Origin of the sequence: Pyxidicoccus fallax, assembly GCF_012933655.1 — a bacterium.
GTDB classification, from domain to species: domain Bacteria; phylum Myxococcota; class Myxococcia; order Myxococcales; family Myxococcaceae; genus Myxococcus; species Myxococcus fallax.
Map to the genome: position 1 here is coordinate 1 of NZ_JABBJJ010000006.1, position 55,994 is coordinate 55,994.

50 protein-coding genes (1 of these 50 running past the window's edge) are annotated in these 55,994 nt (G+C 70.2%); 21 read left to right on the plus strand and 29 right to left on the minus strand.

All coding sequences use genetic code 11. From position 1 onward, the window contains the following. From HG543_RS01950 to HG543_RS01960, 3 genes are all read right to left on the minus strand, one after another. The coding region (locus tag HG543_RS01950) for an SAM-dependent methyltransferase (protein WP_169342911.1) at positions 1-341 on the minus strand (341 nt) is incomplete at its 3' end. Positions 342-346: 5 nt separating this feature from the next. Then, complete coding sequence (locus HG543_RS01955) at positions 347-1,063, minus strand: hypothetical protein (RefSeq protein ID WP_169342912.1); 717 nt, start codon at positions 1,061-1,063, stop codon at positions 347-349. Positions 1,064-1,082: 19 nt separating this feature from the next. Further along, entirely contained in the window at positions 1,083-2,246 is a 1,164-nt protein-coding gene (locus HG543_RS01960; RefSeq protein ID WP_169342913.1) for a glycosyltransferase, read from the minus strand. A 191-nt stretch (positions 2,247-2,437) separates the two neighbouring features. Between HG543_RS01960 and HG543_RS01965 the strand changes: the two genes are divergently transcribed. Further along, the gene (locus tag HG543_RS01965) at positions 2,438-3,607 is read left to right on the plus strand and encodes a glycosyltransferase family 4 protein (RefSeq protein WP_343073251.1); all 1,170 of its coding nucleotides are present in this window, start codon (positions 2,438-2,440) and stop codon (positions 3,605-3,607) included. Continuing rightward, entirely contained in the window at positions 3,604-5,004 is a 1,401-nt protein-coding gene (locus tag HG543_RS01970; RefSeq protein ID WP_169342915.1) for a glycosyltransferase family 4 protein, read from the plus strand. The genes HG543_RS01965 and HG543_RS01970 overlap by 4 nt, the downstream gene beginning before the upstream one ends. Positions 5,005-5,066: 62 nt before the next feature. On the opposite strand, the gene HG543_RS01975 is transcribed toward HG543_RS01970, so the two are convergent. After that, positions 5,067-5,540 (minus strand): hypothetical protein, encoded by a 474-nt coding sequence (locus tag HG543_RS01975; RefSeq protein WP_169342916.1) that lies wholly within the window; start codon positions 5,538-5,540, stop codon positions 5,067-5,069. 172 nt (positions 5,541-5,712) lie between these two features. On the opposite strand from HG543_RS01975, the gene HG543_RS01980 reads away from it, so the two are divergent. Then, a complete protein-coding gene (locus HG543_RS01980) occupies positions 5,713-6,351 on the plus strand; it encodes a polysaccharide deacetylase family protein (protein WP_169342917.1) in 639 nt (212 codons plus the stop codon). An 18-nt stretch (positions 6,352-6,369) separates the two neighbouring features. Here the strand turns inward: HG543_RS01980 and HG543_RS01985 are convergent, their stop codons facing one another. Then, positions 6,370-6,969: a winged helix-turn-helix domain-containing protein gene (locus HG543_RS01985; RefSeq protein WP_169342918.1), complete on the minus strand. Its 600-nt coding sequence runs from the start codon at positions 6,967-6,969 to the stop codon at positions 6,370-6,372. A gap of 95 nt (positions 6,970-7,064) precedes the next feature. Between HG543_RS01985 and HG543_RS01990 the strand changes: the two genes are divergently transcribed. The 5 genes from HG543_RS01990 (at position 7,065) to HG543_RS02010 (ending at position 12,203) form a co-directional block, all read left to right on the plus strand. Continuing rightward, on the plus strand, positions 7,065-8,450 hold the full coding sequence (locus HG543_RS01990) for a S41 family peptidase (protein ID WP_169342919.1): 1,386 nt from the start codon (positions 7,065-7,067) through the stop codon (positions 8,448-8,450). Between the two features lie 78 nt (positions 8,451-8,528). Further along, positions 8,529-9,968, plus strand: a complete 1,440-nt coding sequence (locus HG543_RS01995; protein ID WP_169342920.1) for an RCC1 domain-containing protein — start codon at positions 8,529-8,531, stop codon at positions 9,966-9,968. A 172-nt stretch (positions 9,969-10,140) separates the two neighbouring features. Next, positions 10,141-10,911, plus strand: a complete 771-nt coding sequence (locus HG543_RS02000; RefSeq protein WP_169342921.1) for a zinc-dependent metalloprotease — start codon at positions 10,141-10,143, stop codon at positions 10,909-10,911. Positions 10,912-11,114: 203 nt separating this feature from the next. Further along, positions 11,115-11,534: a DoxX family protein gene (locus HG543_RS02005; RefSeq protein WP_343073248.1), complete on the plus strand. Its 420-nt coding sequence runs from the start codon at positions 11,115-11,117 to the stop codon at positions 11,532-11,534. A 60-nt stretch (positions 11,535-11,594) separates the two neighbouring features. Further along, complete coding sequence (locus HG543_RS02010; protein ID WP_169342923.1) at positions 11,595-12,203, plus strand: hypothetical protein; 609 nt, start codon at positions 11,595-11,597, stop codon at positions 12,201-12,203. A 156-nt stretch (positions 12,204-12,359) separates the two neighbouring features. On the opposite strand, the gene HG543_RS02015 is transcribed toward HG543_RS02010, so the two are convergent. From HG543_RS02015 to HG543_RS02030, 4 genes are all read right to left on the minus strand, one after another. Next, complete coding sequence (locus tag HG543_RS02015; RefSeq protein ID WP_169342924.1) at positions 12,360-13,097, minus strand: tetratricopeptide repeat protein; 738 nt, start codon at positions 13,095-13,097, stop codon at positions 12,360-12,362. After that, complete coding sequence (locus tag HG543_RS02020; protein WP_169342925.1) at positions 13,094-15,175, minus strand: serine/threonine-protein kinase; 2,082 nt, start codon at positions 15,173-15,175, stop codon at positions 13,094-13,096. Before HG543_RS02020 ends, HG543_RS02015 begins: the two co-directional genes overlap by 4 nt. A gap of 50 nt (positions 15,176-15,225) precedes the next feature. Continuing rightward, entirely contained in the window at positions 15,226-15,768 is a 543-nt protein-coding gene (locus tag HG543_RS02025) for a latent transforming growth factor beta-binding protein (protein ID WP_169342926.1), read from the minus strand. Positions 15,769-15,835: 67 nt separating this feature from the next. Further along, the gene (locus HG543_RS02030) at positions 15,836-17,572 is read right to left on the minus strand and encodes a sigma 54-interacting transcriptional regulator (protein ID WP_169342927.1); all 1,737 of its coding nucleotides are present in this window, start codon (positions 17,570-17,572) and stop codon (positions 15,836-15,838) included. A 319-nt stretch (positions 17,573-17,891) separates the two neighbouring features. On the opposite strand from HG543_RS02030, the gene HG543_RS02035 reads away from it, so the two are divergent. After that, entirely contained in the window at positions 17,892-18,593 is a 702-nt protein-coding gene (locus HG543_RS02035; RefSeq protein ID WP_169342928.1) for a hypothetical protein, read from the plus strand. Positions 18,594-18,931: 338 nt separating this feature from the next. Beyond that, the gene (locus HG543_RS02040) at positions 18,932-21,004 is read left to right on the plus strand and encodes a lectin (protein ID WP_246356690.1); all 2,073 of its coding nucleotides are present in this window, start codon (positions 18,932-18,934) and stop codon (positions 21,002-21,004) included. Between the two features lie 16 nt (positions 21,005-21,020). Here HG543_RS02040 and HG543_RS02045 read toward each other — a convergent pair whose 3' ends face one another. The 3 genes from HG543_RS02045 to HG543_RS02055 all read right to left on the minus strand — a co-directional run bounded on the left by HG543_RS02045 (position 21,021) and on the right by HG543_RS02055 (position 23,109). Beyond that, complete coding sequence (locus HG543_RS02045) at positions 21,021-21,536, minus strand: GFA family protein (protein WP_343073249.1); 516 nt, start codon at positions 21,534-21,536, stop codon at positions 21,021-21,023. Between the two features lie 116 nt (positions 21,537-21,652). Continuing rightward, complete coding sequence (locus HG543_RS02050) at positions 21,653-22,051, minus strand: GFA family protein (RefSeq protein WP_169342931.1); 399 nt, start codon at positions 22,049-22,051, stop codon at positions 21,653-21,655. A 71-nt stretch (positions 22,052-22,122) separates the two neighbouring features. Then, positions 22,123-23,109, minus strand: a complete 987-nt coding sequence (locus HG543_RS02055) for a PD40 domain-containing protein (protein ID WP_169342932.1) — start codon at positions 23,107-23,109, stop codon at positions 22,123-22,125. A gap of 59 nt (positions 23,110-23,168) precedes the next feature. Between HG543_RS02055 and HG543_RS02060 the strand changes: the two genes are divergently transcribed. Next, the gene (locus HG543_RS02060) at positions 23,169-24,062 is read left to right on the plus strand and encodes a helix-turn-helix domain-containing protein (protein ID WP_169342933.1); all 894 of its coding nucleotides are present in this window, start codon (positions 23,169-23,171) and stop codon (positions 24,060-24,062) included. Positions 24,063-24,105: 43 nt separating this feature from the next. On the opposite strand, the gene HG543_RS02065 is transcribed toward HG543_RS02060, so the two are convergent. Then, positions 24,106-24,585, minus strand: a complete 480-nt coding sequence (locus HG543_RS02065; RefSeq protein ID WP_169342934.1) for a hypothetical protein — start codon at positions 24,583-24,585, stop codon at positions 24,106-24,108. Positions 24,586-25,198: 613 nt separating this feature from the next. On the opposite strand from HG543_RS02065, the gene HG543_RS02070 reads away from it, so the two are divergent. Together HG543_RS02070 and HG543_RS02075 are read left to right on the plus strand one after the other, a co-directional pair. Then, a complete protein-coding gene (locus tag HG543_RS02070; RefSeq protein WP_169342935.1) occupies positions 25,199-25,678 on the plus strand; it encodes a stress protein in 480 nt (159 codons plus the stop codon). 198 nt (positions 25,679-25,876) lie between these two features. Further along, positions 25,877-26,971: a hypothetical protein gene (locus HG543_RS02075; RefSeq protein WP_169342936.1), complete on the plus strand. Its 1,095-nt coding sequence runs from the start codon at positions 25,877-25,879 to the stop codon at positions 26,969-26,971. Positions 26,972-27,013: 42 nt separating this feature from the next. On the opposite strand, the gene HG543_RS02080 is transcribed toward HG543_RS02075, so the two are convergent. After that, on the minus strand, positions 27,014-27,559 hold the full coding sequence (locus HG543_RS02080; protein ID WP_169342937.1) for a hypothetical protein: 546 nt from the start codon (positions 27,557-27,559) through the stop codon (positions 27,014-27,016). Between the two features lie 412 nt (positions 27,560-27,971). Here HG543_RS02080 and HG543_RS02085 point away from each other — a divergent pair, with 412 nt between their 5' ends. After that, positions 27,972-30,431 (plus strand): ABC transporter permease, encoded by a 2,460-nt coding sequence (locus tag HG543_RS02085; protein ID WP_169342938.1) that lies wholly within the window; start codon positions 27,972-27,974, stop codon positions 30,429-30,431. A gap of 16 nt (positions 30,432-30,447) precedes the next feature. Here HG543_RS02085 and HG543_RS02090 read toward each other — a convergent pair whose 3' ends face one another. From HG543_RS02090 to HG543_RS02130, 9 genes are all read right to left on the minus strand, one after another. Beyond that, on the minus strand, positions 30,448-30,918 hold the full coding sequence (locus HG543_RS02090; RefSeq protein WP_169342939.1) for a DsrE family protein: 471 nt from the start codon (positions 30,916-30,918) through the stop codon (positions 30,448-30,450). Positions 30,919-30,943: 25 nt separating this feature from the next. Continuing rightward, a complete protein-coding gene (locus HG543_RS02095; protein ID WP_169342940.1) occupies positions 30,944-31,984 on the minus strand; it encodes a YeiH family protein in 1,041 nt (346 codons plus the stop codon). Between the two features lie 97 nt (positions 31,985-32,081). After that, positions 32,082-33,698 (minus strand): bifunctional metallophosphatase/5'-nucleotidase, encoded by a 1,617-nt coding sequence (locus HG543_RS02100; protein ID WP_169342941.1) that lies wholly within the window; start codon positions 33,696-33,698, stop codon positions 32,082-32,084. 169 nt (positions 33,699-33,867) lie between these two features. Continuing rightward, positions 33,868-34,209 carry a rhodanese-like domain-containing protein gene (locus HG543_RS02105; RefSeq protein ID WP_169342942.1) on the minus strand — a complete coding sequence of 114 codons (342 nt, stop codon included), beginning with the start codon at positions 34,207-34,209 and terminating at the stop codon, positions 33,868-33,870. Between the two features lie 140 nt (positions 34,210-34,349). Beyond that, complete coding sequence (locus HG543_RS02110; protein WP_169342943.1) at positions 34,350-35,576, minus strand: cytochrome c biogenesis protein CcdA; 1,227 nt, start codon at positions 35,574-35,576, stop codon at positions 34,350-34,352. Positions 35,577-35,625: 49 nt separating this feature from the next. Then, entirely contained in the window at positions 35,626-36,387 is a 762-nt protein-coding gene (locus tag HG543_RS02115; RefSeq protein WP_169342944.1) for an anti-sigma factor family protein, read from the minus strand. Then, positions 36,374-36,856 (minus strand): RNA polymerase sigma factor, encoded by a 483-nt coding sequence (locus HG543_RS02120; RefSeq protein ID WP_246356691.1) that lies wholly within the window; start codon positions 36,854-36,856, stop codon positions 36,374-36,376. Before HG543_RS02120 ends, HG543_RS02115 begins: the two co-directional genes overlap by 14 nt. A gap of 96 nt (positions 36,857-36,952) precedes the next feature. Continuing rightward, on the minus strand, positions 36,953-37,414 hold the full coding sequence (locus HG543_RS02125; protein WP_169342946.1) for a DUF6691 family protein: 462 nt from the start codon (positions 37,412-37,414) through the stop codon (positions 36,953-36,955). 12 nt (positions 37,415-37,426) lie between these two features. Then, a complete protein-coding gene (locus HG543_RS02130; protein WP_169342947.1) occupies positions 37,427-37,852 on the minus strand; it encodes a YeeE/YedE family protein in 426 nt (141 codons plus the stop codon). 269 nt (positions 37,853-38,121) lie between these two features. Here HG543_RS02130 and HG543_RS02135 point away from each other — a divergent pair, with 269 nt between their 5' ends. Further along, a complete protein-coding gene (locus HG543_RS02135; protein ID WP_169342948.1) occupies positions 38,122-38,823 on the plus strand; it encodes an MBL fold metallo-hydrolase in 702 nt (233 codons plus the stop codon). A 286-nt stretch (positions 38,824-39,109) separates the two neighbouring features. On the opposite strand, the gene HG543_RS02140 is transcribed toward HG543_RS02135, so the two are convergent. Next, positions 39,110-40,534 carry a zinc metalloprotease gene (locus tag HG543_RS02140; protein WP_169342949.1) on the minus strand — a complete coding sequence of 475 codons (1,425 nt, stop codon included), beginning with the start codon at positions 40,532-40,534 and terminating at the stop codon, positions 39,110-39,112. Positions 40,535-40,796: 262 nt separating this feature from the next. Here HG543_RS02140 and HG543_RS02145 point away from each other — a divergent pair, with 262 nt between their 5' ends. After that, the gene (locus HG543_RS02145; protein ID WP_211193670.1) at positions 40,797-41,132 is read left to right on the plus strand and encodes a dihydrofolate reductase family protein; all 336 of its coding nucleotides are present in this window, start codon (positions 40,797-40,799) and stop codon (positions 41,130-41,132) included. 71 nt (positions 41,133-41,203) lie between these two features. Here the strand turns inward: HG543_RS02145 and fdhA are convergent, their stop codons facing one another. Beyond that, complete coding sequence (gene fdhA / locus HG543_RS02150; protein ID WP_169342950.1) at positions 41,204-42,403, minus strand: formaldehyde dehydrogenase, glutathione-independent; 1,200 nt, start codon at positions 42,401-42,403, stop codon at positions 41,204-41,206. A gap of 146 nt (positions 42,404-42,549) precedes the next feature. Then, positions 42,550-43,842 carry a porin gene (locus HG543_RS02155; protein ID WP_169342951.1) on the minus strand — a complete coding sequence of 431 codons (1,293 nt, stop codon included), beginning with the start codon at positions 43,840-43,842 and terminating at the stop codon, positions 42,550-42,552. 339 nt (positions 43,843-44,181) lie between these two features. On the opposite strand from HG543_RS02155, the gene HG543_RS02160 reads away from it, so the two are divergent. After that, on the plus strand, positions 44,182-44,970 hold the full coding sequence (locus HG543_RS02160) for an SDR family NAD(P)-dependent oxidoreductase (RefSeq protein ID WP_169342952.1): 789 nt from the start codon (positions 44,182-44,184) through the stop codon (positions 44,968-44,970). A 7-nt stretch (positions 44,971-44,977) separates the two neighbouring features. Here the strand turns inward: HG543_RS02160 and HG543_RS02165 are convergent, their stop codons facing one another. After that, complete coding sequence (locus tag HG543_RS02165; RefSeq protein ID WP_211193671.1) at positions 44,978-46,573, minus strand: acyl-CoA carboxylase subunit beta; 1,596 nt, start codon at positions 46,571-46,573, stop codon at positions 44,978-44,980. 272 nt (positions 46,574-46,845) lie between these two features. Between HG543_RS02165 and HG543_RS02170 the strand changes: the two genes are divergently transcribed. Continuing rightward, on the plus strand, positions 46,846-49,359 hold the full coding sequence (locus HG543_RS02170) for a PAS domain-containing sensor histidine kinase (RefSeq protein ID WP_169342954.1): 2,514 nt from the start codon (positions 46,846-46,848) through the stop codon (positions 49,357-49,359). On the opposite strand, the gene HG543_RS02175 is transcribed toward HG543_RS02170, so the two are convergent. After that, on the minus strand, positions 49,325-49,744 hold the full coding sequence (locus HG543_RS02175; protein ID WP_169342955.1) for a response regulator: 420 nt from the start codon (positions 49,742-49,744) through the stop codon (positions 49,325-49,327). The genes HG543_RS02170 and HG543_RS02175 overlap by 35 nt on opposite strands. 305 nt (positions 49,745-50,049) lie before the next feature. On the opposite strand from HG543_RS02175, the gene HG543_RS02180 reads away from it, so the two are divergent. Both HG543_RS02180 and HG543_RS02185 read left to right on the plus strand, forming a co-directional pair. Continuing rightward, a complete protein-coding gene (locus HG543_RS02180) occupies positions 50,050-51,180 on the plus strand; it encodes a sensor histidine kinase (RefSeq protein WP_281404351.1) in 1,131 nt (376 codons plus the stop codon). An 8-nt stretch (positions 51,181-51,188) separates the two neighbouring features. Next, positions 51,189-53,675 carry a response regulator gene (locus tag HG543_RS02185; protein WP_169342956.1) on the plus strand — a complete coding sequence of 829 codons (2,487 nt, stop codon included), beginning with the start codon at positions 51,189-51,191 and terminating at the stop codon, positions 53,673-53,675. Positions 53,676-53,692: 17 nt separating this feature from the next. Here HG543_RS02185 and HG543_RS54900 read toward each other — a convergent pair whose 3' ends face one another. Then, positions 53,693-55,195 carry a M61 family metallopeptidase gene (locus HG543_RS54900; protein ID WP_246356692.1) on the minus strand — a complete coding sequence of 501 codons (1,503 nt, stop codon included), beginning with the start codon at positions 55,193-55,195 and terminating at the stop codon, positions 53,693-53,695. A 253-nt stretch (positions 55,196-55,448) separates the two neighbouring features. On the opposite strand from HG543_RS54900, the gene HG543_RS02195 reads away from it, so the two are divergent. After that, positions 55,449-55,994 carry the 5' portion of a spermidine synthase gene (locus tag HG543_RS02195; RefSeq protein WP_246356693.1) on the plus strand. The gene runs 276 nt beyond the window's last position, so 546 of the gene's 822 nt are visible here — the first part of the coding sequence; the start codon lies at positions 55,449-55,451; its stop codon lies off the right edge, out of view.

Sequence of the window (55,994 nt, forward strand, 5' to 3'; positions counted from 1 at the left end):
CGCCCGCCCAGCCCGTGCTCCTCCATGCGGGCCCGGGCAATCACGGCGCTCTCCGCGTCCACGTCGAAGCCGACGACCTCGCCCGCGGCGCCGGCCAGCGCCACCGTGCTCGCGCCCGTGCCGCAGCCGAAGTCGAGCACGCGCAAATCCCGCAGGGAACCACAGTGGTGCTCCAGCTCGCGCACCAGCCGTGTCTTGTGCTCGTGGAGGCGGCTGTCCGGGCCCCCCAGGTGCGCGTTGAGGTACGCGTTGTAGTGGGGCCACCCCTCCTTGCCGCGGTGCAGCTGGACGACGTGTTCACGGAAGGCGGGCGAGTACTCGAAGGTATCCGGGGTCGGCATGGCTCTCAGGCGTGGGGCATGGAAGTGGGAAGGACCGCCGCGGAGGCCGCGGGCCGCGAGGAGGGCACGGCCTTGAGCAGCGCGAAGGCCACGAGCACGAACAGGATCGAGAGGTTCGTCTCCTTCAGCTCGGTGACGCACTGGACGAAGTCGAAGCGCCCCGTGTAGCCCTTCTCGAACAGCGCGGGCACGGCCTTCGACGCCACCTGGTTCACGATGAAGGGCACCGCGAGCACCAGCGGAGGAATCGGCACCAGTCGCTCCAGGCGCGCCGCCAGGGAGGGCGCCGCCCGCGCGGCGAGCGGCAACACCAGCACGAAGCCGAAGGTGAAGAGGTTGAAGAGGCGGCCCGCGTCGAGCCAGCCCTTCATGAAGGCGAGGTTGTGCAGGTTCGTCTCCTGCTGCACGTTGACCTGCGCGAGCGCCTCGGGCGTCCCCCAGCCGAAGAGCCGCTGGCCCCAGCTGATCTCCTCCCCAGCGCCCAGGAAGAACAGGAGCCCGAGCGCGACGAACGCCGGTGCCCGCATGCGCCATTCCGGCGAGCGCCACGCACGCACGGCCGCGAAGAGGAACACCGCCGCCGTGACTCCAAGCCCGAGCGCCCCCGCCATCTCCACCGGGCCGTCCTCGATGACGAGCCGGTCCACCGTTACCCCCTCCAGAGCCAGGAGGAGATAGGAGAGGACCACGACCCCCGACACGACCGCCAACCGAGCTTTCATATCGTGTGTCTTTCCCCTGCTATGCCGCCTGGACATCCACCGGGCCCGGCAGTTCGGGCACGCCGGCCAGCCGGCTGAAGAGCGAGTCGTGCGCGGCGATCATGCGCTCGAGGGACAGCGTCTCCTCGACGAAGCGGCGGCCCGCCTGCCCCATGCGCCGCGCCCGCTCGGGCGCGCTCAGCACCCGCACCAGCGCTTCGGCGAGGGCGGCGGGCGCCAGCGGCGGCACCACGAATCCGCGCTCACCGTGGGCCACCAGCTCGGCGTTGCCGCCGGCGTCCGTCACCACCATGGGCAGCCGCGCCGCCATGCCCTCCATGACGGCGTTGGACAGCCCCTCGTGGCGCGAGCAGAGGACGCCCACCGTGGCGCGCGACAGCACCGCGGGCACGTCCGTGCGGTGTCCCAGGAAGTGCACCGCCCCGGTGAGGCCGAGCGCGCGCGCCCGCTCCTCCAGGAAGGGCCGCCGCGGGCCATCGCCAATGAGGAAGGCCTGGGCCGTGGGAACCTGCCGCCGCGCCTGGGCGAGCGCCTCCAGGAAGTCCTCCTGGCGCTTCACCTCGTGGGAGGTGTTGGCCACCAGGGTGATGAGGGGCGCGCCCTCGGGAAGCTCGGGCAGCGGGGCCGCGGGGCCAGCCGCGAGGCGTTCATCGAAGCGGCGAAGATCCAACCCGTTGTAGATGACGCTGACCTTGCGCGCGGACACGCGCTCCGTGTCGACGACCAGCCGGCGCACCGCCTCGGCGTTGGCGATGACGTGGGAGGCCGCGTGCGTCGCGGCGGCCAGCATCGCGTGGCGGGCGCGGCCGTGCCAGTGCACCAGGTCCAGCCGGCCCACCACCACCGGCACCCGGGCCAGCCGGCACGCGGGGACGGCGAGCAGCGTCGTATAGAAGTCGTGCGCGTGGACGACGTCCACCCGGTTCTCACGGAGCCAGCTCGCGAGCCGCCCCACCTGACGCGCCGTGTGTGGGCGCATGAAGGAGCTCGACAGCGGGAAGACGTGGGGCTCCAGCCCCATGGCCCGCACGTCCTTCAGGAGCGGACCGCTCGCCTCCAGCGCCAGGACACTCAGGTCGTAGCGCTCCCTGGGGAGCCCGCGCAGCAGCTCCACGAACTGAACCTCTCCACCGCCCAGGTGGAACGTATTGGTGAACTGCACCAGCCGGATCCGTCGCGACATGCCCGTGACACGTGCAAGGAGGACACCAGACGTTCCGGGCGCCGAGGCGTGGCACATCGGGACATTGCAGTGTTCGCTCGAAACCAGCCGCGCGGCAGGGGTGAAGAGATTTCAGCCCAGGGGCGCATTGCAGGCCGGAATGTTCATGCGCACGTTCGGCCGACCCTGGCGTCGAGGTGGCCTTCTTGTCCGTGCGCGTTGCGATGGTGACCGCGTTGTTCCCGCCCTCTGTCGGCGGCATCCAGACCCACACGCTGCGGCTGAGCCAGAAGCTGGCGGCCCGCGGCGCGAAGGTCGCGGTGCTCACGCGTCACCACGCCGGACTCCCCGCCCGGGAGTGGCTCGACGGCGTGGAGGTGCTCCGGCTCGGACAGGGGGATGCGCCGCGCGCGCTGGCCACCGGCACGTACCTGTCCGGGTGCCTCGCGGAGCTGGCGCGCCGCCGCGCCTCGCTGGACGTGGTGCATGCGCACCAGCTCCTGTCACCCACCTCGGTGGGCCTCGCGGCGCGGGCGCTCCTCGGCCTGCCGCTCATCGTCAACCCGCACGCGTGTGGCGCCATCGGTGACGTGGCCCAGACGGGCCGCCTGCGGCTCGAAGCGACCCGCCGGCTCGCGTCGGGCTTCGTCTGCATCTCGTCCCCCATCCGCCAGGAACTGGAGGAGGCGGGGGTGGCGCCGGAGCGGTTGTGGTCCGTCCCCAATGGCGTGGACCTCGAGACGTTCCGTCCCGCGACGCCCGAGGAGCGGGCCTCGCTGCGGGCCTCGCTGGGCCTGGCACCGGAGGGCCCGCTGGTGGTCTACGCCGGCCGGCTGGCCCCGGAGAAGGGCCCGGACGTGTTGCTCTCCGCGTGGGCCCGCGTGCACCGCGCGGTGCCTTCGGCCCGGCTGGCCATCCTCGGAGATGGAGCCCTCCTCGGCGCGCTGCGCGAGGCCGCGGCGCGCGAGGGGCTCGGCGCGTCCGTGCTCTTCACAGGCCCCGTGCGGGACGTGCCCGCGTGGCTGCGCGCCGCGGACGTCTTCGCCCTCCCCTCCCGGACGGAGGGGCTGCCGGTGGCGCTGCTGGAGGGCATGGCGGCGGGGCTCGTCTGTGTGGCCACCCGCGTGGGTGGCACCCCCGAGGTGTTGGAGAACGGCCGGCATGGCCGCCTCGTCGCGCCGGAGCGCCCGGAGGCGCTCGCGGAGGGGCTCGTCGAGGCGCTCACCCGCCCCGAGGCCCGGGCGTGGGGCACGGCCGCGCGTGAGCGGGTGGAGGCCCGCTACTCGCTGGATGCGGTGGCGGACCGCACCCTTGAACTCTACGAGCAGGTGATGCGCCGGGCTGGCGCGCGTGCTCAGACAGGACAGGTGAGGTGGGGATGAAGAACAGCGTCATCGGGCGCTACCGGCGGGTAGCGTATCTGGTCTCGTGGTTTCCCACGGTGACCGAGACCTTCATCCTCAACGAGCTGCGGGAGCTCGAGCGGCTCGGCATGCGCATCGACGTCTTTCCGCTGCTCGGACGCCACGGGTACGTGAATCACCCGGGGACGGAGTCCCTCGTGGCCCGCGCGCACTACCGGCGCCTGTTCGCCTGGGCCACGTTCGCGGCGCAGGTGTACTGGCTGCTGCGCGCGCCCGGGGCCTACCTCGCCGCGTGGTGGATGGCCCTCTGGGGCAACCTGCGCTCACCGGGCTTCCTCGCGCGCGCCTTCTTCGTGGTTCCCAAGGCCGCCCTCTTCGCGCGGGAGATGCAGGCGCGAGGCGTGGAGCACGTGCACGCGCACTGGGCCACGCACCCCGCCCTGGCGGCCATGGTCATCCAGCGCCTCACGGGGCTGACGTACAGCTTCACCTGCCACGCGCACGACATCTACGTCGACCGCACCATGCTCCGCGAGAAGCTGGAGGCGGCGACCTTCGTGGTCACCATCTCGGAGTTCAACCGGCAGCTGCTGGGCCGGCTGTACGGCGACGCGGTGCGGGAGAAGGTGGCCGTGGTGCGCTGCGGAACGGACCCGCGGATGTTCCGCCCCCGCGCGCGGCGGACGAAGCTCGCGGCGGTGCCGCGCCTCGTGTGCGTCGCGAGCCTCCGGCCCTACAAGGGGCACCCGTTCCTGCTGGAGGCCTGCCGGAAGCTGAAGGAGCGCGGGCGCACCTTCCGCCTCATGCTGGTGGGTGACGGGGTCGAGCGCCCACGGCTGGAGAAGCTGATCGCCGAGGCGGGCCTGTCCGAGGAGGTGAAGCTGTTGGGCAGCCGGCCGCACAACGAGGTGGCGGCGCTGGTGGCCCAGGCGGACGTCGTCGTCCAGCCGAGCATCGTGGCGTCGACGGGGCAGATGGAGGGCATCCCCGTGTCGCTCATGGAGGCGCTCGCCAGCGAGGCGCCTGTCGTGGCCACGCGCATCTCGGCCATTCCCGAGCTCATCGAGCACGAGCGCACGGGGCTGCTCGTCCCGGAGCAGGACGCGGGCGCGCTCGCGGACGCCATCGAGCGGCTGATGATGGACCGGGAGCTGGCCACGCGGCTGGGACGCGAGGGGCGCCGCCATGTGCTCGCGCACTACAGCCTGCGGGGCAACGTGCGCAGCCTCTCCGAACTCTTCCTCGAGCTGCGGGTGCCGGGGCCGCTGGACAGCCCCAGGAAGCTGCTCGCCGCGGCGCGCGAGGTCGTCGCTTCGTCCCCACGTGCCGTGCCCACCCACCAGGAGCCACGCGAACCGGCGGGCGTGGGCAAACGGGCGCGGCGCGGCGACACGCGGACAGCTCCGCGAAACTGAACTCGGGCGGCGAGGAGAGTCCTCCGCCCGCGTTCCCGCTCGGCGAGGGCCGAGTGATACGCCTAGTAGTGGTTCGTCCCCGCCCCGAGCCGCGTGGCCGGGGACGAGGCCGCCGTACCCGAGGACGGGGCCGGCGCGACCGCCAGGCCTCCCGCGGATGCGCCGAACAGGGCCCGGATGTTGTCACCGAAGAGCGTGAGCGTGAGCAGGCCGATCACCACGAGCAGCGAGAGCACGGCCGTCACCGTCACGGCCGTCCCGAGCAGCGTGACCGCCTCCGCGCGCTGCTGGCGCCACACACGCCGGCAGTCTCCCGTGACCACCGTCCCGTCGAACCGACGGTAGAGCCGGGCACAGACACGCCCTCCAGGCTGGAGCAGCGCCTCCACCTCGGCCATGCTCATCTCGCTCACGTTGTAGACATTGAGCCGGCAGGCGCCGCAGTGCCGGACGCGAGCATCCCCCTTCATCTCCTCCCAGCGCATCTCGCAGGGAGTCGCAATCGTGAGCCGCTCGGCCAGGGTGCGTGGGTCCATGGCGGACGACAGTACCGGCCTCGTGCGCCTCCGCGCATCGGTCATTCATCCGAAGGACGGATGACCGACCCCCGCTGACCAGGCGACGAAGACCCGGCACCCGAGGGCCTGGATCTTCCTGGTGACGCTGTTCGTCTGACCTTTCGAAAGAGAGGCCCGACGAATGAACCCCATGCCCGGCGCAATCCTCACCTTCGATGACGGCCCCCTCGACGACAGGGGCCAGGATGTCGCCCTGAAGGTCACCCTGGACATCCTGGACGCCCATCGCATCCAGGGCGTCTTCTACGTATTGGGCGAAGAGGCCCAGAAGCAGCCGGCGCTCGTCAGGCACATCGTCGAGCGCGGCCACATCCTCCAGAGCCACGCCTGGAGCCACGTGGCGCTTCCCAAGCTTCCCGAGGCGCAGCTCCGCCAGGCGCTCCAGCGCACGCAGGACGTCATCTTCGGGGCCGCGGGCGTGCGCCCCAACCGGCTGCGGCCCCCGTACGGTGCCGGCTGGGTGGGCCCCAAGTGCCCCGTGCTGCAAAAGGTCGCGGAGGAGCTGGGCTTGCGGCTCACCGGGTGGGACGTGGACACCAATGACTGGAAGTCCCCACGGGGCCTCGCCCAACTGGGAAAGTGCTACCCGGCCCGCGAGCGCTGGAAGGGGCTCTACGCCAGGCAGGGCCGGCCGGTGGACATGCTCATGCACGTGAATCAGGCCACGGCCAGGGACTTGAATGACTTCATCCTCGGCCTGCGGGCGGAGGGCTGGGAGTTCCGGACGTATGGAGATGCGCCCCAGCGTCCGCCCGTGGCGGTCGCCTGAGGGACGCGGCGCCGGTCTTCAGGTCTCCGGTGGGGACCGCCGCTTCGCGCGAGGGCGGATGGGCGCGAGCACGAAGGCGAGGCTCATCAGGCGCTCACGGCCGGGCGCCCTCGGCTGGCTGGTGAGCTCGCAGAGCCGCTCGATGAGCCTGTTGACCTCCTCCACGTCGCCGGGACTCAGCCAGCCCTTGTTGCGTGCCGTCCAGAGCTCTCGTCGCGGCCCTTGGACGACCACGTCGTCCAGCCGCAGGGCCGCTTCGAAGTCGCGGGTGGCGATCCCAAGCAGGCTCCGGGCGAACCGTCCCAGGGCCGCGAGGTTTCCGGACCGCCCGGTGCGGTAGGCCAGCCGGAGGGGCGCTTCACCGGAGCCGGCGAGCCGGTACCGCTGCTCCCCTCCTCCAGCGGACTCCACCTCACGGACCAGCCCTCCGCGGTGGAGCACCCGCAGGTGGTAGTAGAGCCCGTCCGCCGGACGCCCGAGCTGCTCCGCCAGGTCGGCGACGCTCGCCTCGCCGCCGAGCGCGGCCAGGGTGTCCACGAGCTCCTGCCGCACCGGGGAAGACAGCAGGCGGATCTGCGCCGCGTCGCCGATGGCGCGACGGTCGAACGTCCTGGGCATGTGAGGGTCCTTCCAAATCTCGTGTTGAAAATCCGGGCCATTCTTTCAACATGCGGACCGCCGGTGCAAGCCGCGCCGGCAGCCTTGGAGTCTCCATGTCCAGCTCGCCCGTCCTCCGGGCCGTCCGCGGCGGCGTCCTCGCGGCCTGCGCCGCCGTCCTCGCGTCCTGTGCCTCCGTGCCCGTGGCTCCCACCCCCTCGGAGCGGCTGTCTCCCGAGGCGCTCCGCGCGGATCTGCGCTTCGTGGTGGAGACGCTCGAGGCCCGCCATCCGGACCTCTCGTACTCCGTGGACCGTGGAGAGCTCGACCGCGTCGTGGCCGAGGTGGAGCGCTCGCTCGACCACCCCATGACGCGCGATGAGGCCTGGGCGGCGCTGGCCCGGCTGAATCCGGCCTTCGCGGACGCACACGTGCTGATCGGCTTCCAGGACTGGCGGCGGGACAGCCGCGCGCACCTGGCGCGGGGTGGGGGCTTCTTCCCCTTCGAGGTGTCGCTGCGGGAGGACGGCACGCCGACCCTTCTGACAGCGCTCGGTGGCGGCCCCACGCCCTACGCCGGACGGCGCCTCGCGCGCATCAACGGCAGGGATGCGCGCGAGCTGACACGGGAGCTGCTGGCCCGCATGCACGGCGACACCCCGAAGTTCCGCGCGGCGCTGCTCTCACGGCGCTGGTGGCTCTACACCTGGAAGCTCCACGGCGCGCCCGCGCACTTCGAGCTGGCGCTGGATGGCGGCGAGGTGGTGCGCGTGCCCGCGAGCCGGGTGCTTCCCTCGCTCCTCCAGCAGGAAGATGACTTCGAGAGCCTCTACCGGTTGGAGCTGCTCGACGGGGGCAACGCCCTGCTCACCCTGGGCTCGTTCTCCTCGTCCGACAAGGCGCGCTACTTCGACTTCTGCCGGGAGGCCTTCGACCAGATGAAGCGCGCGGGAACACGGCGGCTCATCATCGACCTTCGCGACAATGGCGGAGGGGACGACGACATGTGGAAGGAAGGCATCCTGCGCTACGTGGCCCGCCGCCCCTACCGGGCCGGGTCGAGCTACCTCAAGCGGGTGCAGGAATCCTCCGTCAAGCCGGGGGAGACGGCCGGCCAGGTGGTGGCCGGCGAAATCTCCAGCCTCGAGGAGCCGCGACTGGACGAACCGCTGCGCTTCGAGGGCGAGGTGTGGCTGCTCATCGGCCCGCTCACCTACTCATCCGCGGTCCTCTTCAGCAACGTGGTTCAGGATTACGGCTTCGGTCACCTGGCCGGTGTGGGCGGCGCGGTGCGAGTCCGTCAATCCGGTGGCGTGCAGAGCACCGTGCTGCCCCATACGGGGCTGACGCTGTCCTTTCCGAGGTTCGTGCTCGACCGCCCCTCGGGCGCGAGGGAGCCGGCGCTGCTGCAGCCGCGCGAGGTCATCGACCTGGATCCGCTGCGGCCCCGCGCGGCCATCGAGGCCCTGCTGTCGCGAACGGCGAACCGGCCGGCTCCCTGAAGAGCGCACGCAAAGGAGGCGACTTCCGCCGGGCCACCGGCCGTTGACCTCGGGGCCGCCGCCACGGAGTCTTCGTCCATGTCCCCTCCCCGTCTGGTGGCCCTGCTCGCCCTCCTCCTGACCTGGGCCCCCGCCGCTTCCGCCGCCGGCAAGGCGTCCCGGCCTCGTGCGCCACTGCCATCATCGAAGAGGCCCGCGCGGCTGGCCGCGGGCCACTCCCAATCCTGCGCCATCTTCATGGGCGGCGACCTGCTCTGCTGGGGCGAGAACTCGCACGGGCAACTGGGAACGGGGGACACCCGCTACCGTGGACAGACGCCGGATACGCTGCTCGGACCACCGGTGGAGCTGGGAACGGAACGGCGTCCCATCCAGGTCGCCGTCGGCGCGGGCTATACCTGCGCGCTCCTCGAGCACGGCGCGGTGAAGTGCTGGGGCGTGAACACCTCGGGACAGCTCGGCACCGGAGACACATGCGGACGGGCCCATGCCGAGGATCTCGGCACGGAGATACCCGGGGTCGACCTGGGCTCCGGGCGCACCGCCAGGTTCATCGTCGCGGGCAGCCAACACACCTGCGCGCTGCTCGACACGGGCGCGGTGAAGTGCTGGGGCGGCAATCCCTCCGGACAGCTTGGGCTCGGGGACATGCGGGCTCGTGGGGGAACTCCCGGAGACCTGGGCGAGCACCTGCCCTCCGTCTCGCTGGGAACCGGCCGCACGGCGGTCCTCCTCGCCGCGGGCCACGAGCACACCTGCGCCGTGCTCGACACGGGCGCGGTGAAGTGCTGGGGCGCCAACGACTATGGACAGTTGGGCCTGGGCGCCCTCGGGAACCGTGGGGACGAGCCCGGCGAGCTGGGCGATGCGCTCCCCGCCGTGGACCTGGGCAAGGGCCGCACCGCCGTCGCCCTCGCGGCCGGAAACCGGCACACCTGCGCCGTGCTCGACACGGGCGCGGTGAAGTGCTGGGGCGACCACCGCTCGGGCCAACTGGGCGCCGCCACGGTGGAAGGCACCCGGGACCGTGGAAGACGACCCGGTGAGCTGGGCGAGCACATGCCCGCCGTCGCGCTGGGAAAGGGCCGCACCGCCGTCGCCCTGGCGGCGGGGACCTGGCACACGTGTGCCCTGCTCGACCGGGGCACGGTGAAGTGCTGGGGACAGAATGGCTATGGACAGCTCGGCCTCGGAGACAAGGACACGCGCGGGGATGAGCCCGGCGAGCTGGGCGATGCGCTCCCCGAGGTGGACCTGGGCCGGAAGCGCACCGCCGTCGCCCTGGCGGCCGGGGCCTGGCACACGTGCGCCCTGCTCGACAACGCCACGGTGAAGTGCTGGGGCGCCAACGGCAGCGGCCAGCTCGGCGTGGGCGACACGAAGGCCCGTGGCGACCAACCCGGAGAGCTCGGTGACAAGGAGCGTGTCGACCTGAGCCAGAAGTGGGTGCGTGAGGTTCAGGCGGTCGAGGACCAGGCACCTCCGCGCAAGCGGGACTGCCCGCCTCCGGGCCCCTGACACGACCTCGGCAGCCACCTTTTCCTACCTCTCCGCCCTACCCGCGAAGTGGCGCCTATTGTACTTTTCTCGATTTATTGGATTTCGGGAAACAAATGGATTAGAAGGTCTGCAGTCCACCCCGAGCAGGCACCCTGGGGAGGACCCGTCAACCCAGAGGGAGAGCACACGCATGTTGAAGAAAGCGGCAGTCCTCGTGGCGAGCTGTGGTGCGATGCTGGTCGGCTGCGGAACCGAAGCGCAGAGCGAGAACGACCAGATCATCTCCAACCTGATCGAGGCCGGGTTCCCTGCCGACGACATCATGGTCGTCGACGGTGCCGTGTACGTGGGACGCGACGCGCACGTGACGCGCGAGGCGTCCGAGGAGATGCTCCAGGCCGACCCGCGGACGGCGGAGCAGTACCGGACGACCAACCTCGTCAGCACCAGCGTGACGAAGATCTGCGTCGTCCCCACCTCGCAGTTCAACAGCTACAGCCGCCTCAGCGAGGGGCTCGACCTGGCCATCGAGAACTACAACAGCCAGGGGCTGTCCTTCACCATGGTGCGGGGCTCGGCCAGCGACTGCAGCGCGACCATCTCCGCGAGGACCACGAGCGGCGTCGGCGGCTCCGCGGGCTTCCCCAAGGGCGGCAAGCCCTACGGCACCATCAACATCGGCGTCGGGCTCCAGAGCTACAGCGTTGACGTGAACGAGCACGTCATCACCCACGAGCTGGGCCACACCATCGGCTTCCGGCACTCGGACTACTACGACCGGTCCATCAGCTGCGGCGGCTCCGCCGCCAACGAGGGCGCCTCCAACGTGGGCGCCATCCACATCCCCGGGACGCCGACCACGGCCACGCGGGGCGGCTCGGTCATGAACTCCTGCTTCAGCTCGAGCGAGAGCGGCGAGTGGAGCAGCTCCGACCGCACCGCGCTGAGCTACCTCTACTGAGAGTCAGACGCTGGAGCCCGCGGGACCTCCCGCGGGCCCGGTGACATGAACCCGAGCGGACCTGTGGCCCCGCGCTCCCACATCGATGGGAGCACGGGGCCACAGTCGTTTGTGTCCACACGCTCCTCAAAATTGGTTGCGCACAATTAGATTTGACACAATATTGATTCACCATGTCGAGCCCCGCCAGCCCGGCCCCTGCCGTGGCACGTTCCAGTCTCCCGAAGACCCTTGCACGCATCTGGCTGGGAGCCTCCCTGCTCCTCGCGGGGGCGGGCCACCTCTCGTGGGCCCGCACCGAGTTCCAGGCCCAGGTCCCGCCGTGGGTTCCCCTCGATGCGGACTTCGTCGTCCTCGCCTCGGGCGTGGTCGAGCTCGTGCTCGGCGCGGCGCTCCTCTTCGCGCGCCGTCACCGCGTGCAAGTCGGTTGGGTGGTGGCCGCGTTCTTCGTCGCCGTCTTCCCGGGCAACATCTCGCAGTACGTCAACGGCATCAGCGCGTTCGGTCTCGATACGGACAGGGCGCGGTTCATCCGGCTCTTCTTCCAGCCCGTCCTCGTCGCCTGTGCCCTCTGGTCGACGGGCGCGTGGGCGGCCTATCGCGCGTCGAAGCGCTCGAAGTGACGAAGGAGACTCGCTCGTCGCCGGTGGCGTGGGGCTGGCTTTGGTGGGAGCCTCACGGGCATGGGTTACGCCGAGGGACATGTTGGCTTCGAAGGGCCGGTGCCCTCCATCGAGCTCGTCCGGGACAGGCTGGCCGAGCGACTGGCGAGTCCCGTCGACATCATCGAGACGCCCCCGGGCTTCTGGGTCTGGGCGATGACGTTCGATGGGCTCACGAGGAGGTTCTCGATCTTCCGCTGCGAACAAGCGCTCGAGACCTGGCCTGAAAGTGATTCGCCCGCGAACAGGTTGCTCCTTCGGATCCTGACCGAGTTCGGAGGCGTGCTGGGACTCGTCAATTCACCCGCACCCTGGGAGGCGAGGTTCCGCTTCCACTTCGCGGGAGCATTGCCGACACCCGAGCAGATCGAGGCACGCCTCAGTCGGGCCACGGGCACTCCTTCCCCCACCCCGCCCCATGAGTTTCCCATCACCCATGAACTGTGGGCGCCGATGCTGCACCCCAAGGTGGAATACTCCGTCACGCTCTGGCCCGAGCCCCATGGGATTCGCCTGGTGATGGTGGGTGGCGGAATCACCCTCCTGCGCGAGGCAACCGCCGTGCTGGTGTCGCTCGGAGGACGGAGGCTCGACGACGACGAGGTCCAGAACGGGGCGTCGCGCCGTTAGGAGGCCGTACCGCTCATCGAAGCCTTGTGGCAGCGGCACGACACGTGCTGGAGGTGGCTCCCTACCTCGTCGCCCTGCCTACAGCCTGGGGCCCGAAGACGCGCTGCTCGAGCAGCAGCACAGGGACGGGTGACGGGTCGTCCCGCCCGAGCTGGCTCAGCCCTGAGGGCCTCGCGGCACGGGCGAGGTGAGGAACCACCCGTCCAGCACGCCATAGGCGTAGAGCGCCGCGAAGGCGTAGGCCCCCACGAGGTAGGAGATGTTGAGCCCTCGGGCCAGCCGCGCGTCTTCGGCGCTGTACTTCCCGTCGGGGCCGCGCATCGCCAGCGCCGTGCCCAGCGAGGCGGCGGACACCACGAAGGCCGTGCCCTGCGTCACCGCCAGCGCGGTGCCCATCGTGTCCTGGCCGTGCACCAGGTGGCCCACGCCGAAGGGCACCAGGTACCAGCCCCGCGAGGGCGGCCGCGGGGTGTAGAGCGCCCGGTCCGCGGTGGAGGGCCGGGCCGTCGTGGCGGGCGGAGGCAGGAGCGCGGGCGGACGGTGTCGCGAGGCCGACAGGTCGGCGATGCGCTGGCGGTGCAGGACGCGCACCCGCTCGACGAAGGCGATGAAGTCGGGTGGGTACAGCAGCGGGTCCAGCTTCGCGTCGGGCGCCGCCGCGAGCCCTTGCACCACCTCGCGCTCGGCGCCCTTCACGTCTTCCTGGGCGTGGTAGGTGGCCGCCAGCAGCAGGCGGGCCTCCGCCTCCTCGGCGGGGTCCTTCAGCTGGAGCGGTTGGAGCAGCGCTTCCAGCCCGGCCCGCGCCCGGGGCAGGTCTCCGGACTGGTAGGCCTCGCGGGCGGGCTCCAGCGCGGAGGACGCGGAGAGCACCAGGGCCAGGAGGAGTCCCGTCACCACGCCCTCCCCAGTACCACCTCCGAGCGCGTGCCCGCGACCACGTCGATGTCCTCGCGCAGCACGTCGCCACTGGGAACGCGAGCCGAGATGACATGGCCACCATGGGTGAGCTTCACGGGACCTCGCAGGGGCGCCACGCCCACCTCCATTCCGTCGATGAACACGCGGGCGCCTGGAGGCGCGATGAGCGTCACCTCCGCCTTGCGCACCGGCAGGGAGATTTCGCGCGACACCGTCTCTCCTGGAGCGACCTGGATGACTTCCTCGACCGTGTCACACAGCGGGTTGTCGAAGCGCAGGCGGTGCGTGCCCGGCGACAGGCGCACCTCGCGCACGCGCGGCGTGTAGCCCCGGCTCTGGCCGTCCACGAAGACCTCGGCCCACGGCCGCGTCACCACCGTCAGCGTGGCGAGGGCCTGTGTCTCGACGGGCGGAGGCTCGGCGGATGCACGGCTCGCGGGGCGCACGGGCTCGGTGGGTGGCGCCTCCACGGGCGCCTGGCTCGCGTGACGCAAGGGCTCGGTGGATGGCCGCTCGGTGGATGCACGGCTCACGGGGGGACGCACGGGCTCGGTGGATGGCCGTTCGGAACGCGGCTCGGCATGCGCTCGGCTCGCGAGGCGCGTGGGCTCGGCCGATTCGCGAGGGCGAGACGCACCGGAGGAAGCCGTGGCTTGCGTGTCAGCACGCCGTGGCTCCCGGGTCGATGGCGCCGTGCGCCTGGGAGGCGAAGCGTGGGAAGTCTGGATGGATGGCCGCTCCGCCGACGTGGAGCCGATCAGGGGTGACGTGGGTTCCTTTGGAGCGCGCGCCATCTCATTGGAACCCACGGGGGACGGTGGTGCGTCCGCCGCGGACTGTGTCGTCGCCGGTGTGTCTGCAGGGGAAGGTGAAACCGCCGGCTCCTTCGCGGCGGCATGGCCCTGGGCGGGCGTGGGAGCCTCCGGAGACCGCTCCTTCCACGCGGTCCATCCCCACACAGTCAGGGCACACACCAGTCCCGCCGTCACCGCGCCTCCCGCGAGCACCCTGCCCCGCCCACCTCCGGGACGTGCCCGCAGGAGCGCCATGACCTCGGGGGCCTCCGGCCGGAGCGTCAGCGCTTCGTTGAGGAGCCTCGCCGCCCGAGCCCCTTCTCCCGCCGCCAGCATCGCGCGGCCCTCGCTCAGCAACCGGTGGAAACGGGCCTCACGCCAGCGCGCGGCGAAGTCCTCTGGCGCCTGGAAGAAGCTCCGCGAGGACTCGGCGGGCGGACCCACGAGCTGCCCCACCACCGTCTCCAGGCACGCGGCCAGCTCCGCCCCCTGCGCGGGCCGGCCACGCGAGTCGCGAGCGAGGCACCGGTCCACCAGCGCGGCGAGCGGCCCGGGCGTGCCCGGCGCGGCCTCGGCGAGCGGCGGCGCGTCCCGCGTCATCACCGAGACCGCCAGGTGCGCACTCCCCTTCCCCGCATGAGGCGTCGTGCCCGTGCATAGCTCGAAGAGGATGACTCCCACGGAGTAGACATCCGTCGCCGGGGAGAAGGCGCCGGTGTCGATGCGCTCGGGCGCCATGTACGGCAGCGAGCCCGTAATCGCGCCGGTGCTCGTCAGCCGCTCCTGGTCGGCCAGCGCGGCGATGCCGAAGTCCGCCAGCTTCAGGGGCCCGCCCTTCGACACCAGCACGTTCTCCGGCTTCACGTCGCGGTGCACCACGCCTCGCGAGTGCGCCGCCTCCAGCGCCCGGGCCAGCTCCCAGCCCAGGACCGCCGCCATTTCCGGCGGCACGGGAGCGAGCCTCCGCGCCAGCTCGCGCAGGCTCTCGCCCTGGACCCACTCACACACGAGGAACGGACCGCGCACCGCGTCCTCGCCGAAGTCATGGACCTCCAGCACATTGGGGTGTTTGAGCGAGGCCACCAGCTCGGCTTCCCGGTGGAAGCGCTCGGCCTGGCGCCCATCCTCGCCCGGGTGCATCACCTTCACCGCCACCCGGCGCGCCAGCCGGAGGTCCCTGGCCAGGAAGACCGTGGCCATGCCTCCTCGCCCCAGTTCCTGCTCCAACTGGTAGCGGCCGGCCAGCAATTCATCCTTCATCGCGAGCGCAGTCTAGAGAGCCCATACGGGAGGAGCAATCGCGGGGGCCCTCAGGACAGGCGGCAGACGCGAAGGCTGCTCCCTGGTACCGGCTGACAGCTCCCCGCGGCGCCGTCGGGACACTCTTCGTCGGACTTGCAGGGCTGGTGGCAGCGCTTCGTGCCGCCCGCGTCCACGCAGAAACCGCAGCGGGTGCAGTCCATGGAGGAGTCACAGTGGTCGCCCAGGGTCTCCGGAGGCTCCTGGGTGCACTCCTCCACACACAGAGACTCCGGGCCGCACCGGTAGCCCAGCGGGCAGCCGCGCGAGCACGCCAGCTCGCAGCGGCCGTTCTTGCAGTTGGAGAACCCGGGGCACGATGACAGGCCGGCGCACGGCTCCGTAATCCGGGCCCCTGGCTCACAGCGGTCATAGATGTCGCGACAGCGCTGCCCGTCCGGACACTCCGAGTCGCGGACACACGGCGTGGCGCAGTCGTCGTCCTCGCACCCCGCGTCAGGGACTTCCTCGGACCGGACCTGGATGTCGAGCGGACACCCCAGCAGCGTGAGGAGGCCGAGCAGTGCGAGGAACCCTGAGGCGGACGGGCGCATGGGTCCGCAGGAGTACTCCAAGGCGCGGCGGGAAGGACAGCCCCGGCGCGGCTGGAGCCCGCGGACCTCAGTCCTCCTCGCCCAGGTAGCGGAACACCGAACGCAGCCCGATGCCGAGCGCCCGTGCCGCGTCCTTCTTGCTCCCCCCGCTGCGGGCGATGGCCTCGCGCACGTAGCGCTGGACGAAGGCATCGCGCGCCTCGTCCAGCGGCACGAGGGGCGCCCCGTCCGATTCCAGCTCGAGGTCCTCGAAGCCGATGAGCTCCCCCGAGGCGAGGATGGCCGCGCGACGCACCCGGGAGACCAGCTCCCGCACGTTGCCTGGAAAGGGATGGCCGCGCAGGGCCTCGGTGGCCTTCTGGGTGAAGCCCCGGGCGCGCCGGCCCTCCTGCTTCAGCACGTGGTGGGCGATGAGCAGCACGTCGTCGCCCCGCTCCCGCAGCGGCGGCACGTCCACGCGCACCTCGTCCAACCGGTAGAGCAGGTCCTCCCGGAAGCTTCCCTGGGCGACCCGCTCCTTGAGGGGCTGGTGCGTGGCCGAAATCACGCGCATGTCCACCTTGCGCGGGCGGCTCTCGCCCAGGCGCGTCACCTCGCGCTCCTGGACCACGCGCAACAGCCGGGACTGGAGGGCGAAGGGCATGTCGCCGATTTCGTCCAGGAAGAGCGTGCCGCCGTCCGCCGCCTCCACGAGTCCGGCCCGGTCCGCGCCCGCGCCCGAGAAGGCGCCGCGCGCATGGCCGAACAGCTCCCGCTCGATGAGGGACTCGGGCAGGGCCGCGCAGTTGATGGCCACCAGCCGCCCGCGCCGCCCGCTGCGTCGGTGCAGGGCACGCGCGACCTCCTCCTTGCCGGTGCCCGTCTCGCCCTGGATGAGCACGTGGAGGGAGGTGGGCGCCAGCCGCTCGACCTGCCGGTAGAGCGCTCGCATGGCGTGGGACTCGCCGATGAGCCCCTCGAAGGTGGCGGCGGAGATGCGCTGCGTGAGGTTGTCCACGCGGGCGCGCAACTCGGTCAGCTCTTCCGAGGTGGCGAGCAGCAGCGCGGCCAGTGACGAGAGCGCCATGGCCTCCTCCAGGTGCACGGAGGAGAACGGAGGGCTGCCCACGCGCCGACCCAGGTACACCGCGTGGAGCGGCGCCGCGCCCGCGCGCAGCGGGAGCACCAGCGCGGAGACGAGGCGCAAGGCCACGACGCTGGGCGCTCCGGCCAGCGCCGCGTCCGCGGCCACGTCCTCCACCCGCACCGGAGTGCCCGAGGCGACCACCTGGTCCACGAGGCTGTCCGCCACCGCGGCGTCCGGCACCGGCCCCGTGGCGCAGAGCACCTGGCGCTGGCCTCCTTCCACCGAGACGAGGAAGCCCACGTCCGCGCCCGTCACCTCCGCGAGCCCGCGCATGGTGGCTTCCAGCAACTCCACGGAGGGACGCTGCGCCAGCAACCGCGAGGCGAAGCCCGTCAACACCGCCACGAGCCGGCTGGAGGGAGCCGTCCCGAACGCGGGCTCCGAGGAGGACCGCGCCTCCTGGGCGCCGCCGAGGGTGAGCGTGGCGCGGCCGACGACGAAGACGTCCCCTGGAGTCACGGGGGCTGAGTCCACGCGCTTGCCTCGCACGCGCACGTCACAGCCCTTGCCCGCGGCGGAGATGGTCCACCCCTGCTCATCACGGAAGAGCAAGGCGTGGCTGGCCTTCACCCCCGCGTCCGGGAGGACGATGTCACAGGCGGGGTCCGAGCCGATGGACACCACGGGCTTCTCCAACGGGACGCGGCGGCCATCTGGCAGGGTCAGCAGGAACAGCATGGGTGCGGTCGAGCCTCGGGGTCCGGAGCTCGCTCGGGCTCCGGAACGCCGGAGTATAGGGAGGATGGAGGCATGAGGGCGACTCAGTGTCTGGAGTGGCGGCATTGAAAGTGGTGCGCCTCCCCAGGAGCGCAATCCCTCACTCAACGAGGCCTGGCGGCGCTGGCGCCTGGGCAGCTCGTGGAGCACATCCATGACACGCATGTCCTGGCTGTAACATCGAATGCTACAATGAAACATGGCTCAATGCGTGGCCATACGGTTGTGCTGGAGATGATTTGAGCACAAATGTATGGTGTGCCCCTCACCAGGAGGCAGCATGCACATCAATCACTCATCTTCGTCTTGTCGTTCCTGTGCTTCGCGCGGCTGGCTGTTCGTGGCCATCGCGGCCCTGGCGCTCGTCGTGGCCGCTCCCGGCCGTGCCGAGGCCCAGTGCACGAGCTTGCCGACCAACACCTCGGTATCTCCTGGCTCGGCGTATATGGACACCATCGACGTGTCCGGGCTTGCGTACGGCACGTATTACGTCTCCGCGTCCTTCACTGGCAGCGCCGGCCTCATCAACCTGGCGCTCAGCGCCGCGCCTGGCTTTACCAACAGCTCTGGACAGAAGGGCTTCATCGGCTCGTCGACCACCCTCTATCTGAGCTTCATCATGGCCAGCGGCGCTCTGCCGGGGCGTTACTCGACGGTGTCGCTGCATGTCTACAACACGCTGGGACAGACCGTCTGCAGTTCCAGCTTCGTGGTCTCCGTTCCGGGTGACGCCTGCCCGCTCGACGCCTACTGGGATGGGTCGAACATCGACGCCTGGTTTGACGGCGCCAACTGCTACGTCCACGAGGTCCCGGCGGGTGATGGCACGCCGTTCGTGCACAACAACAGCTATTACGTGTCGACCGGTCCGAACAATGTCTGCGAGGCCGGCTTCTTCGACTCCGCCAACTGCTACCTGGGCTCCGCGCCGAGCGGGAAGACAGGCTTTCTCCATGGAGGCGCTTTCTATTACATCCCCTGACGGCGTGAGGTTCTCGCGAACCTCCTCATGAGAGGGCCGAGGCCGGGGTGGCGTTGACGGAGCGGCAGCAGGCGCGTACCCCGGCCTTTCCTCCCGAGCCGCGCAAGCAGAGGATGCGCTCGCTCTTCTCGTCATCCCCCTGATGGAGGGAACCATCAGGACAGAATGATGCAGTCAGATTACTCCTGCACCACGGAGTCCTTTCCACTTCGCCACAGTCGCGCGAGAAGTGACAGGACAGCGCGCCCGTCCACCTGCGCCGAGGAGTATGAGCGCCGTCCGCCAGTCGGCTGGTGCGCAGGAGGCGTTCCATGGATGGTCGTACTCAGAGAGTCCTGTTGAGGAAGTGGTCTGGCATCTCCACCCTGTTCCTGGCGGCCGCCTGCGGTCCCGGCGCCGTGTCCGAATCACCCGAGCCTCAAACCCAGAGCGCGGCGCTCTTCGCTGGCGAGCCGCTCGTGAGCGCGGCGAGCGGCCGCTGTCTCGACGTGGCGCAAGAGAGCCGCACGCCCGGCACGGGGCTGCAGATCTACGGCTGCCATGGCCGCGTCAACCAGGCCTTCACCTTCACCGCCGCGGGTGAGCTGCGCACCTACGACAACACGCTGTGCGTGGACACGGCCTCGGGGCAGACGGCCCAGGGAACGCGCGCCGTCATCGCCACGTGCACGGGTTCGCCGGCGCAGAAGTGGGTCCTCAACGCGAATGGCAGCGTGGTCCACACGGCGACCGGCCTGTGCCTGGACGTGGAGGGCGCGAGAACCGCGGACGGAACGCCCGTCATCGTCTGGGCCTGCAACGGACAGACGAACCAGAGGTGGTCCCGCCCCTCGGTCCCCGACACGCAGGCGCCCACGCCTCCCAGCAACCTCGTGTCGAGCAACCTCACCTGCAACTCGGTGACGCTGAGCTGGACGGGCTCGACGGACAACGTCGGCGTGGCCTTCTACGACGTGTACCACGACGGTCAGCACGTGAAGTCCGTGGATGGCAACACGCGCTCGACGTCGCTCACGGTGGTGCCGGGCGTCACCTGGGGCTGGTACGTGAATGCGCGTGACGCCGCGGGCAACGTCTCGCAGGCCAGCCCCACGCTGTCGTTGACGCCACCGCAGTGCCAGGCGGACACCACGCCTCCGACGGCACCGACGCAGCTGTCGGGCAGCGTGTCCGGAACGAGCGCGACGCTGAGCTGGAACGCCTCGACGGACAACATCGGCGTCACCGGCTACGACGTGCTCCGCAACGGCGCCAGGGTCGGCACCGCGACGGGCACCACCTACGCGGACAGCGGGCTCGCGGCGAGCACCACCTACACCTATTCGGTCGTGGCGCGAGACGCCCAGGGCAACCTGTCCCCCGCGAGCAACGCGCTCACGCTCACCACGGGCGCGGCGTGCACGAACCCCATCTGCTCGGTGACGCAGGTCACGACGGATACGGACATTCCGTGGGGGCTGGTGGCGCTCGCGGACGGGACGGTGCTCTACAGCCGCCGGGACGCGCAGGACATCGTGCGCCTGAATCCCGCGACGGGGGTCAAGACGACGCTCGGCACCGTTCCCAACGTGCAGAGCACGGACGGAGAGGGCGGCCTGCTCGGGCTCGCCGTTTCTCCGTCGTTCGACACGGACCGCTGGCTGTACATCATGCACACGTCCCCCACGGACAACCGCATCGTGCGCATGCGGGTCACGCCGGGCTTCACCCTCGACCCGGCGAGCCACCAGGTGCTGGTGCAGGGCTTGCTGCGCAACAAGTTCCACAACGGCGGCCGCCTGCGGTGGGGCCCGGACGGCAAGCTGTACGCGAGCACCGGTGACGCGCAGAACGGCGCCAACTCGCAGAACACCTCGAACCTCGCGGGCAAGGTGCTGCGCATCAACCCGGACGGCACCATTCCCAGCGACAACCCGTTCGGGAATCTCGTCTGGAGCTATGGCCACCGCAATCCGCAGGGGCTGGCCTTCGACTCGAGCGGCCGGCTCTGGGAGCAGGAGTTCGGGAACTCCGTGATGGACGAGACCAACCTCATCGTGAAGGGCGGCAACTACGGCTGGCCCAACTGCGAGGGCACGGTCTCGCAGGGTGGAAGCGGCTGCGCGACGCCGGGCTACATCGCGCCCAAGCGGACCTACTCCACGGCCGAGGGCTCGTGCAGCGGAATCGCCATCGTGCGGGACGTGCTCTACGTGGCGTGCCAGCGCGGCACGCGGCTGTACCGGGAGGTCATCTCGGGCTCGGACCTCACCAACGTGACGTCGTACTTCGTCGGAACGTATGGACGGTTGCGGACGGTCGAGCCCACCGTGGATGGAAATCTCTGGCTCACCACGAGCAACTCGGGGGACAAGGACAGCATCCCCAACAACAGCAACGAGAGGATCTTCCGGGTACAGCTCGGCAACTGAGCGTTGCCGTTCCCGCTCACCCGCGCACCGCCGGAGGCTTCCAGTCCTCCGGCGTGTCGTGGTCCGGGTGTTGATACGAGACGGGCACGGGCCGACCGGCGGTGGTTACCACCGCCTCCGTGCTCCTTCCAGGCAACCCCGGCACCCGTTCGACCCACGCGAGATAGCTCTCCAGGCCCGCCGCCGCGACCGGCACCGCCTGGGAGGGGTCATCGAGGCTTCCGACCATCAGCTCGAGCCCACCGTCCGACAGGTCCGCGAAGGCCAGCGGTGTTCCGCAGGCCGCGCAGAACCAGCGCTCCGCCACGTCCGAGCTGCGGAAGCGCGCCGGGGAGCCGCGAGTCCAGACCACCGCGCGGCCGGGCACCGCCGCCAGCACGGCGAAGGGACCGCCGCTCGCCTTCTGACACATGCGGCAGTGGCAGACACAGACACGCGCATCCTCAATGATTCTGTAGCGCACCGCGCCGCATTGGCACCCGCCGCTCCAAGGGGTTGCGCTTGCTCCAGACGAAGGGTCGTTCATCCCCATGTCTTGGGACTTCAAGCCTCCGAGCGCAAGGGGGATGGTCCAGGAGCCTGAGCGCCAGGAGCCGTTCCGAGGTGGACGTCCACGGCCAGACGCGCGGCCATGGGCTTGGAGCGTCCTCAGTGCGGCCTGGGCGGAATCGTGTCGAACCGCGGCACCCCGTCCGCGACGTCGTAATAATCGCCCTTGTCGGCCATGTAGACGTGGACCGCCACGCGGGTGTGGGTCGGCGTGTCGAAGGCCCCCATCGCGATCCCAATCCAATCGCGCTGGAGCGGATCCCAGAACAGCGACGAACCGCAGACGGAGCAGAAGCCGCGGCGCGCCTTCTCGGACGACTGGAACCAGCCGATCTTGTCTTCGCCCTCGATCTTGACTGCCGAGCGCGGCACGTCCGTCGAGACGAAATAGTGGCCCGAGTGCTTGCGACACTTGCTGCAATGGCAGGCGTCTGGGGCGCGCAACTCGCCTTCCACGGTGAAACGGACTGCACCGCACAAGCACGAACCTCGATGCATGGAATGACCTCGTCCGAAGGATGGGTTGGAAGACTGCTGCTTTCGCATCGGACTGACAAGCGCAACCACCCTCACAGCCCGAGCGCACTCATCGGCACCCGGTAGATGTCCCCCGTTCCGTTCCCGATGCCACGCAGCGTGGCGTCGTTCCGGGGCACGTCGAACCGCTCGCCCACGTCACCGGTGTGGGGCCGGGTGCTGCTGAAGTAGAGCCACTTCCCATCCGGCGTGACGCTCTGGTTGTAGTCGCTGGCCTTCGAGTTGATGCCTTCGCAGAGCGGCCGGGCCCGCTCCCATCCCATGGGAGTCCTGCGGCTGAGGAACAAGTCATACCCGCCGAGGCCATCGGGCCGACGCAGGGCACTGAAGAGGAGGTAGCTCTCGTCCGGGGCAATCCAGGGCTCCAGCTCGTGCATGGCGGTGTTGATGGCGTTGCCCAGGTTCTCGGGCGGTTGGTAGACGCCGTCCACGAGACGGGAGACCCACAGGTCGCTCCCTCCGCGGGTGCCGGGGCGCTCGCCTCCGAAGTAGAGATTCCCGTTGGCGGCCACGGCCGGCGACCACTCATCGAGGCTCGCGTCGTTCACCGGAGCGGGAAGGCGCGTGGCCTCGCCCCACTCACCGTCCGCCCGCAGCGAGGCCCGCCAGATGTCGTAGGACGCCCGCGGCCCGGTCTCTCCAGGGAGCGGACGGTCGGAGATGAAGAACACGCTCCGTCCATCCGGAGAGAGGTGCGGGTCCGCATTGCTCCACTGCTCGGCGAAGCGTGGCTTGACGGGTGGGGACCACTGCCCGCCCTCACCGCGTCGCGTCTCGAACAACTCGAATCGCTCGAAGGCGTCGTCGGCGCGGCCGAAGAGCACGCGGCGCTGGTCCGGGGAGAAGGCCATGAAGAAGTCCCAGGCGCCCGTGGTGAACACCCCCGCTCCATAGAGCTCGGGCGCACATTGGCCCCGCGAGCGGCTGGGGGTGTCTTCCACCCGAGCGGCGGGCGCGCGACAGCCCATCCACGGGGTGCTCATCAACAAGAGGATGCTCCACGGACCAAGGCGCGTCATCGAGTGGCTCTCCGTCACGGCGGTTCAGGTCCAGCGGGTGCGTGCAGTAGCATCCGCGCATGACGCGAAACTTGGGGGATGTTGCGGCTGTCGAGTCGTTCCCGGCGCGGCCACGCGGAGAGCACCTGCTCGGCCAGGACGCGTCGATGCAGGCCACGGACTGCGTCTGCCACGCGGGCGTGTGCAGCCCGCTCTTCGAGGGAGCGCACCCTCGCGCTCACATCTCGGTGCTGCTGGCGGGCACCTTCCACGCCCGCTCGCGTCAGGGCGCGGCGCTGGTGGGGCCGGGCGCCCTGCTGCTCGGAAATGCCTTCGCCCCCTACGAGTACCGCCATGTCGACGATGGCGGGGACCGCTCCATCGTCTTCGACTACGACGAGGTACTGATGGACGAACTGGGCGGCTCGAGGGGATTCAGCCGCCTGTGTATCCCCTCCTCGCCCGCGTCGGCGGGAGCCGTGATGCTCGCCTGGCAGGCGCTGTGGAGTGGCGAGGCGGAGGCGCTGAAGGAAGCCGCGCTGGCCGTCGCGGAGGTCGCGCTGGCGGCGGACCAGGGCGAGTCGGGTGAAGACGTGAGGCCCTCGCCACGACAGGTCCGGCGGGTGGCCCGGACGCTGCGGTACGTCGAGGCACACTGCGCGGACGACTGCTCGCTCGACGCGCTGGCGGCTCAAGCGGGACTCAGCCGCTTCCACTTCCTGCGCGTCTTCCGGGCGATGACGGGACAGACGCCACGTCAGTTCGTCATCGCCACCCGGCTGCGGGTGGCCGCGACAGCGCTGCGGGCGACGCGCAAGCCCATCACCGAGGTCGCCCTGGACGCGGGCTTCGGGGACCTGTCGCACTTCACGACGAGCTTCACGCGCGCATTCGGAGCGTCGCCGCGCGCCTTTCGCAAGCGCGGAGCGGCTTCGCCCCGCGCACTGCCTCGAAGCTTCCGACTGGGCTCCTGAATGTGGAGGGCCGGGAGGTTCCTCCTCCCGGCCGTGCTTTGGCTTACTCCTCCGCGTCGGGTGACGAGGTCCGCTGGCGTTTGGAGGGCCGGTTGTCCGGGTCATCGTCGTCGGAGTCGTCCCGCTGACGTTTGGTGTTCTGCTCGTGCTGTTTCCAGGCCTGGTCGGCAATCATGTTGATGATGTCCCGGGCCTGCGCCTGCGTCAGCATGGGACGTCCGCTGGTGCCCTGGATTCGCGTGTACTCCCAGACCGCGATTCCCAGTGCGCGCCCCACGTCGCCGTTTCGCCCCGCCGCGTTCATCTCATCGACCATCACCCGTTCGATGGCCTCCGCGCTCGCGTCTTGCCGAATCAGCTCGCGGAGCCGATCTCGCCAGGCCTTGGCAATGGCGGAGCTGCCGGTGCTGGTCACGCCACCGCCTCCCCCGCTCACGCCTCCGCGATGGACCTCGATGGGCATCGACACCGCCGGCATGGAGTCCGCGGAGCGGTTGAACTCCGTGCCCTCGATGGAGTTCATGGGAACGGGGTGCTCGCTCTCGCGGACACCTCGCTTGGAGCGCTTCCTCGTTTCACGATGGAGCCCCGCCGAGAACTCGCTCGATTGGGTCGGCGGGAAGATGGCGTCGAAGCCGGGGAAGGGCTCGGCCACCTGCGGCGGGGCGTTGGAACCGCTGGCCTGCGGCTGCTGCGGTGTTGGCGTCGAGGGCGCTGGCGAAGGTTGAGTCGAGGGCGCTGGCGAAGGTTGGGCCGCGGGCTGTGGCTGTGTCGGGCTGTTGGCGCCAGCCTGCTGTTGCTGCTGGGCTCGCGCCTGGCCTCGAGTCGTAGCTGCCAGAACGGGATTCACGAGGACCAGTGTCGCCGTGGCGAGTGCTGCGGCTGCGTATCCATGGGCCTTCATGTTGCTCCTTTCGCACCGCTGCCGGAGTGCGGCTTCACGGTGTGCGTTCGAGACAACCGTTTCGACAGGCCATCGCGCGGATGTGATGCGTGACAAGGCCATCTCGCCAGCAGGCCCTTCATTGCCCGCAGGGGTATGTCCCATCACACTTCGGGGGACCCGAATCCGTCCGGCGGGCCGCGGGAGTTGTTCGTCAGCGGCCCATCACACGAGGCATCAAATGGAGGACGTCATGATTCGGACGAAGCTCATCGCATCCATTACCACCGCTCTCGCCATCTCCCTCTTCACGGCGCTGCCCGCCCATGCGCTCAATCCCGCGGCCGCGGGGGCCGCCGAGGCCGTCAGCCTGGACCCTGTCAGCATCGGACAGGCCATCGCGAAGAGCGTTCACGCGGTTCCGAATCGAGAGGGCTTCGTGAAGGGGCTCCTGTACTCGGCGCGGCACCAGACGGGGGGCAAGTACAACGTCGTCGTCGCCAATCTGGGCAACAAGCACGAGGCGAGCGGGCTCAGGAACGTCGTGTACTACCAGACCTTCAACTACGGGGACCTGGTCTACGGCGTCTGGGCCTTCGAGGACGGCGTGTTCGACAACCAGGGTGACGGTGGTTTCATCAACTGGACGTTCGACGGTCTCTGGGAGCGGCAGGACCCGAACGGGCAGTCGAACCCGCGTGGCATGCGCGTGGTGTTCCGCAAGAAGCCCTGAGGAAGGCACGAGGCCCGGAACGCAGACGGGCTGGAGGCCCGAGGGTCTCCAGCCCGTAAAGGGGCGGGTTGGCGAAGAGCACGTCATGGAACTCCCAGAACTTCCCCGCACGTCCAGCGGGAATGGACGCGTCCGCCATGATTACCTCCATACGCGCACACGTCGCGCGGGCGCGGGGTCGCGTAAGGTGGCAGGCCCATGGTCGCCATTCGCTCTATCGCGCTCTCCTGCATCATCTTCATCGGCTTCATCGTCTTCGTCGCGGCTTGCGGCGACGATTCCCCTCCCCGCCCCATGGAGCAACCCGACGCGTCCGTGCCCTTGACGTGCGACAGCGCCGGCCTCTCGCTGTGCGGCGACGCCTGTGTGCGCACCGCGACCGACCCGGCGCACTGCGGGGGGTGCAACAAGGCCTGCGCGACCGGCGAGGCCTGTGAGGAGGCCGTCTGCGTCGCGGTCTGTCAGATTGACGGCAAGCAGGTCACCGCCGGGACGGTGAACGCGGCGAATCCGTGCGAGCAGTGCATGCCGGCGATGTCCGCGGCCCAGTGGACGCAGCGCGCGGACGGCACGTCGTGCAACCCTGGACAGGTTTGCTCGGCCGGCATGTGCAGCCCGAAGTGCTTCATCGATGGCGAGGTCTACGACGAGGGTGTGCCGAACCCGGCGAACGCCTGCGAGGTGTGCGTGCCGGCGACGGCGACGACGACGTGGACGGCGCGCGCGAGCGTCCCACTGCTGGTCGGAGGCACCGACATCACGGCGCAAGGCTGGACGACGATCGCGCAGACGCCGAATACGCTCACCTACGGCGCGGACCACGTTCGCCTCGCGACATCGACGAACAGCGGCGGGCGGACGAGCGGGCAACTGCTCATCACGCGCGCGAACGCGGTCGACGCCACGAAGCCTTTCAAGCTCCACGTGACGATGCAGGTCGAATCGGTGAACACCCACAACTCGCTCGACAGCGGCGCGGCCATCCTGGGGAGCTTCACACCGCTGTACGGCAACGCCACGGATCGCTCGCAGATGATCTACCTCGACGGCGCGGCGATCGGCTGGGCGGACGACACACAGTCCGCGGCGTTCCCGGTGACTGACGGCGCGTATCATGTCTACGAGCTCGCGGTGGATGCCGAGAAGGTGGCGACGGTGAGCATCGACGGCGTCGCGAAGCTCACGCGGAGGAACTTCACGGCGACCGGTACCATCGCCATCGGCGACCAGACGAACGACCCGAACGTCGACGGCGCGGTGCGGATCAAGTCGGTCGAGCGGCTCTGTCCCTGAGCCCCCGGACAGAAGCTCAGGTATGGGGATACCTGCGGCCGGTCAGTACGGGTCGTCGTCGCGGATGCTCCATTGGTCATCGCGGGTCTCCGGCTTGCCCGTGGGCCGGAGGTGCGCGAACGACAAGGTGAGCTCCACCACGAACTCACGCGGCTCTGGAGGCTTGCCCAGGTAGATGTAGCGCGTCCTGTTGCTGATGCAGGCGTTGAGCATCGCCACTCCCGCGGGCTCCACCCGGCCTCCAGTGCCTGCTCCGTCAGCGCCGAACCTCGCGCGCAATTTGTAGCGCCGGGGCACGTCCTGCTTGCGCAGGATGGCCTCGCGGCCACAGTAGTCGTAGTCCTTCAGGTGCTTCGCCAGCTTCTGGGCACCCCAGGCTTCGTTCGTCTGGGGCTTGCGCGGGACGGGCTTCGCCACCGGTGGAGGTAACACGGGCTTCTGCACCACGGGCGGCGGTATGGGGCGCTCCGGCACCGGGGACGGGGTAGGATGTGGCGCCGGAGGCTCGGGTTGGGCAACGGGTCGCGGCCGCGGAGCGGGCACGGGCCGGACCTGCTCCGGAGGTTCGGCCATGAGCAGGAACGCCATGGCGCCCGCGAGGCTCATCATGAGGCAGGCGCCCAGGCCGACGAACAGGAGCGTGCGGCGCTGTTGCGCCGGGGTAACGCGAGGACTGGCCGTGGGTGCGGAGCGCTGCGGCAGCCAGGGAATCGGCCGCGCACCCCCGCAATGTCCACACGCCGGTTCTTCGCGGATGTCCCTCAGGAAGGGAGCGCCACAGTTGCCGCATCGAGGAGGAGTCGCCACGGGCTTACCCTAGTAGCTCTGGAGACACATGGCGAACGCGTGAGCCTCGCGTCGAGGCAGGCTGCACGTCGCCTGGGTGTCACCCCACGATGGAGGCATCCTGAACACCCATCCAGCTGCCCGGAAAAGCAATCGTTCGACGGCTCCGACGTAGCCCCCCTGGAGCCGCCTCCGGCTCCAGGAGACTCTCCGCATGGACACCCTTCTTGGCGGACTACGTCAGGCCCTGCGCTCGCTGCGCCGCAGCCCCGGCTTCGCGCTCAGCTGTGTCCTGCTGCTCGCGACGGGCATCGGCGCGAGCACCGCGCTCTTCAGCGTGGTGGAGGGCGTGCTGCTGCGCCCCCTGCCCTACCCGCGACCCGAGCGCCTCGTGCAGCTGTCGCAGCTGTCGGCCAACGGCCGCCCGATGCAGTTCTCGGACCCCAACTTCGAGGACGTACAGACGCAGAGCCGCACCGTCACGGCGCTGGCCCAGGTGTCGGGAGAGGCGAGCGTCGCCGTCACCGGCACGGACGAGCCCACCTTCGCCCTGCTGGCGCTCGCCTCGCGTGACTTCTTCCGCGCCTTCGCGGTGCAGCCGGTGCAGGGCCGCCTCTTCGCCGAGGAGGAGCAGCAGGCGGGAGGCGCTCCCGTGGTGGTGGTGAGCCACGCCTTCTGGAAGCGGTATCTGGGCGCGCGGCCCCTGCCGCTGCCGAACACCCTCACCTTCGAGGGGCGCGCCTACACCGTCGTCGGCGTGATGCCCGCGTCCTTCGACTACCCCGTGGGCACGCAGCTGTGGATTCCGCGCGAGCTGGAGGCGCGCTTGCCCAGCCGCACCGCGCACAACTGGCGGGTCGTGGGCCGGCTGGCGGACGGCGTCAACCTGGAGGCCGCGCGAGCGGAGCTCTCCGGCATCGCGCGTGCGCTCCAGGCACGGTACGGCCAGGACACCCGGATGCACGACATCGCCGTGGTGCCCCTGCAGGAGAGCCTGGTGGGCAGTGTCCGGCCCACGCTGTATGTGCTGCTGGGCGCCGCGGCCTTCCTGCTGCTGGTGGCGGGCGCCAACGTCACCAACCTGCTGCTCGCCCGGGCGGCGACGCGCAGGCGCGAGCTCGCCGTCCATGTCGCGTTGGGCGCGGGGCCCGGCGCCCTGGTCCGCCAGTTCCTCACCGAGTCCCTGCTGCTGTCGCTGACGGGCGGCGCCCTGGGCGCCGTACTCGCCGCCTGGAGCCTGCGCGCGCTGCTCGCGTTCGAGCCGGGCCACCTGCCGCGCGTGGGCGAGGTGGCCGTGAATGCCACGGCGCTCCTCTTCGCGCTCGGGCTCTCGCTGCTGCTCGCGCTGGGACTGGGGCTGGTGACGGCGCTGCGCGCGGCGCGCCAGAGCCCGTGGGCCACGCTGGTGCAGGCCGGGCGCACGCAGGCCGGCGGAGGAAGAGCGGAGCGCACGCGCCGGGCCCTGGTCGTGGGACAGCTGGCGCTCGCGCTGGTGCTCCTCGTGGGGGCGGCGCTGCTCGGGCGCAGCCTGATGCGCCTGCTGTCCCTGGACCCCGGGTATCGCACCGAGGACATCGCGGTGCTCAGCCTCGTGCTCCCCCCGGCCGAGGACACAGCGGGACGGCTGCGCAACGTGCGGTTGCAGGAGGAGCTCCTCTCGCGGCTGGGCGCGCTGCCCGGCGTGCGCGCGGTGGGCGCCGTGAGCAACTTCCCGCTCGAGGGAAGCCAGGGGGGTGACGGCACCTTCATCGTCCTCAACCGTCCCGACGAGGTGGGGAACTTCGAGGACTTCGGGCGGCTGGCGAACGAGCCCGAGCGCACGGGCTCCGCCGAGTACCGCGTGGCCAGCGAGGGCTACTTCCGCGCGCTCGACATCCCGCTCGTGCGAGGGCGCCTCTTCGATGCGCGCGACACGTTCGAGGCGCCGCACGTGGCCGTCATCAGCGAGTCGCTCGCGAAGGCCCGCTGGCCTCACGAAGACCCGCTGGGCAAGCTCATCCAGTTCGGCAACATGGACGGCGACCTGCGCCCCTTCACCATCGTGGGCGTGGTGGGCGACGTGCGCGAGCAGGGACTGCATGAGGAACCGAAGCCCATGTTCTATGGCTGCTCCCGGCAGCGGCTGCGGGCCTCCTCCCGCTTCCATCTCGCCGTGCATGGCCCGGTGGGCTCCGCGGCCCTGGTCACCTCGGCGCGGCCGGTATTGCGCGAGCTTGCCCCGGAGCTGCCCTCGCGCCTGCGCACGGTGGAGAGCCTGCTCGGGGCCTCCCTCGCCCCGAGGCGCTTCAGCCTCCTGCTGCTGGGGGCCTTCGGCGCGGTGGCGCTGCTGCTCTCCGTGGCGGGGCTCGCGGCCGTCGTGTCCTATGCGGTGGCGCAGCGCACGCGGGAGTTCGGCATCCGCTTCGCCCTGGGGGCGACGACGGGGGACGTGCTGGGGATGGTGCTAAGGCAGGCGGCGCTGCTGGCGGGTATCGGCGTGGCGCTGGGCGTGCTCGGCGCCGTGGGGCTCAGCCGGGTGCTGGCGGGGCTCGTGTACGGGGTGAGCACCACCGACCCGCTCGTCCTCGCGGCGGTGGCGCTCCTCCTGCTCGGCGTGGCGCTGCTCGCGGCCTGGCTGCCGGCCCGGCGCGCCTCGCGAGTGGACCCGATGACGGTGCTGCGCTCGGAGGCTTGAGGCGCCCGGTCAGGTCCTAGTAGCGGATGACCTGATAGCCCTCGGCCACCAGGCGCGAGAGCTCCGCCACGCCGTTGTCCACCACCTCCGCCTGGGACTGGAGTTTCTTCGGGTCGATGTCGAACTTCTGGAGCGCGCTACCGCAGGCCACCAGCCGCACGCCAGCGGCCTTCGCGGCCTGGGCCTCCTTGCGGACCGCCTCTGGCACGGCCTTCACCGTCGGGTCCAGCGACACCACCGCGCGGCCATAGGTCAGCCACACGACGTCCGAGAGGTAACCGGACTCCTTGGCCGCCTTCGCGTGCCGGAAGGCGCTGGAGAGCGTGCCGATGTCCTCCAGGCCCGTGGTGGCGACGAAGACGAGCTTGCCCTGGCGCGCGGGGACCTTCTTCTCGGTGGCCTGGGGCGCCTGGGAGGGCGCCGCGGCGATGGCGGCGACAGGGGCGATGACGAGTGTGGCGAGGACGAGCAGCAGGTTGCGATTCATTCGAGGAACTCCACGGTGAGAGTCGTTACTGGATGGACAGCATCTGGATGAGGCCCCAGGCCGACAGCGCCAGGGCCGCGAAGCCGGCGAGGCCCGCGTAGACGACGCGCATGCCCGCTCGGCGAACCATGTTCAGGTGGGTGCCCAGCCCCATGGCCGCCATGGCCATCACCATGAGGAAGACGCTGGCGGTGGAGAGCCCGGCCTTGGCGACGGCGGGCAGCACGCCCACCGAGCCCAGCACGCCCACTGAGAGGAAGCCCATCACGAACCAGGGGATGGGCGGCTCCTTCCATGAGTAACGCACCTTCCCGCCCGCGCCGGAGGCGAGTCCCAGCACGACGAGCGCGGGGGCCAGCAGCACCACGCGGGTGAGCTTCACCAGCGTGCCCAGGTCTCCCGCGGAGGTGCCCCAGGAGAAGGCCGCGGCCATCACCTGCGCCACCTCGTGCAGCGTCGCGCCCGAGAGGATGGCGAGCTGCGCCGTGCTCAGCCCCAGCAGCGGTCCGACGAAGACGTAGAAGAGCACGCCCACCGTGCCGAGGATTCCGCATAGGCCCACCGCCAGCGTGGTGTCCTCCTCCTCGGCCCGGGTGACGGAGCTGGCGGCCACCACGGCGCTGGCGCCGCAGATGGAGGTGCCCACGGCCAGCAGCGTGCCCAGCTTCTCCGGCACCCCGAAGCGCTTCGTCACCCAGCGGATGCCGAGAATGCCGCCGACGATGACGGCCAGGGCGAGCAGCAGCACGCGCGGGCCCACCTTCGCCACCAGGCCGAAGTCGAGCCGCGCCCCCATCAGCACGATGCCCAGCCGCAGCACCGTGCGTGCCGAGTAGCGCGTGCCCTCCGTCAGCATGCCGGGCAGCCCCATGGCGGAGCGCAGCGCGATGCCGATGAGCAGGGCCACCGTGAGCGGCCCCACCACCTTGAGACCGGGCAGCGTGGCGAGCCAGTAGCTGGCCACCGCCAGCCCGGCGGCGAGCCCCAGGCCCGGCAGGCGCCGGCGCCAGACGCCCCCCGGAGGCGGTGCGGTGGTGGTGGAAGGTGCGGCGAGAGGTGCGGTCATTTCGTGTTCTCGTATTCATCCGGGAGGGCACGGACGGGCTCGGGTGACGCGTACGCCGTCCTGGCGCTCCTCCGGTTCGGGTTGGGTGGAACGAGGCTCACCGCACCTGCTGGGTGCGCAGCACGGGCGGGAGGTCCTCGCCCACGGCGCGCCCTTGCAGCGCATCGGTCAGCCGCGGCTTGCTGGCGAGGAAGCGGCGCACCGCCTCGTGCGCATCCACGTCCAGGACGCGCGGTTCCTGGACGCCGGGAATCCGGCACACCATGTCGGGGGCATCGCCCTCACGCTCGCAGGCCGTCACGGTGTAGAGGCGGTCGTCCTCCACCAGATTGTCGCCGACCTCCAAAGCCAGGAGGCGCTGGCCCTTGGGCGCGTCGGCCCGGAAGCGCAGCGTCATTCCCGAGGGGCGCGGCAGCCATCCACCAAAGCGCTTCTCCGGGTCCTTCGCGAAGACGTTCTCCAGTTCCTGCTCCCAGAAGGCGCGCAGCTGGCGGCCGCTTACCCTGCCCGTCTTCAGCTTGTTGACGATGGGGAAGAAGTTCCACAGGTCCGCCTCGCGCACCGGCCCGGGCAGCAGCGGCGTGCCGAAACGGAAGCCGTTGGAGAGGCCAATCTCGGTCCCTCCCGCGGCGCGGATGGCGTCGGCCAGCACGTTGTCGAGCGGGTTCTCCACCACCGCATAGCGCGCGAGCGTCACATCCGTGTGCCCCACCCGCGCGGCCAGCTTCGCGTCGTGCGGAGCGAGCGCGGCGTCCACCAGCCGGGCCACCCTCGGGTCCTCCGGGAAGCGCGAGGCGGTCAGCTCGATGAGCTCCCAGCGGCGGTCCACCACCCTGCCCTCCTCCACCCACAAGTCCAGCCGGCCGAGGAAGGAGCCGAAGGCGCCGGGCTCCACCACCCAGGTGCCGGCCGCCTCAATCGGCGCGTAGGTGCGCTCGTGCGTGTCGCTGGACAGGTGGACGTCCACCCCGGGCACCCTGGCGGCGAGCCCCACCGCCTTGGCGAGCCCCACGTGCGTCATCAGCAGCACCACCTGGGCGCCCTCGCGCTCGCGCACCTCCTTCACGAGCGCCGGCAGCGCCTCCGGGCCGTCGTAGCGCAGGCCCTGGCTGTAGCCGGGAGGCTGGCGGCGCGGGACGTCCGGGTCCGTGAAGCCGACGACGGCCACCTTCACCCCGCCCACCTCCTTCGTGAAGTACGGCGGGAAGAGCCGCTCCCCGCTCGCCGCGTCGCGCAGGTTGGCGGCGAAGAGCGGGTGCTTCAGCTCGCGGGCGCGCTGGCGCAGCACCTTGGGGCCGTACACCACCTCCCAGTTGCCGGGCACCGCGGCATCCAGCCCGAGCGCGTTGAGCGGATCGATGAGGGCGCCGCCCTCGGTGAGCGCCGCCGCGCCCGAGCCCTGAAGGGTGTCTCCGGCATCGAGCACGAGCACGTCACCGCCGCGCTCGGCGCGAATCCGCTGGATGGCGGCGGCCACGCGGGCGAAGCCGCCGGCCTCTTCGATGCGCTCCTTCCCCTCGTGCCAGAACAGCTCGGGATGGGCGCGCAACTGCGCGTGCAGGTCCGCCACGTAGAGAACCGTGAGCTGCTTGCGCTGGGGCGCGGGAGCGCTGGCGTCCAGCGGGATGATGGAACCCGGTCGCGGCGGGGTACAGCCTGAGCCCAGGCCGCCCAGCGCGAACAGCGCGCCGAGCAGGGCGAGGAGACGCATCATCGTGGAGCACCTTGAGTGAGAGGGACAGCAGAGAGGACACGAGCAGGACCGCGTCGAGTTCCCGTGCGCGGCCACGAGCGGCCGCGTCAGCAGCGCGCGGCGCGGGGCTTGCGCCCGCCTGGCCAGTCCTCGTGCTCGCGGGCGAGGTGCGGACGCGGCGGGTGGTCCGTCACTCCCAGGCCGACATGGGGCCGAGGTTGAAGACGTCCTGGAAGCCACGCTCCTTCAGGAGGCGCTCGGCCCGGCTGCTGCGCGCGCCACTGCGGCAGTAAACGATGAGGGGCTTGTCCGGCGAGCCGAGCTCGGAGAACCGCCGGGGCAGCTCATCCACGGGGATGTTCAACGCACCTGGCAGGTGCCCGGCGGCGAACTCCTCCGGAGTGCGGACATCCACCAGCATGGCGCCTGCCGCCATCCGCTGGTGGGCCTCGGCCCCAACCGACTGCTGGCGCGTGCAGGAGACGAGGAACAGACCGACAGACAGGGCTGAGACGACGAGGACGGCCTTCATGGCGCGGCTCCATTGGATTCCGGAGGCCCACGGGCCGCCGGAGGAAGAGGTACCGCCGGGTGAGAGCCGCGAGGACGGACAGAGGATTCAGCGGCATCGGTGCATGGCCGCCATGTCTCCTCTCCGGCTCGAAGCGGAGCTCAGGAGCCCGCGCCACCGTCGCTCGCTGACGGAAAACCCGAAGCACCCGAAGGGAGGAGCCCGGCACAGCGGGTTCCCGCGATGGACTCGAGCCCCTCGCGGAGCGACGTCAGGGACTGCTCACCCACGCGGCGCGCCACCTCCTGGCCAGCGCCGTCCAGGAAGAGGAACGTGGGAACGCCGCGGATGCCGTGGCGGGCGGCGGCCTGCCGTCCCTCGGGCGTCCCGACATCGAGGCGAAGGACGTCGACGCCCTCTCCCGCGCAATGCTGCTCGGCCAGGGCCACCACGGGCTCCATCCGCTGGCACACGGGGCAGCTGTGGCTCACGAACTCCACCATCGTCGGGCGCTTGAGCCGCTCCAGCACGGAGGGGCCGCCGGTGGCCGGGACGAAGCCCGCCTCCGGGAGCGCGCACGCGCCCTCTCCTCCCCCTTCGGAGGTACACGCCGCCTCCGATGAGGCTGTCGAGGTGGCGGGCGAGGACGGGCCGTTGACCTCCGCCACGGCGGCGGGAACATCCACCGCCTCCGGCGACGGCACGAGCATCCCCAGCGAGTCGGTGAAGAGCAGCACACCCAGCCCGGCGAGCAGCACGCCCGTGGCCACCTCAACCTTGCGCAGGTGCCGCTTCGCCCGCTCCATCCACCTCAGCGCCAGCGGTGCGGCGGCGGCCACGAGCAGCAGCGGAACGGACAGGCCCGCCGCATAGGTGCCGAGGTAGAGCGCTCCCATGGCGGGCTCCGACGTGGAGGAGGCGGTATAGGTGAGCACCGCGCCGAGCACCGGCCCGATGCACGGCGTCCACCCCAGCGCGAAGGCGGCCCCGAAGAGGAAGCCGCCCACGAGGCTGCCACCGCGCCGCACCCGCCCGAGCAGGGGCCGCGCCTCCCCATCCAGCCAGGGAATCCGGATGAGCCCGAGCTGCTTGAGTCCCAGCAGGAAGAGCGCGAGCCCGCCGAACTGGAGGAGCCCGCTCCGGTACTCCGAGAGCGCTCCACCCACGGCGGTGGCCGCCATCCCGAGCGCGACGAACACGGTGCCGAGCCCCAGCGAGAACGCCAGCGCCACGCCCCACGGCCGCCGCACACCCCTGCCCGCCTCCCGCAGCTGCGTCAGGGACACGCCCGCGAGGAAGGACAGGTAGAGCGGGACGAGCGGAAGGACGCAGGGCGACAGGAACGTCAGCAGGCCCGCGAGGAAGATGCCGGGGAGGCCGAAACTCATACCCCCGGGGACACGACCCGGAACCTCGAAAGTTCCCGGCCGAGCGCCATCAAGGACTCAGACGGGCCAGGGCGTCGACGAGCACCGACGTCTCCAGCTCGGAGACGGCCAGCGCGGCCTGCCCGCCCCCACGCGGCGCCACGCAGATGCGCTCACCGACAGGCCCCTGCGTGCAGCGCGTCTCCTCTCTGGCGAAGCTCGCCGCCTCTCGCGCCGCGGTCGAGCCCGGCGGCGGCAGGAAGAGCGTCATCGCCTTGCCTCCCTCGTGCCGGTACAGCAGCGAGGCGGAGAGCTGGCCATGCAACCGGCAGCGGCGGGCACCCAGCAGCGTCGCGCCGGGCACCACCGGCACCTGCACCGCATAGCCCACCTCCCGCTCCACCCACGCCTTCACCGCGGCCGGGTCCGAGGACTCGAACTCGCAGGGAGCGGTGCGCGAGAAGGCCTTGAGGTGATGCCGCTCGAGGTCCATGGCCAGCGCGTCATTCATGCCGCTCGGCCACGACGCCCAGAGGACGCCCACGGACGCGAGCGCCGCGGCCAGCCCCGCCGTCCACCGCCGCCGCCGGAAGATGGGGCGGGCGCGCGGAGCCAGCCGGGAGACACGCTCCGTCAGCTCGGGCGGCACGTGCGTCTCCGTGGCGGCCTGGGCCTTCAGCGACTCGCCGAGCGAGGCATAGCGGGCCGCCTCCCGGGCACAGCCCACGCATCGCGACAGGTGCTGCTCCACGGCCTGCCCCTCGTGAGCCTGGACCTCTCCGTCGAACCACGCGGAGAGACGCTCCTGCCACTCCGGGCTACAGGCTTCCATGTGCCTTCTCCTTCTCGAGGAAGTCGAGCATCGCCACCCGGGCCCGCGCGAGGCGCGAGCGCACGGTGCCCACCGGGCACCCCTGCACCTGGGCGATCTCCTCGTAGCTCAGCTCTTCGACTTCACGCAGCCACAGCGCGTCACGCCACTCGGGGGCCAGCGACTCCAGCGCCGCCTTCATGCTCGAGCTGAGCGTATGGGCGTGCAGTTCCGCCTCCAGGTCCGCGGAAGGCTCGGCGGCGCCCTCCTTCCCCAGACCGCCCTCCAGCACCTCCAGCCGGGGGCGCAGGCCCCGGCGAGAGTTGAGGAAGACGGTGCGCTGCACGGCGAGCAGCCATCCTTTGAGCCGCTCCGGGTCGCGCAGCTCGTCGCGCCGCTCCAGCGCGCGCGCCACCGTCTCCTGCACGAGGTCATCCGCCTCGGCGGTGCTGCCCGTCAGCCGGCGGCCCATCCGTCGGAGAGCTGGCAAGTGCTCCAGGGCACGTTCGATGAAGGCTCGGGCGTTCACGTTTCCCCAAGACACGGCGATGGCGGCGAAAAGTTCCCGGAGCGGAACGCCAGGGGGCTAGGGAGCAGGCGTCGGGCCCAGGTTCGGAGTCCCCACGCTCGCGCTCGGTCGCGCTTGCAGCACCTGGGCGAGGTACATGCCGGCGAACATGGCGGGCACGAAGACAAGCAACTGCGTCGCGCCGGTGGCGAGCGAGGTGAGCGCGGGACCGGGGCAGTAGCCGCCGAGCCCCCACCCTACGCCAAAGAGGCCCGCGCCCACGAGGAGCTTGCGGTCCACCCCGCTGGCGGAGAGGGAGGGGAACTTCGGGGCGAACAGGGGCCGCTCGCGCTTGTGGATGAGGGGCCGCAGCGCCGCGTGCACGGCGATGGCGCCGCCCATCACGAAGGCGAGCCGGTCATCCCAGTCACCGGCGATGTCGAGGAAGCCGATGACGTTGGCCGGGTTCGTCATGCCGCTGATGCCCAGGCCGATGGCGAAGAGGAGGCCGCTGAGAAACGCGCTGAGGTTGGAACGCATGGGGAGCCCTCTCTAGAAGACGTGGCGGACCAGGAAGACGGTGAGGACACCGGCGGCCATGAAGGTGAGCGTGGCCGCGATGGAGCGGGCCGAGCCCCGGCTGATGCCGCAGACGCCATGCCCACTGGTGCAGCCGTTGCCCAGCCGCGAGCCGAGACCCACCAGCAGGCCTGCCACCACCAACAGGGCCGCTCCGCCCGAACCCAGGGACGCCGGGGCCGCGAAGGACTCGGGGCGCAGCCACGCGAGCAGCATGCCGCCGGCGAGCAGCCCGCCGAAGAAGAGCACGCGCCAGGCGACGTCGCCGCGGACGGGCGCCAGCAGCGAACCCACGACACCGCTGATGCCGGCCACCCGGCCATTGGCCAGCAGGAGAAACGAGGCACTCAGTCCGATGAGCGCCCCGCCCAGGAGAGGCGGGAGAATGGAAGAAGTCATGTTCGTCTAGAGCCAGATTCCAGGAGGAGGATTCGCCCGCTCAGCACAGGGCGAAGCGTGAGAGCCACGGAGTGCTCCAGAGGATTCACGGCGGACAGACACGACCGGCCCCGTCTCGAGTTCCCGGGCCGTGCCCTCAGCCCGCGAAGCCCCTGGGACAAGGCGGCGGGCCCCTGCTCCCCTGCTCGTTCGTGATGCGCCAGGTGCGAGGCGGAAGGCCCTGAATCCTTTTTTCGGCCCTCCGGCTCTCATGGGCAGGAGGTTTCGACATGATTTTCCGCCAGCTTTTCGATTCCGAGTCCTCGACGTACACCTACCTCATCGGTGACGAGGCCACGCGCCAGGCCGTCCTCATCGACCCGGTGCTGGAGCAGGTCGACCGCGACCTGCAACTGGTGAGCGAGCTGGACCTCACGCTCACCCACGTCTTCGACACCCACGTGCACGCCGACCACGTCACGGCCTCGGGCGTGCTGCGCGAGCGTACGCAGTGCAAGGTGGTGGGAGGGGTGGGAGGCGCCGCCTGTGCCAACATCCAGGTGCGCCACGGGGACGAGGTTCGCATCGGCCAGCTCGTCTTCCAGGTGCTCGCCACCCCGGGACACACGGACGACAGCGTCAGCTACCTTCTCGGCGACCGCGTCTTCACCGGGGACGCCCTGCTCGTGCGCGGCAACGGCCGCACCGACTTCCAGAACGGCAACGCGGCCCAGCTCCATGACTCCATTACCCGCGTCCTCTTCAGCTTGACGGACTCGACGCTCGTCTACCCCGGCCACGACTACAAGGGCCGCACCGCGACGAGCATCGCCGAGGAGAAGCGCCACAACCCGCGCCTCTCCGGTAGGAGCCGGGAGGAGTTCATCCACATCATGGCGAACCTCAACCTGCCCAGGCCCAGGAAGATTGACCTCGCCGTCCCCGCCAACCGCGACTGCGGACACGTGGTGCCGTCACCGCAGGGAGCCTGAGCGCCCTGCCCTGGCACACACGTTGAAGTCCTTCGAGATTCGAGGAGGAGCCTCCGACTGGGCTGCGCACGTTCGCGCGGACCGCCAGGAGGTCGTGGCGTCCCTCTGGAGAGGGGGCCCCACAGGGTCAACCCGCTCACGGACGCGAGCGGCCCGAGTTCCCCGGTCTCGCACCCGGCGGCTTCCATGTCCCGCCAGGCACCGGCGGCTCCCACTTCCCGGACCACCGGGAAGTCTGGCAGGGGGACGGGCACCTCGCTGAGCAGGTGCCCGTGCCCGGCCTGCTTCAATAGCAGAGGTAGTTGTCGCTCCAGCCGTTCGCGGAATCCAAGGGCTCGTTCCACGCGACGCAGGTCTTGTTGGGGATGGGGCCCGTGTTGGACCACTGGAATTGAAGCGTGCTGGTGGTGGACACACAGATGTAGTTATTACCCCAGCCGTGGGCGGAGTCGTTGGGCTCGTCCACGAGCGTGCACCGCTTGCCAGTGATGGGCCCCGTGGCGCTGAAAGCCAGGCCTTCGGCCTGATCGGAGCACAGGAAGTTGTCCTTCCAGCCATTCGGGTCGTTCGGCTCGTTGAGTTCGGCGCAGTGGGTACCCAGGATCTTCCCCGCGGGGGAGAAGGCGAGCTTTTGCGTGTAGCACAGGTAGTTGTTTTCCCAGTTGTTGGGATCGGCCGGCTCATTCCACGACGTGCAGCGCATCCCTGCGATCGGGCCCAGCGAGGAATAGGTGAACTGCAGGGGGCTATAGGTGGGCACGCAGATGTAGTTGTCGAGCCAGCCATTGAGATCGAGGACCTCGGTAATCTGGGTGCAGCGCTTCGTGAGCAGGGGGGGAAGTCCCGAATTGTGCCAGGTCACTCCCTCGGAACCCGCGGTGCAGAGGTAGTTGTCGGCCCAGCCGTGGTTGTTATCGTTCGGCTCGTTGACCAGGGTGCACGCGGCGGGGAAGGGAGAGTACTGATACCGGAACTCGACGGGAGACACCCCGTAGGTCTTTCGCAAACCCTCGACATCCAGGCTGCTCAAGGTCTTCCGATTCCACTGGGCACAGTAGCTCATGGACGAGTCGGGATCGTACTGGGTGATGACCTGGCCATCGGTCTGCTGCACGATGGTGTTGTTGCAATAGCCCGGAGTATTGGGTGTATTTCCCGGATTGTCCTGCTCGTGGTAGAAGCCCAGGGCGTGGCCAAACTCGTGCAAGGCGACGACGCGGATGCAATACTCGCGATCATCTCCTGGCGCCCATGCGTCATCAACAGCGTCATTACAAGACGTGCTCCAGTTGGCGAAGGTGAAGTTGAGATACATGCTGGGGTTGTCACTCGTCACGCCGACGAAGGATCTCGGGTTCGAGTCATCCACCTCGATGCGGACCGCATTCACGGGAGTATTCCCGTCACAGTCACCCCAGCCCGTGAAACGGACACTGCTGTTATTGTCCCACTGTTCCTCGACAGTCTGCCTCACCCACGTCTTCTCCGAGTTGTTGTTGGCCGTGGTCCAGCAAACGGGAATGACAGTGAAACCATTGGCATCCGCGGGCCAGTAACTGCCAGTCTTTCCATAGAGCGCCTCGCCCTGTGAGCCCACGGCCACGACTTCCCTGTCCACGACGCGCTGGGTCGCGGGCTCACAAGCCACGAGAAGCGAGGAAATCAGAAAAAGAAACCGGGTTACCCCGTTGTCACTCAAGGAGTTCTTCATTGACGGACTTTCTGTGATGTTTGTTGCACTACGAGTGAATTGGTAACACGATATGCAAGAACAGCCAAGTGAAGACTTGCTGTCCCGCAGGGCGATATGAATTGCTGAGCTGAAAAAATCCGCCAAGCCAACCTGATGACACGCCGAGGCTCAAATCTGGATTAGATGGCGATGTCTCGGGAAACCGGAGCGCCGCCCTCTTGCCATGCGTGTTACGCGTGTTACGTCGGACGCGCTGGTGCCCGGAATACAGGTTTGCAGCGTGGCGAAACCCATCTTTGGAATGAACCCGTCCCTCGACGGGTATGTCGACCACGGGGCCTTCGCGCCGGATCCCCAGCTATATCGTCATTTCATCGAGCGTGTGAGCGGCGTGGCCGGTAGCGTCTACGGTCGTCGCATGCACGAGGTGATGCGGTACTGGGACGAAGATGAGCCCTCGTGGGGCGCGGCGGAACGCGACTTCGCGATCGCGTGGCGAAAGCAGCCGAAATGGGTCGTTTCACGCTCGTTGAAGTCGGTCGGCCCCAACGCCACATGGGTGCAAGAGGGTCTGGAGGCGCTCGTGCGTCGGCTGAAGGATTCGGCAAGGACGTGATCAGATTGACCTACGTCCCCGCTTGATCTCGCGCCAGCAATCGCCCGCGCGCCATTGGAGGGGCTTCCACGCTACGCCGCCTTCTTCACCATCCCATGCGGGTCGAGGACGAACTTCCGGGCCACGCCCGTGTCGAACTCGTGGTACCCGCGCGGCGCCTCGTCGAGCGAGATGACGGTGGCGTTGACGATCTTCGCGATGGGCAGCCGGCCATGGAGGATGGCCATCATGAGCTGGCGGTTGTAGCGCAGCACCGGCGTCTGCCCCGTGTAGAGCCGGTGCGACTTCGCCCAGCCCAATCCGAAGCGCATGCGCAGGTTCCCCTGCTTCGCGCCCTCCTCCTTCGCTCCCGGGTCCTCGGTGACGTACAGCCCGGGGATTCCAATCGCCCCACCCGGTCGCGTAATCGCCATCAACGAGTTGAGCACCGTCGCCGGCGCCTCCGTCACGTGCTGCGCGCCATGGCCACGTGCTTCGAAGCCCACCGCGTCCACCGAGCAGTCCACCTCCGGCACGCCGACCACCGCCTCAATCAGCTCCTCCAGCTTGTCGCTCTTCGTCAGGTCGATGGGCTCGAAGCCCACCGACTTCGCGTGGCGCAGTCGCTCCGGGTTCATGTCCCCAATCATCACCACCGCCGCGCCCAGCAGCTGCGCCGAGGCCGCCGCCGCGAGCCCTACCGGTCCCGCTCCGGCGACGTAGACCGAGGACCCCACCCCGACGCCCGCGCACACCGCGCCGTGGAAGCCCGTCGGGAGGATGTCCGACAACATGGTCAGGTCCTGGATCTTCTCCAGCGCCTTCTCCTTGTTCGGAAAGCGGATGAGGTTGAAGTCCGCGTACGGCACCAGCACGTACTCAGCCTGGCCTCCTGTCCAGCCGCCCATGTCCACGTAGCCGAACGCCCCTCCGGCCCGCGCCGAGTTGACGTTGAGGCACACACCCGTCTGCTGCTCGCGGCACGTGCGACAGCGGCCACAGGCGACGTTGAAGGGCACCGTCACCAGGTCACCGATGTTGAGGTACTCGACGTCCTTGCCCTTCTCGATGACCTCGCCGGTGATTTCGTGCCCCAGCACCAGCCCCGTGGGTGCCGTGGTGCGCCCCCGCACCATGTGCTGGTCCGAGCCACAGATGTTGGTGGTGACCACCTTCAGGATGACCCCGTGCTCGATGGGCTTCCCCTGCGGGTTCACCATCTTCGGATAGTCGATGGAGCGGACCTCCACCTTGCCGGGACCGAGATAGACGACGCCACGATTGCTGGCCATGGACGCACTCCTCCTGAGGAGGATGCTGGCGACCCCTGGCGCACCCGGCACGCGGGACAGCCCGGCTCCGCTGCTCCCGCGACGAGGAGGGGCCCCGGGGCAGCGCGGGCTGTCCGCCCCTCCCCGTGGGCCCAGACGCGGCGACCTCAGAACGACGCGTCGAGCTGCAGCCGCACGAGATGCCGCGTGGGCCCCGTCCGTCCGAACTGGTACGCGTAGTCGCCCTGAATCTTGAAGGCGTGCCCGTTCAGGTAGGCATTCAGGCCCACGCCCACCTCCCGTCCCGCCGTCTCCACCTGCGCGATGAGCGCCGGGTCGCTGTCCGAGCGCACCTTCTGCAGGTCGAACCGCCCCGTGGCCTCCAGCTTCGACGTGAGCATGTAGCCCGCCTGCACCAGGTACCCCCAGCCCGAGCGGGACCACTCGCGCGCTGGCTGCCCATTCACCGTGCCATCGCGGAAGTTCGGCGATCCATCCCGGTACAGCGCCTCCGCGAGCACGGAGAGGCCGTTGTACTTGAACACCGTGTCCACGGCCGCGTGGGCGTAGTCGAAGGTGCCAATCACGAACGTGGTGCCCGTGGTGCTGCGCTGCCGGTTCGTCTTCTGGTTGTACGCCCCCGCCACGCCCACCATCAGCCGGGGCTTCGGCAGCCGCTGCAGGTCTCCCTCCACGTCGTCATCGAAGGCGCCGAACGGTCGCACCGCGAAGCGCGCCACGTAGAGCAGCCCCGGCGTCGAAGCCCCGAAGCGGTTGCGCCCCTCGCCGCCGAAGAACCCCAGGTTGTAGCTGAGCACCCCGTCCTTCCCGAGGAAGTCGTTCGACGACAGCATCAGCCCCATGTCCCGGTCCAGCGTCAGCTCGCCGATGATGAGCGGCCGGTCCACGAACTGCAAACCCGACTCGCGGATGGTGCGCGCGCGGTCGAACGGCACGAAGAACTGGCCCACGCGGAGGTTCAAATCCCGCAGCGCCGTGTACTCGACCCACACGTCGAACAGCGGGCTCGACGAGCCGGCCTCGAAGTCATTGCCTCCGAACGCGAGCTGCAGCGTGTACTTGAGGTCTGGATTCAGCACGTGGCCCTGGAGGAAGAGCCGCACCGTGCGGATCTGCTGCTCCTGCGTCCACCGCCGGTCCGCGCCTTCCACGCCCTGCCCCGTCACCGTCTCGCGCATCTGGAAGCGGCCCCGGATGGTGGCGGAGTACTTCCCGTCCTCCGACGCCACGGTGAAGCCCTTGCCGGGCGCGGCGGTGATGGTGACTCCCGGCGAGGGAGGCGGCTTCGGCTTGGGCTCGGAGGGGACTCCCGAGTCCGGAGGGGCCGGCGAGGCGGGAGCCGGCTCCGCGGGCGCGGACTGCGCCCACGCTCCCGTGGAGAGCCAGAGCGACACGAGGAGGACGACCTTCGTGGACACACGAGGGGCTGGATTGGACATGGCTGGGGACGTCAGGTCAGACGTGAAGTGCACGGCACACGCTACCGGACGAACCGGTCAGCGCAGGAGAACGACAGAGAGCCGCTGAGGGAATGGGACCGCGGGGCGCTCAGCACGCGCGACAACAACAACACCGACACGCCCGACCGAAGGCGCGGGCACCGACGTGCCACGCAAGCCCTTCAAGGCCGGAGGGGTGGGAGCAACCTGGCGTGTTGGCGTGAACGGGAGACATGTTGAGCAGACAAGCCAGGAAGTCGCTGACATTGTTAACCGCCGTTGACGCAACACGCAAGACGCTGCTGCGCCGGGCGCTCCTCTCCATTAGGGAGCCCCACCATGAACCTCTATCTCGAAAACAAGCTCGCCCTCGTCACCGCCTCCACCGGTGGCATCGGCAAGGAGATCGCCACCGCCCTCGCCCAGGAGGGCGCCCGGGTCATCGTCAACGGCCGCACCGCCGCCAGCGTGGACTCGGCCATCGCCGACATCCGTGGCCGCGTGCCCGACGCGAAGCTGGAGAAGCTGGCCACCGACAACGGCACCGCCGAGGGCGCCGCGGAGACCCTCCGCCAGTTCCCCGAGGTGGACATCCTCGTCAACAACCTCGGCATCTACGAGGCCGTGGGCTTCTTCGACGAGACGGACGAGGCCTGGCAGCGCCTGTTCGAGGTCAACATCCTCAGCGGCGTGCGCCTCGCCCGCCACTACCTCAAGGGCATGCTCGTGAAGAAGACCGGCCGCGTCATCTTCATCGCCAGCGAGGCCGCCATCAGCCCGTCTCCCGAGATGGCCCACTACAGCGCGACCAAGACGATGCAGCTGTCCGTGTCCCGCAGCCTCGCCGAGCTGACCAAGGGCACCGCCGTCACCGTCAACACCGTCATGCCCGGCTCGACGCGCACCGAGGGCGTCGCGAAGCTCGTCCAGGACCTCTTCCCCGGCCTGCCCCTGGAGGAGGCGGAGCGGCGCTTCATGCGGGAGAACCGCCCCACCTCCCTCATCGAGCGGCTCATCGACCCGAAGGAGGTCGCGGACCTCGTCGCCTACGTGAGCAGCCCGCGCGCCTCCGCCATCAACGGCGCCGCCCTCCGCGTGGACGGCGGCCTCGTGCGCAGCGTGTTCTAGCCGCGCCTCACCACGTATCGATGTACCGGCGCCGTCCCTCGCGCACCGGGCGGGGGACGGAGCGCAGCCCGCGGAGAATCCACGCGCGCGTCTCCGCGGGGTCGATGACCGCGTCCAGCTCCAGCAGCGAGGCCATGTTGATGGCCCTGCCCCGCTGGTGCGCCTCGGCAATCATCGCCTTCGCCATCTCCTCCCGCTGCTCCGGGTCCTCGATGGCCTCGAGCTGCTTGCGCATGCCGATGCGCACGGCGCCCTCCAGGTTCATCCCGCCGAACTCGCCCGTGGGCCAGGACACGTTGAACACCGGCGCGTGGAAGTGCCCGCCGGCCATGGCCTGCGCGCCGAGCCCGTAGCCCCGCCGCAGCACCACGCTGAAGAACGGGACGGAGAGGCTCGCCGCGCCCACGAACATCCGGGACACGTGGCGCACGAGCGCGGTCGTCTCGGCCTGCGGGCCCACCATGAACCCGGGCGTGTCGCACAGCGACACGATGGGCAGTCCAAAGGCGTCACAGAGCTGGAAGAAGCGCGCGGCCTTGTCGGCGGCGTTCGCGTCGATGGCGCCGCCCAGGTGGAACGTGTCGTTCGCGATGAGCCCGAGCGGCTGGCCTTCGATTCGCACCAACGCCGTCACCAGGCTCCGCCCGAAGTCGCGGCGCAGCTCCAGCACGGAGCCGGTGTCCGCCAGCGTCTCGATGATGGGGCGGATCTTGTACGCGCGGCGGCGGTTCTCGGGGAGCACCGTGCGCAGCGTCTCCTGGTCCGCGCAGGGCCCCGGCGCCGTGGCGCCCTGGAAGTAGGCCAGGTACTTCTTCGCGACGGCCACCGCCTCGGCCTCGTCGCGCACGCGCACGTCGATGACACCGTTGCGCGTCTGTACGTCCGCGGGGCCAATCTCCTCCGGGGCGAAGGTACCCAGGCCGCCGCCTTGAATCATCGCCGGGCCGCCCATGCCGATGTTGCTGTCGTCCGTGGCGATGATGACGTCGCAGCACCCCAGCAGCGCCGCGTTCCCCGCGAAGCAGCGCCCGGAGACGATGCCCACGCGCGGCACGAGCCCGGAGAGCGAGGCGAAGGCCAGGAAGCTGGGCGTGTCGAGTCCCGACACGGTGTGCGTGTCCGTGTCGTTGGGCCGGCCGCCACCGCCCTCGGCGAAGAGCACCACCGGCACGCGCCACTGCGCCGCGAGCGCCAGCATGCGGTCCAGCTTCGCGTGGCCCACCAGCCCCTGCGTGCCGGCGAACACGGTGTAGTCGTACGCGAGCACCATGGCCCGCGCCCGCTCTTCATCGAAGAGGGCGCGGTTGATGGTGCCGAGCCCGCAGATGATGCCGTCCGCGGGGCTGGCGCGGATGAGGTCCTCCATCGAGCGCGTCGACCGCTGCGCCGCGAGCGCGAGCCCTCCGTACTCGACGAAGGTCCCCGGGTCGACGAGGTCCGCGAGGTTCTCCCGGGCCGTGCGCTGTCCCGTCTTGCGCCGCCGCGCCACCGCCTCCGGGCGACCGGCGTCGGAGGTTGCCGTGAGTCGCTCGCGAAGCTCCGCGAGTTCGGGGCGGATGGCGGCCGGGGATGACGCCCGGCCGTCGTCATGCGTATCGCTCATGGGCGCGGGATGATGCCCCGCCCGCCGAGCAGGCACCAGGATGGCGCCACGGCGACCGCCACGAGCAGTGCGTGCGCCCACCCGCACTCCACGAGCGCTCCCCCGGAGCGCCTGTCCGTCCCGGCCTTCGGGCGGGCCCTCGTCCCGGGAGCCCTGCCACACGCCACCCTCCGCCCCCGTGGCGCCGGGTTGAACACTCAACATCGCCCGGAGCCGTGGAGACATCGGAGGCTGGGGAATCCCGTCCGCGCCCGGGTAGTAAGGACCGAAGCATGAGCCAGGTCTCAGGGAAGTCGAGCGCTGTCGTGGCGGAGAACGCGGTGTCACCCGCGAAGGCCCGAGGAGCCAATCGGGCCGCCGAGGTCTTCGTGGGAGGGGGCGAGGTCGGCGCGCTGTGCCGCGCGAAGGACTGGAGCACGCACCCCCTGGGCCCCGTCGAGCACTGGCCGCAGAGCCTCAAGACGGCGGTGAGCATCGTGCTCAGCTCCCGGTTCCCGATGATCGTCCTCTGGGGGCCGGAGCTCTTCCAGATCTACAACGATGCCTACCGGCTGCTGATGGGGAGCAAGCACCCCTCGGGCCTCGGGCAGGGCAACCGCGAGTGCTGGCCCGAGGTCTGGCACATCAACGAGGCCATCTACCCCCGCGTCTTCGATGGCGAGTCGATCCTCTTCGAGGAGCGGCTGTACCCGCTGGCGCCGCACGGATACCCCGAGGAGTTCTACCTCACGCTCAACTACCACCCCGTCCGCGACGAGTCGGGCAACGTCGGCGGCGTCTTCGTCACCATCGTCGACGTAACGCAGGAGGTCCGGGCGCGGCGCGAGCGTGACCGCGCGTTGGCCGAGGCGAAGGCCGAGCGAGAGCGCCTCCATGAGGTCTTCATGCAGGCGCCGGCCATCATCGCCGTGCTGGAAGGACCGGACCATGTCTTCAAGGTGGCCAACGCCTCCTACAAGGCGCTGATCGGCGGCCGCGAGGTGCTCGGCAGGCCCGTCCGGGAGGCCCGACCCGAGGCCGTGAGCCAGGGCTTCCCGGAGCTGCTCGACAAGGTGCGGAACACGGGCGCCCCCTTCGTGGCGCACGATGCCCGGGTGATGCTGGACCGCCATGGCGATGGAGTCCTGGAGGAGCACTACCTCGACTTCGTCTATCAGCCGCTCCGCGAGGCGGACGGGAGCGTGTTCGGCATCATGGTGCACGCGGTCGAGACCACTGCCCAGGTGCTGGCCCGCAGGCGCACCGAGGCGCTCGCCGCCGAGCGGGCCGCCATGCTGGGCCACATCGCCGACGCGGTGCTGACGTTCGACCCGACCGGCCGCATCACCCTCCTCAACGAGCTGGCCCGCAGCCTCTACCCCGGCCTGCGGGAGGGAGGGTCGCTCGACGCCACGCAGAGCCGCATCCACCAGGAGCGGCTCGACGGCACCCCGCTTCCTCCCGCGGAGCTGCCGGTGGCGCGGGCGCTCCGAGGGGAGCGCGTCATCAACGAGGAGTGGCTCCTGCACCACCCCACGGGCCGCAAGCTGCGCCTGCTGGGCAGCGCCGTCCCGGTCCATGGCGAGGGCGGTACCCTGCTCGGCGTGGTGCTCACCCTCCGAGACATCACCGAGCAGCATCGCCTCCAGCAGCAGCTCGAGCTGGAGCGCAACCGGCTGGCCCACGTGTTCATGCAGACCCCCGCCGCGGTCATGGTGTGCCGCGGGCCGACGCACGTCATCCAGTCCGCCAACAAGGGGTACGAGGAGATCACCGGCCACCGGCCCCTCGTCGGGAAGACGCTCCCCGAGGCCTTCCCGGACCTGGCCGGCCAGGGCCTCTTCGAGCTGTATGACCAGGTGCTCGCCACGAAGGAGCCCTACATCGGCAACGAGGTCCCGGTGCGCGTCCAGCGCTTCGGCCGGCTGGACGAGGCGTACTTCAACTTCGTCTACCAGCCGCTCGTCGACGAGAACGGAGAGGCCTTCGGCGTGATGACCCACGCGGTGGAGGTCACCGACATGGTGCACTCCCGGCAGCAGGCGGAGGAACGGGCCCGAGACCTGGTGCGGCTCACCCATGCGCTGGAGCAGTCGAACCGCGAGCTGGACCAGTTCGCCTACGTGGCCTCGCACGACCTCAAGGCGCCGCTGCGTGGCATCGCCAATCTCGCGGGGTGGTTGGAAGAGGAGCTGGACACCCGCCTCACCCCGGAGACCCGCGAGTACCTCCGCCTGCTGCATGTCCGCGTGCACCGGATGGAGGCCCTCATCGAGGGCATCCTCGACTACTCGCGCGCGGGCAAGACGCGCGACGCGATGGTGTCCGTGGACACCGCCACGCTCGTCCGGGAGGTGCTGGAGATGCTCGCCCCCGCCCCGAGTGTGAGCGTCGAAGTCCAGCCGGGCATGCCCACGGTGCTCGCCGAGCGCGTGAAGCTGCAGCAGGTGTTCATGAACCTGCTCAACAATGCCATCAAGTTCACGAGCCTGAGCCGGCCGGACCCGCGCATCACGCTGGGCTGGAAGGACACCGGGGACGCCCATGCGTTCGCCGTCACCGACAATGGCGCGGGCATCGCTCCCGAGTACCACGAGCGCATCTGGGGCATCTTCCAGACGCTGGAGAGCCGGGACACCATCGAGGGCACCGGCATCGGGCTGTCCGTCGTGAAGAAGATTGTCGAGACCCGCGGGGGCCGGACCTGGGTGGAGTCCACACCCGGCGAGGGCGCGACCTTCCACTTCACCTGGCCCAAGAATCCGGACGCGACTACGGCATCTCCACCAGCGTCCAGTACTTGTTGAGGGTGGCCATCACCTCCACGAAGTTGACGAAGGTGACGGGCTTGAGGAGGTAGCCGGCGACGTTGAGCTTGTAGGCCTCCACCTTGTCGCGCTCGTTGGCCGAGGTGGTGAGCACCACCACCGAGGTGGCGCTGAGCGCGGGGTCCGCGCGCACGGCGCGCAGGAACTCGATGCCGTTCATCTTCGGCAGGTTGAGGTCGAGCAACACCAGCCGGCGGCCCTCCGGCACCTGGCCGTTGCGAAGCATCTCCAGCCCTTCCAGGCCATTGCCCGCGACATACAGGGGGTTGGCGATGTGGTTCTTCTGGAAGGCGCGGCGGACGTTCATCACGTCCACCTCGTCGTCCTCGATGAGCAGGATGTGCAGCGTCTTGTCGGGGGACATGCGGTGGGTCGACTCCAGGCGAGACTTCGGGCCTCGGTCGCCCTAACACCGCTCACGAGCCACCGCCTGTTTTCCGCCGGACATCGCCTGCCCGACCGGGCTCCCGCTCGGGAAGGGTGGCGTGGCCTCGCATGGCAGCCCGCTCCTGGAAATGACAGGGGCCCGCCGGTCATTCACTTAGGGCTCCAACGACATGTAATGGACAGAGCCGGGCTCGCGGCTTGAGGACCGTCACGTGGGGACGGTATTGCCACGGGTGGCTCCCTCCTCGGGCCGTGTCGCAGCGCCTCGTGACGTCTCCCTCCATGCCAGACACCCCGAAGTCCCAGGCCAGGCGCAGCACGGAAACCGGGTCGGACGGAGTCCTGGAACGTGGCGAGGCGCGCTTCCAAGCCTTGATGGAGGCCACCGCGCAGCTCACCTGGCTGGCCACTTCCTCGGGCGCGCTGGCTCCACCGCAGCCCGCGTGGTGTGCCTTCACCGGACAAACGGACGCGGAGCTCCAGGATGAGGGCTGGCTCCAGGCGGTGCACCCGGATGACCGGGAGGCGACGCGCCAGCGCTGGCGGGAGAGCCTGGCCAGCGGGAGCCGCTTCCAGGCGCGCCACCGGCTGCGGCGCCGGGACGGCGAGTACCGCGACATGCTCGTGCGCGCCGTGCCGGTCTCCGACGCGCGGGGTGTCGTCCAGGAATGGGTGGGCGTGCACACCGACCAGACGGAGCTGACGCGGACGGAGGACGCGCGTGCACGGCTCTTCCAAGCGCTGGAGCGCACGCGCGCCGAGCTGGACCAGTTCGCCTACGCGACCAGCCACGACCTCAAGGCGCCGCTGCGCGGCATCGCCAACCTGTCGCAGTGGATGGAGGAGGACCTGGGGCCTTCCCTGGGCGGCGAGTCCCGCCGGCAGATGGAGCTGCTGCGGGGACGGGTGCGCCGGATGGAGGCCCTCATCGACGGGCTCCTCGAGTACAGCCGCGCGGGCCGGGTGCGTCACCGGCTCGAGCGGGTGGACGTGGGCCAGCTCCTGGAGGGGGTGCGGCGGGTGCTCCCGCTCCCCGCCTCCGCCCGGCTGGATGTCGCCCCGGGGATGCCCGTGCTCGTCACCGAGCGCCTTCCGCTGGAGCAGGTCTTCCGGCACCTCGTCGGCAATGCCCTGAAGCATGCGCGCCGAGAGGATGTGCACGTGCGCATCGGCGTGCGCGAGGACGGCGACGCACGCCACGCCTTCAGCGTGGCGGACAACGGGCCGGGCATCGCGGCCGGGTTCCACGAGAAGATCTGGGGCGTCTTCCAGACGCTGGAGGCTCGCGACAAGGTGGAGAACACCGGCATCGGGCTCGCGGTGGTGCGCAAGCTCGTGGAGAGCCGGGGAGGCCGCGCCTGGGTGGAGTCCTCCGAGGGCGCGGGCGCGACGTTCCACTTCACCTGGCCATGAGCCCGCACATGCCCTCCCAGCCCTCCGGTGACATGAGCGACAGCCTCCGCATCCTCCTGGTCGATGATGACGAGATCGACCGGATGGGCGTGCAGCGGGTCGTGCGCGCCAGCGGCCTCACCGCGGAGGTGGTCGAGGCGTTCGACGGGGCCGAGGCCATCGGGATGCTCCGGGCGCAGGCCTTCGACGTCGTGCTCCTGGACTTCCGGATGCCGGGCCACGACGGGCTGTGGGTCCTGCGCGAGGTCGCGAGGCGGGGCATCGGCACGCCCATCATCATGCTCACCGGGCAGGGCGATGAGCACACGGCCGTCGAGCTGATGAAGGCGGGGGCCGCCGACTACATCGCCAAGGCACAGCTGACGGCGGAGCTGCTGGATCAGAGCGTGCGGCAGACGCTGCGGCTCCACCTGGCGCAGCAGCAGCACCGGACGCTCGCCGAGGCCCTGCCCCTCCTCGTCTTCTCGGCCCGGCCGGACGGCACGTGCGACTACGTCAACCGGCGCTGGAGCGAGTACACCGGGCTGACGTGGGGGGAGACGGTGACGGAGGGGTGGAAGGCCATCTGCCACCCGGAAGACCTCGCCGAGAGCCTCCGGCAGTGGGACGCGGTGCTCCAGAACGGGCAGCCCTTCGAGTCGTCGAGCCGGATGCGGCGCCACACGGACGGCGCGTGGCGCTGGCACCTCATCCGCGCCATGCCGCTGCGCAACCCGCACGGCCGTATCATCCAGTGGCTCGGCACCTGCACCGACATCGACGACCAGAAGCGCGCGACGGAGGCGCTGAGCTTCCTGGCGGAGGCGAGCACGCAGCTTACCGCCTCGCTGGACAGGGCGGCCACGCTGGAGCGGCTCGCGGGGCTCATCGTCCCCCGGCTGGGAGACTGGTGCGCCATCTACCTCCTCCAGGAGGACGGAACGCGCCCCGAGCCGGCGATGCTGGCCCACGCCGACCCCTCGTTGACGCCGCTGGTGCGGGAGCTGCACCGCCGCCATCCCCTGCCCGCCGACCTGCCCTTCAGCTACCCCCGGGTGCTGCGCACGGGCGAGCCGGAGCTGGTGGCCGACTCCGTCGAGGCGCTGGTGCGGCAAGTCGTGGGCGAGGACACCCCCCTGGGGCCGCTGGAGCGCATCGTGCCCCGCTCGTGGGTGATGGTGCCGCTGCGAGCGCAGCGCCGCGTCTTCGGCGCGCTGCGGGTCTGTGTCACCGGTACCAGTCGGAGCTACACCCAGCGGGACCTGGAGCTCGTCCAGGAGCTGGGGCGCCGGGTGGAGATCGCCCTCGACAATGCCCGGCTGTTCGAGGTGGCGAAGGAGGAGCACCAGCGCGCCGAGCAGGCCAACCGCGCCAAGGACGAGTTCCTCGCCACCCTCTCCCATGAGTTGCGCACGCCGCTGACCGCCATCCTCGGGTGGACGCGGATGCTCCGGTCGGGGCAGCTGTCGCCAGAGAAGCAGGCGCGGGCGCTCGAGACGGTGGAGCGCAACGCGCAGGTGCAGACGCAGCTCATCGAGGACCTGCTCGACGTCTCCCGCATCATCGCCGGCAAGGTCCGGCTGGACGTGCGCCCGGTGTCGCCCCTCGGCGTCGTCGAGGCCGCCCTGGACTCGGTGCGCCCCACGGCGGAGGCCAAGGGAGTGCAGCTCTACGGTGAGCTGGACGCGGGCGCGGACCTCATCAGCGGAGACCCCGACCGGCTCCAGCAGGTCGTGTGGAACCTGCTGACCAACGCCATCAAGTTCACGCCCAGGGGAGGCCGGGTCAGCGCGCGGCTGCGGCGGGCCGGGACGGGTGTCGCCATCGAGGTGGAGGACACCGGCCAGGGCATCCCCCCGGACTTCCTCCCCTACGTGTTCGAGCGCTTCCGCCAGTTCGAGAGCGGGCTCGTGCGCAAGCATGGCGGCCTGGGTTTGGGGCTTTCCATCGTCCGGCACATCACCGAGCTGCACGGGGGGACCATCCAGGCCCACAGCGAGGGCGAGGGGCGCGGGGCGCGCTTCACCGTCACGCTCCCGCTGGTCACGGCGTTCCCGGAGCACGGCAGGACGTCCGTCTCCCCATCCACCCTCGACGGCGGCAAGAGCTTCACGGGGATGCCGGAGCTGCGTGGGTTGAATGTGCTCGTGGTGGATGACGCGCCCGACGCCCGGGAGTTCCTGACCACGGTGCTGGAGACGTGCGGAGCCCAGGTCGTCACCGCCGCCAGCGCCGCCGAGGGGATGGAGCAGGTCCAGCGCTTCCGCCCCGACGCCGTCGTCTCCGACGTGGGCATGCCGGGCGAGGATGGGTACTCGTTCATCCGGCGGCTGCGCGCCCTGCCTCCGGCCCAGGGAGGACAGAGTCCCGCCATCGCCGTGACGGCCTTCACGCGCATGGACGACCGTGCCCGGGCGCTGCTCGCGGGCTTTCAGTCGCACCTGCCCAAGCCCATCGAGCCCTCGGAGCTCGTCAGGGTGCTCGCCTCGCTCACCGGCCGCCTGCCTCCCGGCTGAAGGCCGCCGGGGGCGGGTCACCGCATCAGCTCGCCGAGGAGGCTCTGCTCGGCGGCCTGGATGACGTACTCCCTTCTCGCGTCGTGGCCCCGGCGCTCCTTCTCCATCAGCGTGCCGCCCGCGCGGGTGAGCGCCTCCTCGAATGGCAACGGCGCGCGGGCGCGCAGCCACGTGGCCACCGGCTCCGGGCTCCCCGTCTTCCTCGCCCAGACCTCCAGCCACTGCGCCTGTCGCGTCAGGGGCTTGCCTGGAGGAACCCCATCGAGGAAGCGCTCCAGCGGGCCCTGCCCCCGGGACCTCAGCTCCAGGTCGCAGAGGAAGGCCACCAGCATCCCTCCGCCATAGGACAGGGCGCGCGCGTCGCCGTCCTCGAAGAAGCGCTCGCTGGCCTCGGTCAGCGAGGACCTGCCGTACCAGGGGTTCTGCTTCACCGCGGCCAGCTCCCGGCCCAGCGCGGCGAGGAAGCCCGGCAGGTCCAGCTCTCCACTCCGGAGCAGGACGAGGTGTGAGAGGTAGTGGATGAAGCCCTCCCCGAACCAGCGCATCTCACCGCCCGCCTCCGGTGCCTCCGATGAGCGGAGGTCCTCTCCGCGCTCGCGCCCCCACGTGTGCAGGTATTCGTGAGCGAGGATGCGCGCGAGCACCGGCGTCTGGTGGACGCGTTCCAGCGGAACATCACGAGGCAGGTGGACCTGGATGGACCCTTCCCGGGGCGTGCCCTGCGCCATTCCCGAGGGGAAGTCAGGCCTCAGCATGACGACGTAGCCCGGCGTGGGCGCCCGGCCTCCCATCAGTGTCACGGCGGCGTCGAACACGCGCGTGAGCAGCGCCGGCACCTGGGAGCGCGCGACGTCTCCCTCACCGAACCACGCCACGTCGAGCCGCGGTCCTCCCCGCGCCTGCACCATCGCGCGACTGAATCGGCCCGCCGCGAGGTAGTTGTCGAGCAGGGCCGTCAGGTCAGGGGCCTCCGCTCCGAAGGGCGTGAGCGGCTCCCAGCCCGTGGGCAGCTCCCACTCCACCGGAATGGGGCCGCGCACGGATTGAAGGTCGGTGGGCGCGACGAAGACCAGGGCTCCCGGGAGGAACACGTGGCGCTCGTCGCGCTTCGGCATCTCTCCGCCCCCGGGTTCTCCGAGGCGCAGGCCGTGGGCCTCCTCATCGGTCCGCACAACGTAGGACAACCGCAGCCGCCCATCTGGAGGCACCTGCGCCTCCCAGTGGTGGGGACGTGGCGTGGTGAGCGCGACGGAGGCGCCGCTTCCGTCCCGAGCGGTCACCTCGGAGACGATGCGGAAGTCGCGCCCGGCGCCCAGCGTGCCCGTCACCTGGAAGGGAATCCGGTCTCCCGGTGGGGCCCTTACATCCAGCTCGACACGCACGTCACTGGGAGACACGCGGAGCAGGTACTTCAGCCGCGCGCCCTCGGGAGTTGGAGTCCGCGCGGGATGAGACGCCGCGCAGGACGTGAGCACGACTGCGAGCACGATGAGCCAGGCGCGCCGAGGAGGACGAGGCATGGCCCTACTTTCTCCGAGGGCCCACGTGGCCCGTCAATCCATTCCCGGCGCTCGTGCGTCGGCCATGGCACTCCCGGTCGAGGACACTCCCCCTCCGCGCCCGCATTCCCCGTATGCTCGCGGGGTGATGTGGATGCGCCAGGGAGGCCCGGGACTGAGCAGCGTTCCCTGGCGCCCTCCCCTCACCTGCTGGCCGCGACTGAACCGGGGGAGCCCTCCACCGGAAGGCCGGGCCCGGCGCGCCGTGGTGGCCATGGCGCGCGTGTCTCGCGCGATGGAGCACCCTCGCAAGGTGCTGCACGTGCAGCCGTCGGCGGGAGGGCTGCTCATCGTCAGCGAGGACGAAGAGGGCCGGCGCTTCCTCCAGTTCGGCTGGCTGGGCGCATCCCAGAGCGTGGTGTGGCCGGGCTTCCCGCTGCGGCTGGAGTCGGACTACACACGGGCCATGGTGGCGGCGCTCGCCTTCGTCGAGGAGCCCCGCCGCATCCTCGTGGTGGGCGTGGGCGGCGGCGCCCTCCCCATGTTCCTCCGCGCGGTGGTCCCCGACGCCCACATCGACGCGGTGGACCTCCACCCGGAGGTCATCGACGTGGCCCGGCGCTACTTCGACTTCCACGAGGACGCGGCGCTCCACGCCCACGTGGCGGATGCGCGGCACTTCATGGCGACGCCCGGGCCCTCCTATGACGTCATCCTCCTGGACGCCTATGGGGCCCGGGGCATTCCCCCCTCCCTGGCGACGCGGGAGTTCCTCCTGTCCACCCGGGCGCGCCTGGCACCGGGCGGCGTGGTGGCCGGC

What these genes read in the sequence shown, in the direction of transcription:
- HG543_RS02085 (WP_169342938.1), top strand. Translation starts at nt 27,972, where the DNA reads ATGGACACCCTTCTTGGCGGACTACGTCAGGCCCTGCGCTCGCTGCGC.
- HG543_RS02165 (WP_211193671.1), bottom strand. Translation starts at nt 46,573, where the DNA reads ATGAGCGATACGCATGACGACGGCCGGGCGTCATCCCCGGCCGCCATC.
- HG543_RS02080 (WP_169342937.1), bottom strand. Translation starts at nt 27,559, where the DNA reads ATGGCGTTCCTGCTCATGGCCGAACCTCCGGAGCAGGTCCGGCCCGTG.
- HG543_RS02155 (WP_169342951.1), bottom strand. Translation starts at nt 43,842, where the DNA reads ATGTCCAATCCAGCCCCTCGTGTGTCCACGAAGGTCGTCCTCCTCGTG.
- HG543_RS02020 (WP_169342925.1), bottom strand. Translation starts at nt 15,175, where the DNA reads ATGAAGGATGAATTGCTGGCCGGCCGCTACCAGTTGGAGCAGGAACTG.
- HG543_RS02050 (WP_169342931.1), bottom strand. Translation starts at nt 22,051, where the DNA reads ATGCATCGAGGTTCGTGCTTGTGCGGTGCAGTCCGTTTCACCGTGGAA.
- HG543_RS54900 (WP_246356692.1), bottom strand. Translation starts at nt 55,195, where the DNA reads ATGCCTCGTCCTCCTCGGCGCGCCTGGCTCATCGTGCTCGCAGTCGTG.
- HG543_RS01970 (WP_169342915.1), top strand. Translation starts at nt 3,604, where the DNA reads ATGAAGAACAGCGTCATCGGGCGCTACCGGCGGGTAGCGTATCTGGTC.
- HG543_RS01990 (WP_169342919.1), top strand. Translation starts at nt 7,065, where the DNA reads ATGTCCAGCTCGCCCGTCCTCCGGGCCGTCCGCGGCGGCGTCCTCGCG.
- HG543_RS02115 (WP_169342944.1), bottom strand. Translation starts at nt 36,387, where the DNA reads ATGGAAGCCTGTAGCCCGGAGTGGCAGGAGCGTCTCTCCGCGTGGTTC.
- HG543_RS02180 (WP_281404351.1), top strand. Translation starts at nt 50,050, where the DNA reads ATGCCAGACACCCCGAAGTCCCAGGCCAGGCGCAGCACGGAAACCGGG.
- HG543_RS02160 (WP_169342952.1), top strand. Translation starts at nt 44,182, where the DNA reads ATGAACCTCTATCTCGAAAACAAGCTCGCCCTCGTCACCGCCTCCACC.
- fdhA (WP_169342950.1), bottom strand. Translation starts at nt 42,403, where the DNA reads ATGGCCAGCAATCGTGGCGTCGTCTATCTCGGTCCCGGCAAGGTGGAG.
- HG543_RS01975 (WP_169342916.1), bottom strand. Translation starts at nt 5,540, where the DNA reads ATGGACCCACGCACCCTGGCCGAGCGGCTCACGATTGCGACTCCCTGC.
- HG543_RS01980 (WP_169342917.1), top strand. Translation starts at nt 5,713, where the DNA reads ATGCCCGGCGCAATCCTCACCTTCGATGACGGCCCCCTCGACGACAGG.
- HG543_RS02000 (WP_169342921.1), top strand. Translation starts at nt 10,141, where the DNA reads ATGTTGAAGAAAGCGGCAGTCCTCGTGGCGAGCTGTGGTGCGATGCTG.
- HG543_RS02070 (WP_169342935.1), top strand. Translation starts at nt 25,199, where the DNA reads ATGATTCGGACGAAGCTCATCGCATCCATTACCACCGCTCTCGCCATC.
- HG543_RS01985 (WP_169342918.1), bottom strand. Translation starts at nt 6,969, where the DNA reads ATGCCCAGGACGTTCGACCGTCGCGCCATCGGCGACGCGGCGCAGATC.
- HG543_RS02135 (WP_169342948.1), top strand. Translation starts at nt 38,122, where the DNA reads ATGATTTTCCGCCAGCTTTTCGATTCCGAGTCCTCGACGTACACCTAC.
- HG543_RS02125 (WP_169342946.1), bottom strand. Translation starts at nt 37,414, where the DNA reads ATGCGTTCCAACCTCAGCGCGTTTCTCAGCGGCCTCCTCTTCGCCATC.
- HG543_RS02055 (WP_169342932.1), bottom strand. Translation starts at nt 23,109, where the DNA reads ATGACGCGCCTTGGTCCGTGGAGCATCCTCTTGTTGATGAGCACCCCG.
- HG543_RS01995 (WP_169342920.1), top strand. Translation starts at nt 8,529, where the DNA reads ATGTCCCCTCCCCGTCTGGTGGCCCTGCTCGCCCTCCTCCTGACCTGG.
- HG543_RS02090 (WP_169342939.1), bottom strand. Translation starts at nt 30,918, where the DNA reads ATGAATCGCAACCTGCTGCTCGTCCTCGCCACACTCGTCATCGCCCCT.
- HG543_RS02170 (WP_169342954.1), top strand. Translation starts at nt 46,846, where the DNA reads ATGAGCCAGGTCTCAGGGAAGTCGAGCGCTGTCGTGGCGGAGAACGCG.
- HG543_RS02075 (WP_169342936.1), top strand. Translation starts at nt 25,877, where the DNA reads ATGGTCGCCATTCGCTCTATCGCGCTCTCCTGCATCATCTTCATCGGC.
- HG543_RS02110 (WP_169342943.1), bottom strand. Translation starts at nt 35,576, where the DNA reads ATGAGTTTCGGCCTCCCCGGCATCTTCCTCGCGGGCCTGCTGACGTTC.
- HG543_RS02045 (WP_343073249.1), bottom strand. Translation starts at nt 21,536, where the DNA reads ATGGGGATGAACGACCCTTCGTCTGGAGCAAGCGCAACCCCTTGGAGC.
- HG543_RS02010 (WP_169342923.1), top strand. Translation starts at nt 11,595, where the DNA reads ATGGGTTACGCCGAGGGACATGTTGGCTTCGAAGGGCCGGTGCCCTCC.
- HG543_RS02105 (WP_169342942.1), bottom strand. Translation starts at nt 34,209, where the DNA reads ATGAAGGCCGTCCTCGTCGTCTCAGCCCTGTCTGTCGGTCTGTTCCTC.
- HG543_RS02025 (WP_169342926.1), bottom strand. Translation starts at nt 15,768, where the DNA reads ATGCGCCCGTCCGCCTCAGGGTTCCTCGCACTGCTCGGCCTCCTCACG.
- HG543_RS02100 (WP_169342941.1), bottom strand. Translation starts at nt 33,698, where the DNA reads ATGATGCGTCTCCTCGCCCTGCTCGGCGCGCTGTTCGCGCTGGGCGGC.
- HG543_RS02030 (WP_169342927.1), bottom strand. Translation starts at nt 17,572, where the DNA reads ATGCTGTTCCTGCTGACCCTGCCAGATGGCCGCCGCGTCCCGTTGGAG.
- HG543_RS02065 (WP_169342934.1), bottom strand. Translation starts at nt 24,585, where the DNA reads ATGAACTCCATCGAGGGCACGGAGTTCAACCGCTCCGCGGACTCCATG.
- HG543_RS01960 (WP_169342913.1), bottom strand. Translation starts at nt 2,246, where the DNA reads ATGTCGCGACGGATCCGGCTGGTGCAGTTCACCAATACGTTCCACCTG.
- HG543_RS02130 (WP_169342947.1), bottom strand. Translation starts at nt 37,852, where the DNA reads ATGACTTCTTCCATTCTCCCGCCTCTCCTGGGCGGGGCGCTCATCGGA.
- HG543_RS01955 (WP_169342912.1), bottom strand. Translation starts at nt 1,063, where the DNA reads ATGAAAGCTCGGTTGGCGGTCGTGTCGGGGGTCGTGGTCCTCTCCTAT.
- HG543_RS02175 (WP_169342955.1), bottom strand. Translation starts at nt 49,744, where the DNA reads ATGTCCCCCGACAAGACGCTGCACATCCTGCTCATCGAGGACGACGAG.
- HG543_RS02035 (WP_169342928.1), top strand. Translation starts at nt 17,892, where the DNA reads ATGCACATCAATCACTCATCTTCGTCTTGTCGTTCCTGTGCTTCGCGC.
- HG543_RS02095 (WP_169342940.1), bottom strand. Translation starts at nt 31,984, where the DNA reads ATGACCGCACCTCTCGCCGCACCTTCCACCACCACCGCACCGCCTCCG.
- HG543_RS02185 (WP_169342956.1), top strand. Translation starts at nt 51,189, where the DNA reads ATGCCCTCCCAGCCCTCCGGTGACATGAGCGACAGCCTCCGCATCCTC.
- HG543_RS02060 (WP_169342933.1), top strand. Translation starts at nt 23,169, where the DNA reads ATGACGCGAAACTTGGGGGATGTTGCGGCTGTCGAGTCGTTCCCGGCG.
- HG543_RS02140 (WP_169342949.1), bottom strand. Translation starts at nt 40,534, where the DNA reads ATGAAGAACTCCTTGAGTGACAACGGGGTAACCCGGTTTCTTTTTCTG.